We start from the raw sequence: 54,623 nt of genomic DNA on the forward strand, positions 1-54,623 counted from the left end.
GCTGACATCTGTTCCGCAATCCTGCAAATTAATCATGAAAGATTTCTCCGGACCATAATTCCCATGAGAAAAACGCGTCAGCGAGACATCACCTAACGGTACATTAATTTGCTTGCTATCCTGTGCCAGTACGCACGTGTTACGGCGAAACGATCCACTGATGTTTACCGTGCCATCATGAGCAAACACCGTGCCGCCTCCCGTTAATCCCAGCAAGCACAGAATCAAGATTATCCGTTTCAACATCACTCCTTCACTGGTAAACCAGATCAAAATACAGGACAGCAGTCGCATTACCGCCCGTTGCTCCCGTCTTTGTAGACTTGTAACGCAGTTGATACTTGAGTGTGTTATCCCCTGCTTTTAAGGGGGTGAGCGGTTGTACCTGGTTGAGCGGGATTTCTTGCTGGGTTTGTGCATCGAGAATTTGCACGGCAATCCCCGTTGCCATTCCACCGCTTCCGCCTGTGTCGGTTAATTTGAGTAATGTCGGTGCAAGGGAATCAGCTTCGCCGCTAAAAAGGACATCCGCGCCAGTAATACCAGCGGCACAGCCGGTAATATCAATATTCAAATCAGCAGCAGTGCTTACGGTATTCGCGGTCTGAAAATCGCTGATATTAAAATCACCAATATGGATATTTTGTAATGCGCTTTTAGTAGAGACATCGCAGCCCTGATCGACCACATTGCCATAAATATGCATACTGACCTGCTCAGGTCCAGCCGTCCCGACATGTGCATTAAGCAGAGTCAACGACAAGACAACATACTGAATTATTGTATTTTTCTTCATGTATTCACGCGTCAGTCAAAGTTTATTCTTACCGTCGCCGTGGCTTCAAAGCGCCCGGTTTCCGGTGGTACGCCCGTCGTGCTGACCGGATAAACATTCATTCGCGCGATACTGTCCGCATCATCAGGAATTGAGAGCGGTAGCGTTCCTCCTGCCGGGGAAATAATATTGTTCTGGCTGTCAGTGACTACAACACCGACACCGGGACGTGAAGTCTTAATCGCCTGGGGATAATTGGGATCGCTGGTTGCCGTCAGACTTAAATTAACGTTAACCAGTCCGGAGTTTCCGGTATTACACCTGACAGGAATCGATAGACCTGCGATATTGGCTCCCAGTGGTTTATGACCCACAACCCGAAAGTTAGCGGCAAATACATCCCCCAAATCCACTTCGATGGTCTCTCCGGCGTTAACAGAGCATGATTCCAAAGAATTGATAGTACCTGACAGGTAATACACCAGAACCGGTGTACCTGTGGCCGTACAGGAATTACCTGCGGGTATGTTGTAACATTCGAATAATCGCGCCAGCGCCATCGGCGGAATGGTTACCGAACCGACAAACGGCTGTAATATTTTCAGGGAAAAACTCCCGCTATTGCCGCTTGCTCCCTGGCCACCTAATCGTTGCCCACCAGGATCGCAAATATGCCATCGGTTGTCAGACCCTGTACCAATATTTTCAAACGGTACTGCAGTTGGAGAATTCCCTTTCACCTGGAGCAATACCTTAGCCGCCAGATAGTCGTTGATTTTGTACCAGCTGTCGCCTAAATAGGGTAACGGTGAATCAGCAGCGAATGCCCACAGGCCACTTCTGACATTGTCTTTATCGCAATCACAGGAAACATAATAATCATTCGATTCGTTCCACTGATAAAATTTATCTTTGACAACTCCTGCTGTATTTTCTTCTTCGTCGAGAGTTTTAACGCCAAAATTAACGCCAATATAAGGGTTCCCCTGCGTAACATGGCACTGTCCGGTATAAGCAGCGGCTTGAGCGCCCCAAAGTATTAACACGGCAGCAAAAATCAGTCGTAATAATGAAATAGAATTTATCTGCATATGGCCTCCATACGCGTAATCGCTGAGTTAATTTGCTGTTCGGTTAGTTGATAACTTATTCGGCAAGCCTGATCGGAAGCTTCGCCCCAGCGTACGGTTATCGTTCCCTTCGCCGGTAAACCTGACATATAGAGCGAGCCATCATCATCAATAATGCCGCTATTTGTCTGTACGCCATCCAGTGTTGCCATCGCGCCAAAGCGCAGCGGCATACCCTGCTTTGATGTTTTCATTAATACTCTGGCCCCAACATGGGCACTGAATTGCGCCAATACCAGCGCCCCTTTGGTGGGCACCACGTTTACTACTGCATTTTCAATATCCACATTACGTCTCAACGACGCGGCATCGAGCGCAATGCGATTTTCCCGGTAAGAAGTGGCATAAGGGACAACGGTATAGCCGCGCCAGTCGGTTTTCAGGCCAGTGCTGTTTGCCACTCGGGTATTTTCTGCGCCCGGAGCAGCAATCAAAACATTTGTTTCACCCAATGATTGACCCAACGTAATACCGTGCGAATGGGCAACTAAACCGCCTGAAAGTGCATAATTAAGCTGTTGCTGTCGGGCATTATCGCTGTAGTTATATCCCACTCTGGCATCACCAAACGCACCCTTGTAATCCATGCTGGCGCTGCCGTTGGCGGTTTTTCCTTCGCTGTTATAACCCTGTTGCACGCTATAACTCAGATTACCGTCGTCGAGTAATGTCTCCGTTAAACCCAGGTTTTGCGTTATATGTCCCTCGTTATCGACGCTGGTATTTGAGGTCACCCAGGCGTAATTCTTTTTCGCGGTATAGCTATCATTAGTCTTTGGAAGCAATAAACTGAACGGTAAGGAAAAATTCAGCGCAAATACCTGGTCGGCTTCAGGCTGGCCACGTGATTTACTGTAGTTCCACGATAGTCCCAGGGAAACATCTTTAATTTGCGTGTTATAACCAAACTGTAATAACCGATCCTGTTGATTCGTATGCCAGTATGTCTGCTGACTGCCGCTTAAATAAAACGAACCGTACTCGCCTAATTGCTGGGAGATATTGAGCTGAAGTTTGCCGCGTTTGGTGTAATACAAATTGTAATAACGCGACCACATCGGCGTGTCTTCGTCATCACCGTCATTAAATTCGTAACCATCCATGTGTTTATACATGGCGTCGGAAAGTGTGTAGAAACCGGAAGTAGAATAGCGATAACCCATCAACTGAAAATTAGTGCCAAACTGGTTAAGCGTTTTGGCATACAGGAAACGATACGACTGACCTTTATGTTCACTTTGATCTGCCAGTGTACTCTTCGCCTGGGTTGCATCGAACGAAATTGCCCCGAAATCGCCGAGGTTAAACCCCATGCCAAACATCGCAGCACGGTAATATTCAGCATATTGCCCACCGCCATACCAGGTCATTCCCCACGGCCCACCCCATTGCAGCGTAGCCTGAGCAAATTTACTTTCTTGTTGGTCATTGCTATTGGTTCTGTATTTCGCCAGTGTCACCGCGTATTTGATTCGCCCCTGACGCTGGAGCAATGGCACGCTGGAAAAAGGTACGCTGTAACTATTGACGCTGCCGTCAGCTTCTTTAATTTCAACCAGCAAATCACCACTAGACGACGTGGAATAGAGATCACTAATTTCAAAAGCACCAGGCGAAACATAGGTTTGGTAGATGGTATAGCCGTTTTGTTTAATTGTTATCTGAGCATTGCTTTTTGCGATACCACGCACCACTGGCGCAAAGCCTTTCAAACTGTCTGGCAGCATGTTGTCATCTGACGCCAGTTGCACGCCACGAAAGCTGACGCTATCGAAAAAATCGCCTGCTGTATAATCATCACCCACGGTCAATTCACCTTTTAATGGAATAACTGCCCGCTGCAGGTAGCTGCTGAGATTCTTCCATTCTGCGGGTTGTCCGCTACTACGACTCCATGTTGAATTGTTGCGCAATCTCCACGAACCTAAATTCACGCCACTGTTTAAATTCAGAAAATAGCTGTCACCAGAATCACTGCTTGTACTGCTGTGAATGCTGTTAGCACCGCTAAATGAATATCCCAGTAATAGCGCGTTGATCCCTTCATCCCAACGTTCAGGGGGAACGTAGCCACGAGCGTTACTTTTGATGGCGATTTGCGGTACTGAAATTTCCAGACGGAGTTTATTCACATCAAAGGTCACGCTGGCATCGGGAATAATTTCCGTCAACGGCGCGCACGCTTGTTTGTCCAGTTGTTTAAAAGCCGGAAACGCGTCAGTATTCACGCCCATTGCATCCAGGCTTTCAGTCGTTAAACAGGCAGCAATCCCCTTCTCTGGCGTTATCTCAACAAAATTGACGTTGCGCGTATCTACAATTGTCTGGTTCAGAACAATATCGACACGATAAACCCCTGGCGTTATTTTTTGTCCTTTTTCGAAACGGGACAAATCGGCCACCATTGAGGGATCATCTTTGAAAAAGGCAGGATCGAACCAGGTTTCAGCTTGTGCATTGAACGCCGCCGACACAAACACCACCAGCCCACCAATAAACGATGGCACTCCACCAGAGCTTAACAGGCTGTGTTGTCGTTGAGTTCTATGCATCTCGCTCTCTTAACTGAAGACGACTTACGATTTACAGTTGAGTTGCGGCGTTTCCGCCCCATAGTCATTGATTGTTTGGTACGTTACGCTGCTGTTTTTGGCTCCCTTAGGCAGAGAGAATTGATATTTATCAACGGGGGAGATCATTTGATTTTTAACCGTTTTCCCACCTATTTTCAGGTTTGTAAGGGTAATGAAGTAAGGCGTTGGATTACTGACTGTAATCACGTCGGCTGACGAGGTGCAACGCAGTTTTGCCGGAGCCTCACTAACGGAATACGGTAAACCTTTTGGTCGCCAGAACAGTTTGATAACACTTTGCGTGGCAATCTTCAGGGTATTGCCCTCTTCCCGCTTTGTTGTGGCAGGAACGGCACGCACACTGGTATAGAAAAGGCTTTCCCTGTCTTTTGCTAACGGTGCACCAATATACATAATGCGTAACAGATTCTCATTTGCCGGATTCAGCACAAATAGCGGTGGCGTAATAATAAAATCTGCTGATTTTTTATTATCCGGCGTCATCACCCATGACTGAATAAGATAAGAAACATCAGGACTGGTGTTACGCACGCCAAGTGAAATTTGTTCTTCACTTTCAGAATAAACCAGACGCGTGGCGGCAAGTCCTACTCCACCTTTACCTGCGGCCCAGACGGACATACAGTTTAGTAATATTACCGTTAAACTTACGGTCACAATTCCCTTTGTTATGCAAGTTTTCATAAACAGGTACTCTTAAAAAATATGAATATCCCCTCCAGAACACTGGAGGGGTACTAATTAATAAAACAATTAATGAGTTCTATTAATAATAGTTAATATGGAAATCAGTTACCGCATTAACATTACCTGAAGTCGCTTTACCCGTAGCGATATAATCAACTTTAAAGGTCACTGTTTGCTCAGCAGAATCCGCTAACTGAATATTTTCAGTTTCCGTACCGGGAGTCACTGTTGTAGTACCATCCGGCATATACATTTGTAGAGCGACATTAGTCGCTGCATCGGTAGAAGCCTGGTTGGCGAATGCTGTAGTCTGTGTGGCGTCAGCCGTACCGCTAAAGGTGAAAGCAGCATTTTTAGTTACAGTAACATCACAGTCTTCTAATGCAATTGGTACATCAGTTTTTACACCAGAGACTGCGCCATTACTTTGCAACTTCGTTGCACTGACATTTGGCAATGTGACTATTGAATCTTTCGTCGCAGCGACCAGCGTGCAGGCAGGTGCGATGACTTTACCATTAAACGTTACTGTACCGTCCGTGATGGCATTATCATCAGCCGCCATAACGCTGGAAGTTGTACATACCACAGTTATAAACGCCGTCAATACACTTTTTTTCATCGTTATCATCCTGATTTCTTCGTAAATATGATAATGCCTATAAATGACATCGCATTTAATAATATCAATAATTGTCCGCTATTTAAACCGGGTCTATTCACCCAAATAAATGACATTTTCTTAACTTATAGATTTAGTGAATATAATTTCATGGTACTCATTGGCAATATATTGATTCAATATAAAACGACAGCCCAATAAATAAATACAAGTGATATTTTAATAACATCCTTTAGTTCATTTTTAGAAAAACATACACAAAAATTATATTTGGCATTTGCTTTTCCCTCCGACAGACTGAGCGAATTGTTATCAATGTTAACAAAACAAGAACAATTGGTTATAAGGAGAGAATATGCGTGTCATCACCCTGGCAGGAAGTCCTCGCTTTCCCTCTCGCTCCAGTTCTTTGCTGGAATATGCGCGAGAAAAATTGAATGGCCTGGATGTCGAGGTTTATCACTGGAATCTGCAAAACTTCTCCCCGGAAGATTTGCTTTATGCCCGTTTCGATAGTCCGGCACTCAAGACCTTCACCGATCAGTTGCAAGAGGCTGATGGGCTGATTGTCGCCACGCCCGTCTACAAAGCCGCCTATTCCGGCGCACTGAAAACGCTTCTCGACCTGCTACCAGAACGCGCACTGCAAGGAAAAGTGGTGTTGCCGCTGGCGACAGGTGGCACGGTGGCTCACCTGCTGGCGGTTGATTACGCACTTAAACCAGTTTTAAGCGCACTAAAAGCCCAGGAGATCCTACACGGCGTATTTGCCGATGACTCACAGGTGCTTGATTTCCAACATAAGCCGCAATTCACGCCGAATCTGCAATCCCGTCTTGATACCGCGCTCGATACCTTCTGGCAGGCGTTGCACCGCCGTGATGTCCAGGTTCCTGACTTTCTCTCTCTGCGAGGTAACGCCCATGCGTAATATTTTTAAACTGGTGCTGGTGGGATTATTCAGCGCCTCTACGCTCGCGATTGCTGCGGAGTCTTCTCCTGAAGCGTTACGGATAGGTTATCAGAAAGGCAGCATCAGCATGGTGTTGGCAAAAAGCCACCAGTTACTGGAAACACGCTATCCGCAAACCAAAATCTCGTGGGTGGAGTTTCCCGCTGGCCCGCAAATGTTGGAGGCATTAAACGTCGGCAGTATCGATCTGGGCAGTACGGGGGACATTCCTCCAATCTTTGCTCAGGCCGCCGGTGCTGATTTGGTTTATGTCGGTGTCGAGCCGCCGAAACCAAAAGCCGAAGTGATTCTGGTGCCCGAAAACAGCCCGATCAAAACTGTGGCTGAACTAAAGGGGCACAAAGTCGCGTTTCAGAAAGGTTCAAGTTCGCACAACCTTTTACTGCGCGCACTGCAACAGGCCGGGCTTAAATTCACTGATATCCAGCCGACCTATCTGACGCCCGCCGATGCGCGCGCTGCATTCCAGCAGGGTAACGTCGACGCCTGGGCTATCTGGGATCCTTACTACTCTGCTGCGTTATTGCAGGGCGGCGTGCGGGTGCTGAAAGATGGCACCGATCTCAATCAAACAGGATCGTTTTATCTGGCAGCCCGTCCCTATGCGGAAAAAAACGGCGCATTTATTCAGGGCGTACTGACAACCTTTAGCGAAGCTGATGCGTTAACCCGCAGCCAGCGCGAGCAAAGTATCTCTTTACTGGCAAAAACGATGGGCTTACCGGCACCGGTGATTGCCTCGTATCTGGATCATCGCCCCCCTACCACCATCAAACCCGTGAACGCCGAGGTTGCTGCTTTACAGCAACACACTGCCGACCTGTTTTATGAAAATCGTCTGGTGCCGAAAAAAGTCGATATCCGTCAACGCATCTGGCAACCCACTCAACTGGAAGGAAAACAATTATGAGTCTGAATATATTCTGGTTTTTACCCACGCACGGTGACGGTCATTATCTGGGAACGGAAGAAGGGTCTCGCCCGGTTGATCATGGGTATCTGCAACAGATTGCGCAAGCGGCGGATCGTCTTGGCTATACCGGCGTGCTGATCCCAACAGGCCGTTCCTGCGAAGATGCGTGGCTGGTGGCGGCATCGATGATCCCGGTGACGCAACGGCTTAAGTTCCTCGTCGCCCTACGCCCAAGTGTGACATCGCCTACCGTAGCCGCTCGCCAGGCTGCCACGCTTGATCGCCTCTCTAATGGACGCGCGTTGTTTAACCTGGTTACAGGCAGCGATCCGCAAGAGCTGGCAGGCGACGGCGTGTTTCTTGATCATAGCGAGCGTTACGAAGCCTCGGCGGAATTTACTCAGGTCTGGCGGCGGTTATTGCAGGGGGAAACCGTCGATTTCAACGGCAAACATATTCATGTGCGAGGAGCAAAACTGCTCTTTCCACCGATCCAACAGCCGTATCCTCCTCTTTACTTTGGCGGATCGTCCGACGTCGCTCAGGATCTGGCTGCCGAACAAGTTGATCTTTATCTTACCTGGGGCGAGCCGCCGGAGCGGGTAAAAGAGAAGATCGAACAAGTGCGGGCAAAAGCTGCCGCACATGGGCGCAAAATCCGTTTCGGTATTCGTCTGCATGTAATTGTCCGCGAAACCAACGACGAAGCCTGGCAGGCCGCCGAACGGTTAATCTCCCATCTTGACGATGAGACGATTGCCAAAGCACAAGAAGCGTTTGCCCGGACGGATTCCGTAGGTCAACAACGAATGGCGGCGCTGCATAACGGTAAGCGCGACAATCTGGAGATCAGCCCCAATTTATGGGCGGGTGTTGGCTTAGTGCGCGGCGGTGCCGGGACGGCGCTGGTGGGCGATGGCCCGACGGTCGCCGCGCGAATCAACGAATACGCCGCGCTTGGCATCGACAGCTTTGTGCTTTCGGGCTACCCGCATCTGGAAGAAGCGTATCGGGTCGGCGAGTTGCTGTTCCCACATCTGGATGTCGCCATTCCGGAAATTCCCCAGCCGCAGCCGCTGAATCCGCAAGGCGAAGCGGTGGCGAATGATTTTATCCCCCGTAAAGTCGCGCAAAGCTAAGGAACACGATGATGGCAACGCCAGTGAAAAAGTGGTTATTGCGCGTTGCCCCCTGGTTTTTACCGGTGGGCATCGTGGCGGTGTGGCAACTGGCCTCGTCAGTTGGCTGGTTGTCGACGCGTATTTTGCCCTCGCCGGAAGGGGTGGTGACGGCGTTCTGGACGCTCTCAGCCAGCGGCGAATTATGGCAGCATCTGGCGATCAGCTCCTGGCGGGCGCTAATCGGTTTTTCCATTGGCGGATCGCTGGGATTGATTCTGGGGCTGATTAGCGGGCTGTCGCGCTGGGGTGAGCGACTACTGGATACCTCAATTCAGATGTTGCGCAACGTGCCGCATCTGGCGCTGATCCCACTGGTGATTTTGTGGTTTGGCATTGATGAGTCCGCAAAGATTTTCCTGGTGGCGCTTGGCACGCTATTCCCCATTTATATCAACACCTGGCACGGGATCCGTAATATCGATCGCGGGCTGGTAGAGATGGCGCGCAGCTATGGCTTATCCGGCGTGCCGCTGTTTATCCATGTGATCCTGCCCGGAGCCTTACCCTCAATTATGGTCGGTGTGCGCTTTGCGTTAGGTCTGATGTGGCTGACGCTGATTGTTGCCGAAACCATTTCTGCTAATTCCGGCATTGGTTATCTGGCGATGAATGCGCGGGAGTTTCTGCAAACGGATGTGGTGGTAGTCGCCATTATTCTTTACGCCCTGCTCGGCAAACTTGCTGACGTCAGCGCCCAATTGTTAGAGCGCGTCTGGCTGCGCTGGAACCCGGCTTATCATCTGAAGGAGGCCACGGTATGAATACTGCACGATTGAACCAGGGCACACCGCTATTGCTCAATGCGGTAAGCAAACATTACGCAGAAAATATCGTTCTGAATCAACTTGATCTACATATTCCGGCTGGTCAGTTTGTGGCTGTGGTCGGTCGCAGCGGCGGTGGTAAAAGTACTCTGCTGCGCCTGTTGGCTGGTCTGGAAACGCCAACCGCAGGCGATGTGTTAGCGGGCACAACGCCACTTGCCGAAATTCAGGACGATACACGCATGATGTTTCAGGATGCCCGTTTACTGCCGTGGAAATCGGTGATTGATAACGTTGGGTTAGGCCTTAAAGGCCAGTGGCGCGATGCCGCGCGTCGGGCGTTGGCTGCGGTAGGACTGGAAAATCGGGCTGGGGAATGGCCTGCCGCACTTTCTGGCGGGCAAAAACAGCGTGTGGCACTTGCAAGAGCGTTGATTCATCGACCGGGTTTATTGTTGCTTGATGAACCGCTCGGGGCACTGGACGCCTTAACGCGACTGGAGATGCAGGATTTGATTGTGTCACTTTGGCAGGAGCACGGTTTTACCGTCTTGCTGGTAACGCATGATGTGAGCGAAGCGGTGGCGATGGCTGACCGGGTGCTGTTAATTGAAGAAGGAAAAATTGGTCTGGATTTGACGGTGGATATACCCCGTCCGCGCCGGTTAGGGTCGGTACGATTAGCGGAGCTGGAAGCAGAAGTGTTGCAGCGGGTGATGCAGCGTGGGCATTCTGAACAACCGATTCGGCGTCATGGTTAATATGCCGGATGCGGCGCATAAAACCAGCAGTTTCAACGGGCTTGTAGGCCTGATAAGACGCGTCAAGCGTCGCATCAGGCCGTTGGGCACGGTTGCCGGATGCGGCGTGAACGTCTTATCCGGCCTACAAAACCAGCAATTTCAACAGGTTTGTAGGCCTGATAAGACGCTGCAAGCGTCGCATCAGGCATGTTTGTATCAAGCCAGAGCTTTGGTGATTTTCTCGTACAGATCGCCAGAGAGATTTTCCAGCCCTTTCAACTGTTCCAGCGCCGCACGCATTTTTGCCTGACGTTTGGCATCGTAACGTTTCAGGCGAATTAGCGGCTCAATCAGGCGCGAAGCCACCTGCGGGTTACGGCTGTTCAGGTCGGTGAGCATTTCCACCAGGAACTGATAACCGCTGCCATCTTCGGCATGGAACGCAGCCGGGTTGCTGCCCGCAAACGCACCAATCAACGAACGAATACGGTTCGGGTTGCTCATGGTAAATGAGCGATGCTGCAACAGGCTACGCACCGTCTCCAGCACATTCGCCGCCGGACTGGTAGCTTGCAGGATAAACCATTTATCCATCACCAGGCCGTCCTGATGCCACTTGTCGTCGTACTCCTGCATCAGCGCGTCACGACATGGTAACTGCGCAGCAACCGCCGCCGAGAGCGCCGCCAACGCATCGGTCATATTGTTGGCCTCGTGGAACTGCTTGCTCACCAGCACGTCAGCCAGATGCGTTTCACCAAAAGCGAGGAAACGCAGGCAGGCATTACGCAGAGTGCGTTTCGCAATATCTTCATGCTCAACGCGGTACTCACTCTGGTAATTCGCGTTATAAATAGCCAGCAACTCATCCGCCAGTTCAGTCGCCAGAGTACGGGTGAGAGCTTCACGCACTTCAGCAATGGCAATCGGGTCGATGATATCGAACAGTTCTGCCATTTCATTGACGGAAGGCAGCGTCAGGATTTCTGCCGCCAGCGCCGGGTCAATCTTCTCATCGAGCAATACCGCACGGAAAGCATCTGCAACATGCACCGGCAGAGATAGCGGCTGCCCTTGCTGATGACGGGCGACGTTCAGTTTGATGTAGGTTGCAAGCAGGCTTTGTGCCGCATCCCAGCGAGAGAAATCATTACGCGCATGGCGCATCAGGAAAGTCAGTTGCTGGTCGCTCCACTTATATTCCAGTTTCACCGGCGCAGAAAATTCGCACAGCAGCGCAGGCACAGGCTGGAAGTAGACGTTATCGAAGACAAAGGTCTGTTCCGCCTGGGTGACATTCAATACCGGATTGACCGGATGGCCACCCTTCTGCAACGGAATCACTTTGCCTTCGTTGTCATACAATTCAATAGCAAACGGAATATGCAGTGGCTGTTTTTCTGCCTGATCCGGCGTGGCTGGTGTGCGCTGGCTGATGGTCAGAGTGTACTGCTCGGTTTCCGGATTGTAGTCATCTTTAACGGTCACAATCGGTGTACCAGACTGGCTGTACCAGCGACGGAAATGGGAAAGATCGACATTTGACGCATCTTCCATCGCCTGAACAAAATCGTCGCAGGTCGCAGCACTACCATCATGACGCTCGAAATAGAGCTGCATCCCTTTCTGGAAGTTTTCTTCGCCCAGCAAGGTGTGGATCATACGAATCACTTCTGCGCCCTTTTCGTAAACGGTCAGAGTGTAGAAGTTGTTCATTTCAATGACCATATCCGGACGGATTGGGTGAGCCATCGGGCTGGCATCTTCCGCAAACTGCAATCCGCGCATGGTGCGTACGTTGTTGATACGGTTAACTGCGCGGGAACCAAGGTCAGAGCTGAACTCCTGATCGCGGAAAACGGTCAAGCCTTCTTTCAGACTGAGCTGGAACCAGTCACGGCAGGTAACGCGGTTACCGGTCCAGTTATGGAAATATTCATGACCGATGACACGCTCAATGTCGAGATAATCTTTATCGGTTGCGGTGTCGGTACGCGCCAGCACATATTTGGAGTTAAAGATGTTAAGACCTTTATTCTCCATTGCGCCCATGTTGAAGAAATCCACTGCAACGATCATATAGATGTCGAGGTCATACTCCAGGCCAAAGCGTTCTTCATCCCATTTCATGGAGTTTTTCAGCGAGGTCATCGCCCACGGCGCGCGATCAAGATTGCCGCGATCGACATACAGCTCCAGCGCCACTTCGCGACCGGAGCGGGTAGTGAAGGTGTCGCGAAGTACATCGAAGTCACCAGCTACCAGCGCAAACAGATAGCTCGGTTTCGGGAACGGATCCTGCCACTGTACCCAGTGACGTCCGTTTTCCAGTTCGCCTTGCGCAACGCGGTTACCGTTGGAAAGCAGGAACGGGTATTTAGTTTTATCGGCAACAATTTTGGTGGTAAAACGCGCCAGCACGTCCGGGCGGTCGAGATAGTACGTAATATGGCGGAAACCTTCGGCTTCGCACTGGGTGCAAAGCGCATCGCCTGACTGATAAAGCCCTTCCAGCGCGGTGTTGGAGGCCGGGCTAATTTCATTAACAATCTTGAGCGTAAAACGTTCCGGTAAATTATTGATGATCAGTGCGCCCTCTTCTTTTTTCCAGGCTGTCCACGGCTCATCATTAATATGAATAGAGACCAGTTTAAGGTCTTCGCCGTCCAGACGAAGCGGAGCATCTGATGCACCATGACGGACAGCCTGGCTGATCGCGGTAACCACCGTCTTTTGCGCGTTCAGGTCAAAGGTCAAGTCAATATCAGTAATCTGGTAATCCGGCGCACGATAGTCGTGACGGTATTTGGCTTGTGGCTGTTGAGTCATAAATAACCTTTAGCATCTTTTATAGAGTCAGGTGTTCAGTCTATTCCTGTTGCATAAATCTCGCTACGCAGAATCTTCATCTTTTCAGGTACAAACGCTTTTATTGCTACATTTTTATAACATACACCGCGTAATGCCATCGACCAGAAAGGTGGCATATGGTGTGATCGGGGTTCAATAAATTGCGAAACAAGGTATACTCCAGCAGTTCCTGAAGATGTTTATTGTACTAAACGCTCCCGTACGAGGACGCTACTGCGCACCTATGACACAATTCGCTTCTCCTGTTCTGCACTCGTTGCTGGATACAGATGCTTATAAGTTGCATATGCAGCAAGCCGTGTTTCATCACTATTATGATGTGCATGTCGCGGCGGAGTTTCGTTGCCGAGGTGACGATCTGCTGGGTATTTATGCCGATGCTATTCGTGAACAGGTTCAGGCGATGCAGCACCTGCGCCTGCAGGATGATGAATATCAATGGCTCTCTGCCCTGCCTTTTTTTAAGGCCGACTATCTCAACTGGCTACGCGAGTTCCGCTTTAACCCGGAACAGGTCACCGTCACCAACGATAACGGTAAGCTGGATATTCGTTTAACCGGCCCGTGGCGTGAAGTCATCCTCTGGGAAGTTCCTCTGCTGGCGGTCATCAGTGAACTGGTACATCGCTATCGCTCACCGCAGGCCGACGTTGCGCAAGCCCTCGATACGCTGGAAAGCAAATTAGTCGACTTTTCGGCATTAACCGCCGATCTCGAGATGTCGCGCTTCCATCTGATGGATTTCGGCACTCGCCGCCGTTTTTCCCGCGAAGTACAAGAAACCATCGTTAAACGTTTGCAACAGGAACCCTGGTTCGTTGGCACCAGTAATTACGATCTGGCGCGTCGGCTTTCCCTCACCCCTATGGGAACGCAGGCACACGAATGGTTCCAGGCGCATCAACAAATCAGCCCGGATCTTGCCAATAGTCAGCGCGCCGCACTTGCTGCGTGGCTGGAAGAATATCCTGACCAACTTGGCATTGCGTTAACCGACTGCATTACTATGGATGCCTTTCTGCGTGATTTCGGCGTGGAGTTTGCCAGTCGTTACCAGGGGCTTCGCCATGATTCCGGCGACCCGGTTGAATGGGGCGAAAAAGCTATTGCACATTATGAGAAGCTGGGAATTGATCCGCAGAGCAAAACGCTGGTTTTCTCTGACAATCTGGATTTACGCAAAGCGGTCGAGCTTTATCGCCACTTCTCTTCCCGTGTGCAATTAAGCTTTGGTATCGGTACACGCCTGACCTGCGATATACCCCAGGTCAAACCACTGAATATTGTGATTAAGCTGGTGGAGTGTAACGGTAAACCGGTGGCGAAACTTTCTGACAGTCCTGGCAAAACTATCTGCCATGATAAAGCGTTTGTCCGTGCGCTGCGTAAAGCGTTCGACCTTCCGCATATTAAAAAAGCCAGTTAATATCATCAGGGAGCCATAACGGCTCCCTTTTTTGCCTTTTATTCCGAAATCTTTTGTCCCATCTGCGAATTCTGCTTGTCTGATTGCAGATGCCAGGTAACATAGGTATCCCCCCATTGACGGGTGGACAAGTGTTTATTTTTTCCGACTATTAACAGAGAGAATATTATGAGCGTTGTGCCTGTAGCCGACGTACTCCAGGGCCGTGTAGCCGTTGACAGCGAAGTCACCGTGCGCGGATGGGTGCGTACCCGCCGAGATTCAAAAGCTGGCATCTCCTTCCTCGCCGTTTATGACGGTTCCTGCTTTGATCCTGTACAGGCTGTCATCAATAATTCTCTGCCCAATTACAATGAAGACGTCCTGCGTCTGACCACCGGTTGCTCGGTCATTGTGACGGGTAAAGTCGTGGCGTCGCCGGGCCAGGGGCAACAATTTGAAATTCAGGCCAGCAACGTTGAAGTTGCCGGCTGGGTTGAGGATCCAGACACTTACCCGATGGCAGCAAAACGCCACAGCATTGAGTATCTGCGTGAAGTCGCTCACCTGCGTCCACGTACCAACCTGATTGGTGCCGTTGCGCGCGTTCGCCACACGCTGGCACAGGCGCTGCATCGCTTCTTTAACGAGCAGGGATTCTTCTGGGTTTCAACACCACTGATTACCGCATCTGATACCGAAGGCGCTGGCGAAATGTTCCGCGTTTCAACGCTGGATCTGGAAAACCTGCCGCGTAACGATCAGGGCAAAGTCGATTTCGACAAAGACTTCTTCGGTAAAGAGTCTTTCCTGACCGTATCTGGTCAGTTGAACGGCGAAACCTACGCTTGCGCATTGTCCAAAATTTATACCTTTGGCCCGACTTTCCGTGCAGAAAACTCCAACACCAGCCGTCACCTGGCGGAATTCTGGATGCTGGAGCCGGAAGTGGCGTTTGCTAACCTGAACGATATCGCCGGTCTGGCTGAAGCCATGCTGAAATATGTCTTCAAAGCGGTTCTCGAAGAACGTGCTGACGACATGAAATTCTTCGCTGAACGCGTAGATAAAGATGCTGTCAGCCGTCTGGAACGCTTCATTGAAGCCGACTTTGCGCAGGTTGATTACACCGACGCGGTAACCATCCTTGAAAATTGCGGTAAGAAATTTGAAAACCCGGTTTACTGGGGCGTGGATCTCTCTTCCGAGCATGAACGTTACCTGGCAGAAGAACACTTTAAAGCGCCGGTCGTGGTGAAAAACTATCCGAAAGATATTAAGGCGTTCTATATGCGTCTTAACGAAGACGGTAAAACCGTTGCAGCAATGGACGTACTGGCACCGGGCATCGGTGAGATCATTGGTGGTTCCCAGCGTGAAGAGCGTCTGGACGTGCTGGACGAACGTATGCTGGAGATGGGTCTGAACAAAGAAGATTACTGGTGGTATCGCGATCTGCGTCGCTACGGTACTGTTCCGCATTCCGGTTTCGGTCTTGGTTTTGAACGCCTGATCGCCTACGTGACTGGTGTGCAAAACGTGCGTGACGTGATTCCGTTCCCGCGTACCCCGCGTAACGCCAGCTTCTAATTTAGTTTTTCCGAGAGCCAGCGCCCGCTGGCTCTTTTCTATTCCCTTCTGTCAAGTTATCTGTTTGTTAAGTCAATCAATCTATTTGCAACCCTGTCACAACAGCCTTCCTGTTACGGAATATTTCCACGTAACATTTGTGAACAAAAAATAATCCGCATTCTTATTGCGGATTAGTTATTTCTTAGCCAATAGCACAATTTCCATAACTCTTATTGGCTTTCTGGATGTCTGAACGTGTGTTTTAGCGAAGCCACTGAGAGAAATCATCAGAGCGAAAATTTCCGTTTAGCTAAATTTAATATAAGGAAATCATATAAATAGATCAAACTCGCTGCAAATATCATTAAAGTCCAATGGAAATATGACGGCGTTCACAAAGTTCCTTAAAATTTACCTTTGGTTACATATTTTTTCTTTTTGTAACTATATCTTTATCTTTGTAGCACTTTCACGGTAGCGAAACGTTAGTTTGAATGGAAAGATGCCTGCAGATACATAAAGACACCAAACTTTCATCAATAGCTCCGTAAATATTTATTGACGAAACTTATTGACGGCAGTGGCAGGTGTCATAAAAAAAACCATGAGGGTAATAAATAATGATGAAGCGCAACATTCTGGCAGTGATCGTCCCTGCTCTGTTAGTAGCAGGTACTGCAAACGCTGCAGAAATCTATAACAAAGATGGCAACAAAGTAGATCTGTACGGTAAAGCTGTCGGTCTGCACTATTTTTCCAAGGGTAACGGTGAAAACAGTTACGGTGGCAATGGCGATATGACCTATGCCCGTCTTGGTTTTAAAGGGGAAACTCAAATCAATTCCGATCTGACCGGTTACGGTCAGTGGGAATACAACTTCCAGGGTAACAACTCTGAGGGTTCTGATGCCCAAAATGGCAACAAAACCCGTCTGGCGTTCGCTGGTCTGAAATTTGCTGATGCTGGCTCAATCGATTACGGTCGTAACTATGGTGTTGTTTATGACGCACTGGGTTACACCGATATGTTGCCAGAATTTGGTGGTGACACTGCATACAGCGATGACTTCTTCGTTGGCCGTGTTGGCGGCGTTGCAACTTACCGTAACTCCAACTTCTTTGGTCTGGTTGACGGCCTGAATTTCGCTGTTCAGTACCTGGGTAAAAACGAACGTGACACCGCACGTCGTTCTAACGGCGACGGTGTTGGCGGCTCCATCAGCTACGAATTCGAAGGCTTTGGTATCGTTGGTGCTTATGGTGCCGCTGACCGTACCAACCTGCAGGAAGCTCAGCCTCTCGGCCAGGGTAAAAAAGCTGAACAGTGGGCTACTGGTCTGAAGTATGATGCAAACAACATCTACCTGGCAGCAAACTACGGTGAAACCCGTAACGCTACGCCGATCACTGGCGGCTTTGCCAACAAAACGCAAGACGTTCTGTTAGTTGCGCAATACCAGTTCGATTTCGGTCTACGTCCGTCCATCGCTTACACCAAATCTAAAGCGAAAGACGTAGAAGGTATCGGTGATGTTGATCTGGTGAACTACGTTGAAGTGGGCGCAACCTACTACTTCAACAAAAACATGTCCACCTATGTTGACTACATCATCAACCAGATCGATTCTGACAACAAACTGGGCGTAGGTTCTGACGACACCGTTGCTGTGGGTATCGTTTACCAGTTCTAATAGCAGACCTCTTTGTTAAATGCCGAAAAAACAGGACTTTGGTCCTGTTTTTTTTATGCCTTCCAGAGCAATCTCACGTCTTGCAAAAACAGCCGGCGTTTTCATCAGTAATAGTTGGAATTTTGTAAATCTCCCGTTACCCTGATAGCGGACTTCCCTTCTGTAACCATAATGGAACCTCGTCATGTTTGAGAACATTACCGCCGCTCCTGCCGACCCGATTCTGGGTCTGGCCGATCTGTTTCGTGCCGATGAACGTCCTGGCAAAATTAACCTCGGGATTGGTGTCTATAAAGATGAGACGGGCAAAACTCCGGTACTGACCAGCGTTAAAAAGGCTGAACAGTATCTGCTCGAAAATGAAACCACCAAAAACTACCTCGGCATTGACGGTATCCCTGAATTTGGTCGTTGCACCCAGGAATTACTGTTTGGTAAAGGTAGCGCCCTGATCAACGACAAACGCGCCCGCACAGCTCAGACCCCAGGTGGTACTGGTGCGTTACGCGTGGCTGCCGATTTCCTGGCGAAAAATACCAGTGTTAAGCGTGTGTGGGTAAGTAACCCAAGCTGGCCAAATCATAAGAGCGTATTCAACTCTGCTGGTCTGGAAGTACGTGAATACGCTTATTACGACGCAGAAAAACATACTCTGGACTTCGACGCCCTGATTAACAGTCTGAACGAAGCCCAGGCTGGCGATGTGGTTCTGTTCCACGGCTGCTGTCATAACCCAACCGGTATCGATCCTACACTGGAGCAATGGCAAACGCTGGCGCAGCTTTCCGTTGAGAAAGGCTGGTTACCGCTGTTTGACTTCGCTTACCAGGGTTTTGCTCGCGGTCTGGAAGAAGATGCTGAAGGTCTGCGCGTTTTCGCTGGTCTGCATAAAGAACTTATCGTCGCCAGTTCCTACTCTAAAAACTTTGGTCTGTACAACGAGCGTGTAGGCGCATGTACGCTGGTTGCTGCTGACAGTGAAACCGTTGATCGCGCGTTCAGCCAGATGAAGGCAGCGATTCGTGCGAACTATTCTAACCCACCAGCGCACGGAGCTTCGGTTGTTGCCACTATCCTGAGCAATGATGCGTTACGTGCTATTTGGGAACAAGAGCTGACCGATATGCGCCAGCGCATTCAGCGTATGCGTCAGTTGTTCGTTAATACGCTGCAGGAGAAAGGTGCAAACCGCGACTTCAGCTTTATCATCAAACAGAATGGCATGTTCTCCTTTAGCGGTCTGACTAAAGAACAGGTACTGCGTCTGCGTGAAGAGTTTGGCGTGTATGCAGTAGCTTCCGGTCGTGTGAACGTAGCCGGGATGACGCCAGACAACATGGCTCCGCTGTGCGAAGCGATTGTGGCAGTGCTGTAAGCGTTAAAACCAATAAAGCCCGCTGAAAGCGGGCTGAGACTGATGACAAATGCAGCATTACCTGATGCGCTACGCTTATCAGGCCTACGCGTCCCCTGCAATATTTTGAATTTGCACGATTTTGTAGGCCGGATAAGGCGCTCGCGCCGCATCCGGCATAAACAAAGCGCACTTTGCCAGAAATCCAGGCCCGCATTGAAAGCGGGCTTTTTTATACGCCTTTACCAGACGGGCATTTCATCTTGCAGGAAGGGATTATGCAGGCGCTCATAACCAAGAGTGGATAATGGTCCGTGACCCGGAATAAATGTCACGTCATCCCCCAGTGGCAGCAATTTATCTTTGATTGAAGAAATCAGTTGATTGTGATCGCCACGCGGGAAGTCACTGCGCCCCACTCCACCTTTGAAAATAACGTCGCCAGAAATGAGCAGTTTTGACTGATTATCAAAGAAGACCACATGACCCGGCGTATGCCCAGGGCAATGTAACACCTGTAAAGTCACATTCCCTATGCTGATAGTGTCGCCTTCGTTCAGCCAACGATCCGGTGTTAGTGGCTGACACTCATCCAGGCCAAACATACGGCTTTGCGCAGGCAAGCCTTGCAGCCAGAACTCATCTTCCTTTTCCGGACCAAGAACCGGCACGCCGTAATGTCGCGCCACTTCCGCCGCCGCGCCAACATGATCCAGGTGACCATGCGTAAGCAGGATCTGCATTAGCGTCAGGCCGCTGGCATCAACTTCCTGTTTGATTTTTTCTGCATCGCCGCCAGGATCAACCAGTGCAGCCAGGCGAGTTTGTTCACACCAGATCAATGAGCAATTCTGGGAGAATGCAGTGACCGGAATAATACGATAATTCATACTGCCCCTGTTTCGTTAAGCGATTGTTACCAGTGCCGTGCTGGCCCGGTATCAATATGCACAAAGTTACTACGTGGGTAATATCCTACACCACCTGCACGCATAGATAACGCGGCTTTGCGAATATTGCTTAACGCGACACCTTCAATATGGAAATCCATCGCCTGGCCTTTGGTGTGATAGCTTTTCTTCGCTACCCCACGACTGTGCGCGCGTAGTTCATTGTTGGTATCAATAGAGCGATAACCGGAAATGAGTTGCACCGGTTTGCGGGTGCCTAACAGCCCTTGCAGGCGATACAACTGGTCGAATAATCCTGGGTCGATGGACTTTATTTTGTTCGCGCGGAAATCGCGGAAAAAATGGTTTAGTTTTGCCAATTCTTCCTGAATATAGCCTCTGCCATCGAAAAACTCCGCTTTAATTGACTCTCCGGTATGGAGATTGTTGAGTGTCAAAATACGCGGACGTGGGGTAGAGAGTGTCGCAAACGCAGGGGTCGGCAAGATGGCGGCACCAAGTGCAACGCCACCAAGCGCCAGCAGTTTACGGCGATTAGCGTCGAATTTGTCCATGATAATCAAGTCTACAGGTCAATGTTATCGTTTATATGCACTTCTGGCGCACAAGAGGCACCTTAACCGCCCATAAAGCTAACGTCAAGATGACTCAATCCCAGCAGTAATGGGGGCTACCGAGAATAACCCCCAATCATGCCAATTATTACGACAACTGATTTACCCGAACTACTTCATTTATCTGATTAATTGTTCCGCTTTCGATACAATTTGCGAGCTGGATCGCGCAGGCAGATCATAATTGTAAATATCTGTACGATATTGAGTACGACCGTCTGCACCGACAAACGCGGTCAGGTAGTAGAGATTAACCGGAATCGACTGACGGATATTGACGTAACGGGTATCTCCCTGCTTCAGGGCGTCGGAAATACGCTTGTCATTCCAGCCTGCATCCTGCAACAGCATATTTGCCAGATCAGATGCCTTATTCACCCGCACACACCCTGAGCTTAACGCGCGTGTATCACGCTTGAACAGATTGTGATTAGGCGTGTCATGCAAGTAGATAGCGTCTGAACTCGGCATATTAAATTTATACCGTCCTAGCGAATTTCGTGGGCCAGGAGCTTGCTGGAAGCGGAACGGTAAATTCGACGCAGTAATCGTTGACCAGTCAACCTGCCACGGATCAATCGCTTCTTTGCTGTTCCAGCCGCGCATCACCGTATAGCCATGACTTTCCAGATAACCCGGATCGTTACGCACTTTTGGCAAAATATCTTTGCGTGCCAGCGTCGGCGGTACGTTCCACGGCGGATTCACCACCACATTGTTTAAAGCACTGCTCATCATCGGTGTTTTTCGGTCAGGACGACCGACAATTACCCGCGAGTCCAGCACCTGATTACCGTTCTGGTAATAGACCAAAGAATAGGCGGGTATATTGACCATGATGCCAGTAGAAAGCTCCGCAGGCAGCAAGCGTAAACGCTGGATGTTGAGTGCCAGCACACCTGCACGCTGAGCTGGCGTTACATTTAACCAGTCCCGCGTTGCCGGGCCGATAGCGCCATCTGCCCCCAATCCTTGCCATGCCTGAAAACGTTTAACGGCTTCCACCAGCTCATTATCGTAGGCGGCGCGTACGGCTGGTGCCGGTTTACTGCGAGCCGTAGTTTGCCTGTCCATCGGCTTAGTTTCCGCTGTTTCGACGGCAACGGCGGACGGACTCACGACTGCATCAGCGGGTGTTTCATCGCCAGGGAGCGCAATTTTCGGTCCGCCTTCGAGCATTCCCGTTCGCTGCAAAATCTCGCGCAGTGCTGGTACATCATTACTCCACTGGCCAGGACGCAGCGTTGCTTTACCGGTCAGTTGTGGCCACGGTTTGGTATCGCTGAGTAAGGTCAATAAAGATTCATGCATCGCGGCATATTGCGGATGCTGCGGAGCCAGTCCTGCAATAAACGTTGGCAACTGACCATTATTTAGCGCCACCTGCCATTGGTTAATGACCGAGAGCGGTGGTGTAGAGAGCACATAAGGTTTACTGCTGTACAACCAGCGCGTACCTTTGACCGGAATGTTAGCAACGAAATGGAGATAGCCCAGCATTGCATCCGACAACACTACGTCGCGTGCCAGACCGTTAACGCCAGGATCAGTCAGTAACTCTACCCATTTGTTAAACTGCGGCTGAAAACCAGCAATCGCCACTTCTGCTAGTTGCTGCTGGAAGGCTTTTACCGCATCACGGTTTTCCCACATCGGCTGCATATCACGTGCGGCATACAGCAGTTGAAGTTGGTTAAGATAAACCGGCTTATAACCTGCGGGTAATTGAGATTCGATTTGTGTGCGAGCGTTTTCCGCCGCACCCTCTGGTAGCGGCTGAAGTCCCGCCATAATTGCCGTAGCTTGCGCTTGCGGCAGTGCATCTCCCTGTTCGCTAACAGCCACCGGGCTGTCGCCAGGGATTACTTCAGGCTCATCAGCCTGCACACTGAACAGTGGAGCGAATGTTACGGCCAGACACAAACTCATTGCCGAAAGCCGACGACCACACATCATGTTAAGCAACATCCCTTGCCCCCTGTTTTTATCATACTTTGAATAGCCAGGCTGCTTTTCTCTACTTGCCTGTACAACGCCAATACTCACGAAAGTATGACGAGCAAGCCTGTTACTTATCAGGCTTACCTTCAGTATATAAACACCGATAGGTTTTTACACAACCTAATGTAAAGAAGTTTAAAGAAAAGCGCGCCGTAATGCGGCATTTTTTTAGTGCAGAAACGGAGTTTTCGGAAAAAAGGCGACATCGCTGCCGCCTTAATCTTAACTTGCCTGGGAAGACGCTTCGTCAGCTCCTAGAAGCGTTTCAGGAAGCTGCGGCGCAAAGCCACGTAAACCAACCACATGTACGTGCTCGGTATTCTGGAATACCTTACGCACCAGTTTGTAGGTGGTGCCTTTCTCCGGGCTAATATTTTCTGGCGCCGCGATGATGAGCTGCATTTGCAAACGCTCACACAATTCAAACAGCGTGGCGATAGAACGAGCATCCAGTCGCGCTGCTTCATCGAGGAACAACAGGCGGCAAGGAGAAATGTCTTTACCGCGCAGGCGGCGTGATTCATCTTCCCAGCTCTGTACCACCATAACCAGAATCGACATACCTGTACCAATTGCTTCACCGGTAGATAGTGCGCCCGATTCCGCACGCAACCAGCCATCGGAACCACGGTTAACCTCAACTTCCATCTCCAGGTAGTTGCGGTAATCCAGCAGTTCTTCACCAATGGTCTGCGGTGTGCGCTGGCCCATATCAATCTGCGGGTTAAGGCGCTGATACAGTTTCGCCAGAGCTTCCGAGAAGGTCAGACGGTTGCTGTTAAACAGATCCTGATGTTGTTCATGCTGTTCAGAAAGGACATCCAGCAGCATGGCGTGAGTTTCACGCACGTTCACGTTCAGACGCACGCTGTTCACCTGACCGAACGACACGTTCTGCAATCCCTGGTTGAGCATACGGATACGGTTCTGTTCGCGCTGAATGGTTTTGCGAATAATGTTCGCCACGCTGCGGGAACTGATCGCCAGTTTCTGTTCGCGGGAAGTTAACTCTTCAGTCAGACGGCTAAGTTCGATTTCCATCTGCTCGATAGCTTCCACCGGATCATCGGTACGAATAATATCCTGACGAATACGTTCGCGCAGATGCTGGTAAACCGCCACGAAGAACTGAATTTTACGTTCCGGACGTTTTGGATCTTCCGACATACGCAGCACGTCGCGTAGATGTTCGTTATCCGCTACCGCCAGACGCAGCGCACCTAACGCCTTATCCGACATGGAACGCAAATCATCAGCGGAGAGATAAGCCAGCTCGCGACGATGTAAGCGGCGCTCAACGCCATTATCTTTCACCATGCGCATGACTGCACACCAGCCCGCTTTGGCGGTCACCACCTGCTCGCGCATCTCAAAGTAATCACGTTCCAGCTTGCGCAGTTTGCGGGTCAGGTTGTCCATCTCCGCTTCGCAGAAGGTAAGTGCTTTTTCCAGTTGGTTGCGACGTGAACGGTTATTGCTCAGTTGCGCATGTAATTCGTCACGGCGAATACGCGCCCGTTCTTCTGCCCCGCTATCGGCACGCACACCGATATCCTGCAATTCGCGTTGCAGATCGTTAAGCAGCTCTTTTTTGGTGTCGTAAGAACTTTTCAGCGAGGCCAGTACCTGGTTGTACTGGCTCAACTGCGCTGCGTGACCACGCAACGCTTCACGAGCGCGGGTACGTTCCGCTTCCGCCTGCTCCAGACGCTCACGCAGTTTTTCGTTGAGATCGCTGTTACCGCTGAGCATTTCTGCCGAGTCGGAGTAGCTAAAGTGCGCACGACGCTGCACCACTTCAGTCAGGGCAAATGCCTGCTGACGGGCATCTCGCTGCATTTGCTGGGAGTACGCGTAATCTTCTTTTAACTGTTCGAACTGTTCCGGGTCGCTCTGCAACACCGAAACCATCGGCTCCAGTTTTGCAAGTTGATTACCGAACTGCTGAACAAAACGCGCGGCTTCCTGTGCTTCATCCAGACGTTCGCGGATTTCATCGACGCGATCCGCCAGGCTGTCATCAGCCAACAGGTTGAGACGCGGCAGAATGCGATTTAGCGCCGTAACGCCCTCTTTCGCCTGCTCAAACTGAATACGCTGCTGCTGGTTATCATTTTCATGATTACTCAACGCACGCTCCAGCTCGACGCGACGGCTGTTGAGTTGGCGGATTTCGGCTTCCGGATCGGACTCAAACGCCACCGCCAGATGGCTGCCGATAAAACGGCTAAATGCCTGATGCAGGCGCTGGGTTTTTTGTACATCAAAGGAGAGCGTAGCAAAACGTTCAGAGAGCACTTCACGCTCGGCATGAAGACTTTCAATACGGCTTTCGCGCGCCGCACGACCAAACAGCGGAACTTCCGGGAAGCGTGAGTAACGCCACTGACGGTCGGCAACTTTCACCACCACCGCTTTTTCCAGCTCATCAACGCTGAACACGCTATCATCGAATGACTGCGGATCACCTTCGATCAGATAGAGATCTTCCGGGCAATCGGTTAAACCTTCCAGTTGTTCGGCAATCTGCGACAGATCCGGCACAACGATCGCGTGGCGAGACGGGCCATATAGCGCAGAGAAGTACGGCGCATCTTCAAGGCTAACGTCGTCATAAATTTCTGACAGCAGCACGCCACCAAAACGTTCTGCCAGCGCATTCAGGCGCTGATCTTCAGAGCCGCCCGGCTGACTTAAACGCTCAATCTCTTCGTCAACGGCGTTTTTACGCGCGCCCACTTCGTCACGTTCAACAATCGCTTCGCGCTCACGCTCCAGCAACTGTTGCATGTATTCAGTGACGTCCTGACTGGAAGTGAACTCTTCACCGCACTGCTCGCTCAACTGATTGAGGCTGTTTTGCGCCGCCAGCCAAACCGGCGCACGCTGCATCAGACTCTGAATGCGTGATTGCAGTTGTTCCTGTTCCTGACGCAGCGCCATGCGCTCTTCACGGGCGTTAGACACGCTGTCAGAAAGAGAGGCAATGCGCGCTTCCAGTTCCTGATGCAGGGCTTCCAGTTCGTCGATATCGAAATTCTTGCCCTGACGTTTGCAGAATTCTGCCAGCAGTCGTTCGGCTTCTTGCTGCTCGCGCAGACGCTGTTCCAGTTCGCTTAAGCGCATCCGTAGCGGCTGAACCTGTTCTGCCAGGTGGCGCTGATCGACCCCTTCGCGCAGCAATTCGCGGGCGACCTCCCACGCTTCGTTACGCGCCAGCGGACCGTTGATTGCTACTACCAATTGATAAGCCTGCTCAAACTGGCTGTGCGCAGTTTGCGCCATACTCATTTTCTGCTCAAGAGAGAGCATTGTTTCGGTCGCTTCCAGCTCTTTCGCCTGGAAGGTTTCCAGCCATTCGGCGGCGCTGTCGGCGGTTAAGTCCGGCAGATGACACAATTCTTTGGCACGATTAAGCGCAGCAATCGCCTGGTTGTACTGGATCGCGCGCGTTTGCTGGACGTCCAGCGCCTGCTGGTAGTCAGCAAGCTGGCTTTTCAGCTCATCCACTTCCAGTTCGGCGGCTTCCGCACGCGCTTCGTTCTCTTCCTGGCGCTCGATGGCTTCTGCCACCACTTCGTTTTGCTCTTCCAGACGGATCTGCAGCTCATCGAGATCCGCTTCGTAACGTTCGATCTTTTCCTGCTGACGCAGTGCAGTCTGCACCAGGTTCAGGTGATCGCTGGCCGCCTGATAATCCGCTTCCAGATCGCCTTCGGCACCGTTGTGCTCTGCCAGCTCACGCGCCATATCGACGTGTTTGTACTGTTCCGCCGCCAGTTGCTGACGCGAAGTATGTAGCTCACGACGAAACTCCAGAGCTTTGTCGAGATGGACACGGCGCTCGTTGGCGTGACGCATGTAGTCCGCCGCCACATAGTTGGTGGCTTCGCTAATCAGATGCTTGAACAAGTCACGGTCAGACTGGGTGACACGAATCGCTTCCAGCGTCATGCGGTTTTCACGCAGCGCCGCTTCCATGTCCTGGAACGCTTTACGCACACCGCTGTTTTCTGGCAGCAGGTAGTCGCGCAGAGAACGGGTAATGGCGCTGGAAATACCGCCGTACAGCGAGGCTTCGATCAGACGATAGAATTTACTACGATCAGAAGCAGAACGCAGACGACGCGCGATGATGCCCAGATCGAACATCAGCGAATGGTAATCGGTGATGGAGTTGAACTGCTTAAACTGCACGCCTTCCATCGCCTCGAGCTTGTCTTTCAGCTCGTTAAGCGGCAGCACGCGCGCCTGACGTTCGTTCAGGGTTTCGGTCACCAGTTGCGTCGGCTGCACCGACATCGGCAAGCCCTGAATGGCAAACGGTTTGATATCAACTTTACGATCGCGCCCGGCAACCTGTTGTAGACGCACACCAACCACCACGCGCTGGTGGCGCGAGTTGATGGTGTCAAGCATCGAATAACAGACCCCCGCTTTTAGCTTACCGTGCAGGCCTTTATCTCGCGAACCGCTGGTAGCCCCGGCTTCCGTGGTGTTACGGAAATGCAACAAGGTCAGGTCGGGGATAAGCGCCGTAACGAACGCCGCCATAGTGGTGGATTTACCCGCACCGTTACCGCCGGAAAGCGTCGTGACCAGCTCATCAAGGTCAAAGGTACGGGCAAAAAAGCCGTTCCAGTTAATCAGCGTCAGTGAGCGAAATTTACCGCGTTCAATCATTATTCTTCCTCTCCGCTATCTGGCTGATTCTCTTCAGTTTCGTCGTTGAGTTGCAGGTGGTTTTCCAGCGACATAGCTTCACCATCGCGAATCAGGCGACGCTGGGCTTCGCGCGGATCGTCGCCCGCACGGACATCCGCACCGAAACGGAACACCGATTCAGTAATGCGGAACTTGCTGCTGTCGTGCCCCATAAACCACACCATGCCTAAGCGGCGCAGACGGTTGAGCGAAGAACGTACTTTTTCCTGCAACTTCTGGCGATCCACGTCCGAACCGGTAGAACGGTTGTTTACCAGTTTCAGCAGTTTCGCTTCATCGGCCAGGGTGAGCAGTTCATCATACAATTCCTGCTGAGTAAAAATCCCCTCGTTCGCCAGCCGTTCCGGGCTGAGATAGAGATAACAGAGGATTTTCCCGACCATCATGTCCAGTTCCGACAATACGGAGCGCGGGATAATAGTGGTAGAACGTGGGCGCAAATAGAAAAAACCTTCCGGCGCGCGAATAAGCTCCACATTATAACGTGCGTAAAACTCTTCCAGATATTCCTGAAAATCCATCAGGAATGCATGATTATCCAGTTCGTCAAGACCGATATGGCGGCCTGAACGCAGGGCGCTATCCAGCGCCGGAAATAACGGATTCGCCAGCGCCTGCGCCAGCTTAACCGGCATCACTTGTTCAATATTTGTCGATGACATGCGCCTGTACCTTGGCTCCGTAATCATTAATCGGCTGCCATTTCGCTGGCAGTCCGGTGAAATCTGCTTGCGCTACGCCGAGGCGTACCGCCTGATCAATAACAATACGCGCAACGTCAAAGTGACGCGCACGTGGATACTGCGCCAGATATTCGCGTACCACCAGACCAAGATCCAGCGGTACTTGTCTGGTTTTGTACACGGCGAGCTGTTCTTCGATGATCGCCGCCAGTTGTTCGCGGATCTCGTTGAACTCTTCGTACTCTAAATCTGGCGGAAGCTCCCCGGTCACTTCTTCGTCGCGCAGTGCCATCTCTTCGTCACGCATATCCAGCAGACGATCGGCATTCGCGTAAGTCAGCGCCCACGGCTCATCAAAATAGGTTTGTACCGACTGACGTAAACGCTGGGCAAAGACGCGGTTTTTATCCATATCGATAGCAGTACGGATAAATTTGTGTACGTGGCGATCGTAGCCAATCCACAAGTCGATAGATTGCTGTCCCCAGCTGATAATACGATCGAGCTTACTTTGCAGATCGAACACCAGACTATCGACAAAATGCAGATCGTCATGCGTCATGGTCGCATCCTGAATGCGCAACAGGTTAGCCTGCAATTTGTCACCCGCCGCTTCCAGCGTATCCTGCAATTCACGCAGCGTACCGGAGGTTTCTGAAAGCAACAATTCGCAACTGGAGATCGCCGCCCGCCAGTCTTTATTCAGCAACTGAGCGATGTCATCTTTCACCTGCTGCTGCTGCTCATCCATCAGACGTTGCGTCAGATCGATGCTGTCGAAAATTTCTGCTACCGAATATTTCAGCGGCGCATAGACATTGCGGTGCCAGTGAAACTCATCACCGCCCTCTTCTGCCGCATCCGCCGCACGCTTCAGTTCGCCTGCAACGATCGACAACTGCATAGAAAGACGCAGCGTAGAAAACTCGCGCTGACGGATATAGTAGTCAGTAATGCCGATGCCAAGCGGCGTCAGACGATATATAGCGTTCCCTTCCGCCTGCTCACTGGTAAAGCGGTTCAGCAGACGTTGACGCACCATGTCGTTGATCGCGTTGTTGGCGCGCACGCCGATGGTTTCGCTGGTTTGCTCAAACGCATCACTCACATGGCGGAATGCATCCACCAGCTCGCCTTCACTCATCTCACCATCCAGACGCTCGCCATTCAGCGTGGCAACCGCCAGCAGAAAAGAGAGTCGGTCTACCGGCAGCGAGATGGAGAAGTCATTTTTTCTGGCCCAGGCAACCAGTTCGGGGACTGTCTGGGAAAATTCACTCATACTTTATCCTTGCTCTGCGGTTTGCGCGCGGTGACATGAATATAACGCCCCAGGCTGATATACGGTTCCTGGCGGCAATAACGCGTTTCTAATTCAAGTAATGCTTCGTAGCAGTCGCGCTGCTGGTGCTTTTCACGCAGATAATCATGAAACACGCGAACGCCGGTTTTACCCATAATTTGCCAGCCAGCTTCTTCCAGCCACTGATATACCTGCGCCGGGTCGCGTGGATAGTCTGGCGAAAGCGTCCGTTTTTTCTTTTTCGGCATTCCCGCCTGCACGTAATCAAAATTCCCTGCGACCATGTTATGCATCAGCAAGCCGTGCGCATTGTAGAACATTAATGACAACATGCCGCCTGGGCGCAACACTGACCACAATGTTTGCAATACGCTGCGGGGGTCAGCCACCCATTCCAGCACCGCATGGAACAATATCAGATCAACGGGCGTTTCCAAATGCGAAGCAACGTCCTGAGCGGCGCAATGTATAAATTGCATGTTGTCGCTCACACCTTTAGCTTCTGCCGCCTGCTTTGCGCGGTCGATCATCTGGGCGGAGAGATCGCATAAAATGACCTGATGCCCACGTTCGGCCATTTTGATCGCGGTCTGTCCTTCACCACCACCGGCATCCAGTACGCACAGTTTTTGCGGCTCCATATCCACCAGCACACGATCGAGATCCTGCCACAGAATAGCCTGCCGAAGCTGTCCTTTGGTGGTGCCGTAAATGTTACGGGAAAACTTTTCCGCAATGTCATCAAAATTGCGATCCTGCATTGCTTTCTCCACCGGTTGGCTAAGACGTTTTCTGATAAAGGCGCTATTTTGTCACAGCCACGGCGAGAATGAACCCGTCTGGTGTAATATCACTGCCGATCCCTCGCTATATGGTTAAAAAAGGAACCAGAAAGGATGCTTTTTACACTGAAAAAAGTGATTGGCGGTATGCTACTGCCACTTCCGCTAATGTTGTTGATTATCGGTGTGGGTCTGGTGCTACTGTGGTTTAGCCGTTTTCAAAAAACCGGAAAGATATTTATTAGCGCAGGATGGCTGGCGCTTTTGTTATTAAGTTTGCAACCGGTAGCCGACCGCCTGCTGCGTCCCATCGAAAGTACTTATCCGACATGGAATAATGCACAAAAAGTGGACTATATCGTGGTGCTAGGAGGTGGTTATACCTGGAACCCGCAGTGGGCACCAAGTTCAAATTTAATCAATAATAGTTTGCCGCGCCTGAATGAAGGTATTCGTTTATGGCGCGAGAATCCGGGATCAAAACTGATCTTCACGGGAGGCGTGGCAAAAACCAATACGGTGAGTACAGCCGAAGTGGGTGCCAGAGTAGCGCAATCGCTGGGCGTACCGCGCGAACAAATTATTACGCTGGATTTGCCAAAAGATACCGAAGAAGAAGCAGCCGCAGTGAAACAGGCAATTGGTGACGCCCCTTTCCTGCTGGTGACATCTGCGTCTCATTTGCCGCGCGCGATGATCTTTTTCCAACGGGAAGGTCTGAATCCGCTGCCAGCCCCGGCGAATCAGCTGGCAATCGACTCACCGCTTAATCCGTGGGAACGGGCAATTCCCTCTCCGGTCTGGTTGATGCATAGCGACCGAGTCGGCTATGAAACGCTTGGTCGCATCTGGCAGTGGCTGAAAGGTTCGTCAGGCGAGCCAGGGAAGGAGTGATTTTGATGCCAGATCGAAGTTGCGCCGGCTAAACCGTCCGGTATTGACCAGTTGCGCAACTTCATCCCATAACACATACAGCCAACGCCGCCAGATGAACGACTCCGCCACTGGCGCGCGTTGCAGGTAACTCCAGAGCAAATCTTCTGCCAGAGTGTTATCCATCAACCGGAACAACTCATACTCACGTGGCGCCCAAAGCATGAGGCCCGGCCCTACCATCGCCAGTAATTGATCGCTACGAGAATCTTTCAACATGCTGCGCAAACAGAAATTGCCATGGATCAGCACACAATTGTCGTTAAATCCTTCAAATAATGCCGGAAGACATTCGCGGGTGCGGAACAGGATACGCTTATCCTGCATCGTTAATCCGGTGTTATGGAACTGATTGAGCGTGGTCCATAGCACTTCAACATGTTGCCGATACCATGAGGGCCAGAAATTTTCCTGAGTATTGTCGACTGCACCGACGCAACCGCGACTGTCCTGTCGGTGCCAGGCCAGCAGAGCTTCAACAATTTGCTCTTTCAGATGATCCCAACGTTCCGGTGTACGCGCGGGGGCTTCCACAGAAACACCACGCATCCGCTCCAGTAACAGGACATCGGGGCCAGGATGTTCTTCGTGTGTCATCACGCCATAGATGGTTGGCATACGAATAGTCCCACTGCGTGCCAGCATGGTGGTTTTCCATGCCAACTGGCGGGCTTGTCCTGGCGTACTAAAGCTTCTCGCCATTAACGGCATTGGGTTTCCCTGGCTGTCATACAAAGCCCACAACGCCGTATCTGCTTTTTCATTGACGCACTCAATACGACTGAGTTTTTCGCCCAGTAAATGGCTTAATTCGGCACGCAGCTGTTCCATTCAGATTACCCTCATAAAAGCTACTGCCTTCATAATGAGCGCCAATGTAAAAGATGTCACCTGAATGAGATCAATTGTTGAAAAGAAAAATGAGGAAAATCGTAACGGTACGACACTCCCCCCACAATCAGGTGGAGTGTCGTGAAATTAGCTTAGAGCATTTCAGCGCGAACGCGCTCGAGATCTTCAGGGGTATCCACTCCTGTACCAGGAACTTCCTGGGCAACAGCAACGTGGATTTTTTCGCCATACCACAGTACGCGAAGCTGCTCTAACATTTCGATGTGTTCTAACGGACTTGGCTGCCAGTTGACATAACGACGGATAAAGCCTGCACGGTAGCCATAAATACCAAGATGACGCAGGAAGTTATCACCAACGGTTTCCAGACCTTTTGCAAAACGGTCACGATCCCACGGAATGGTGGCACGCGAGAAGTAAAGCGCATAACCTTCAGCATCAAGCACCACTTTAACCGCATTCGGATTAAAAGCTTCTTCCGCACTGTGGATAGGTACAGCAAGGGTTGCCATGCCTACTTCACGCTGGGCGAGATTATCAGCAACCTGACGAATGATTGTCGCAGGGATCATTGGCTCATCGCCCTGCACATTAACAATCACCGTGTCGTCGCTGAACGCGCATTTTTCGACAACTTCCGCCAGGCGTTCGGTGCCTGACTGATGATCGGCGCGCGTCATGCACACTTCCCCCCCAGCAGCTTCAACAGCGCGGGCAACATCTTGATGATCGGTTGCTACAATGATGCGATCGGCTCCTGACTCGCGGGCGCGTTCAAGAACATGAACGATCATCGGCTTACCGTTAATATCGACCAACGGTTTACCTGGCAGACGCGTAGAAGCGTAGCGTGCAGGAATAATCACCACAAAACTCATGATTTACTCTCATCAGCAGTCAGTACGCGGGCTTCCGTTTCCAACAGCACTGGGATGCCATCGCGCAGCGGGAAAGCCAGGTTATCCAGTTTGCAAATCAGTTCTTGTTTTTCCTGGTTATACCAAAGTTTGCCGTTGCAAACCGGGCAGGCAACGATTTCGAGCAGACGATGATCCATAGTTCCTCCAGATGGATCGGGTTATGAATGCATAAATCTTATCATAATCATTTATGCCCAGGGGGCTATTTCCCAGCCTGTGCGGCAATCACTAAAGAGACCCTGTGGGCAGCGCCCTAATGTCACTCGCGTTGCCTGCTGCCAACCAGCAAAATCGGTAATCGCCTGGCGTAATCCTTTTTGAAGAGAAGCAGTCAGTTTGATGCCATCCTGTAACCAAAGGGAGATAACTTCAAGGACGCCCGTCTGGCGATGCATTTTGGCATCCATTCGCCCGACTAATTGTCCACGATGCAGTAACGGCAGAACGAAATAGCCATACTGGCGTTTCGGTGCCGGCGTGTAGCATTCCAGCCGGTAGCTAAAATCAAAAAGCTGCTCTGCGCGTTTGCGATCCCAGACGACAGGGTCAAAGGGTGACAGTACAGTGCAATGCGTCGCGGTGAGTTTCCCCGCGAGAGCTGTTTCGAGAAGAGGCAACAAATCAGTATGCAGCCAGAGTTGTCCTAACCTCTCCACATTTACGGGGATAATTTTCCGCTGTTCAGCACGCACATCACGCCAGGCAGCCAGCGCCGGGCGTTTAAGGCGATAGTAATCTGTCAGCCACTGTTCGCGAAATATTCCCAGGCTACGCGCGCTGTTATCCAGCATCGTGATTTCTGCTTCTGTTTGCGAAACGAGGTCACACTTATCATCCCAGTGCGGCATGACGCGATGGGTTAAATCATATATGCGCTGGAAATTACGCCTTTCAATCACCATAACCTTTCCAGCAGTAAACAGCCCTTCCAGATGGCGTTTATGCGGCTTCCACTCCCACCAACCGCTTGCCCCTTTGCGGGGATGAGCAAAATCGGCTGAACGTACGGGTCCGTTATCCTGAATGTACTGAAGTAACTGTTCAATTTCTTCCGCATGTTCCCGCATCCAGGCGTCTTGATATTTCCAGCCCATTTTTTCTGGCGCCAGCATCCGGTGGCGAATGAGATGAAAATCACTACGCGGCATAAAGCAGGCTTCATGCGCCCAGTATTCCATTAATTCGCCATGCGCCAGCGACTCGTCCAGCCACTGCGGAGGATAATTACCCAGACGACTAAAAAGCACCAAATAAGGGCTGCGGGCAACGATATTGATAGTGTCGATTTGCAGCAAGGACATGCGGGAAATAGCTGCCAGAATATCTTGCGGCAACGCGCGACGACGAGATTTTTTTAACAGGCCTTGCGCAGCGAGATGAAGATTACGCGCATCAGCAAGAGAGATATACGGCAGCGTCATTCATGGCTCCATCAATTGAACGCTGCTGCTGCGAATTAGTTGCCAGAAGCCAGCGAGGAAAGTTGCGCGAGCAGTTTCTCTGGCTCAGCGCCCGAAAACTGTGCGTCAACGGGCAAATACCACCAATTTTCTTCTGCAAAGCCCCGGCATTTCACCGCATCTTTTTCAGTCATAACCAGTGTTTGCCCGGCACTTAACAATGCGCTGACATCCACATGATTCAAAGACTGATGATCGGACAACGGCACACATTTTTCCGGTTGCACACCACACATATTCAGCGTGGCAAAAAAGCGCGGCGGATGACCAATCCCCGCCATTGCCACCACATGTTCAAGCTGTGCAATGTCACAACGAGCACCGGTACGCAAATTCACTGCCTGACCCGGTATTAAATTCATCGGAATTTCACCATCACGCGGTACGCCGCCATTGACGATTACCGCATCAACCGATTTTAAACGCCCGGCTCGCTCACGCATTGGCCCCGCAGGCAGCCACCAGCCATTGCCAAAGCGACGCACACCATCAATGACGACAATTTCCACATCTCGTGCCAGACGATAATGTTGTAGACCGTCGTCGGTTACGATGAGCTGCACATCAGGATGTTGCGCAAGAATGGCTTTTACAGCATCAGAACGGACGGGAGAAACTGCAACAGGCGCGCCAGTACGCTGATAAATCAGCACAGGTTCATCACCCGCCTGTGCTGTGGTGGTCTCTGCCGACAATAACATCGGATACGACTCGGCCTTACCGCCATAGCCCCGGGATACAACACCAACACGAACACCGCGTTTTTGCAGTTGTTTTACCAGCCAGACAACGACCGGTGTTTTCCCGTTACCACCTGCGGTGAGATTACCGACCACCACAACAGGCACTGGGGCACGCCATGCGCGCTTCAGTTTTAGTTTATAGCAAAGACGGATAGCGCCACTCACCAGACCATACAACCAGGAGAGTGGCAGCAACAGCCGCCACAAAGGAGATTCACCAGACCAGATTTTTTCGATCATTGACCAAATTGCATTTTGTGAAGTTGCGCGTAGACACCACGGTGCTCAAGCAAATCGTTATGCGTGCCGCGTTCCACAATGACACCATCCTCAACGACCACAATTTCGTCTGCCTTTTCAATGGTAGACAAACGGTGAGCAATCACCAGTGAGGTACGGTTTTTCTGTAGCTCGTCAAGCGCCGCCTGAATCGCACGTTCGGATTCTGTATCCAGTGCCGAGGTGGCTTCATCAAGGATCAGAATTGGACTGTCACGCAACAAAGCTCGAGCAATAGCGATACGCTGGCGTTGACCGCCAGAGAGCAACACGCCGTTTTCACCAATCACCGTATCAAGACCGTTATCCATCTTATTGATAAAGTCCATGGCATAAGCCATACGCGCCGCTTCTTCAATTTGCTCACGGCTGTACTGGTCTGTACGTGCGTAAGCAATGTTGTTGGCAACCGTATCGTTAAACAAATGGACATTCTGCGATACCAGTGCAACCTGGTTACGTAACGACGCCAGGGTATACTCGCGCAGATCGTGACCATCCATCAGGATCTCGCCTTCATCAATATCGTAAAAACGCGTGATCAGGCTGGCGATAGTTGATTTACCCGAACCCGAACGCCCTACCAGAGCCACTGTTTTCCCTGCTGGGATCTTCAGGTTGATATTACGCAGCGCAGGGACTTCACGCCCCGGATAGGTAAAGGTGACATTGCGAAATTCGACGTCGCCAGTAGCACGCTCAATCTCGCGTTTACCTTCGTCTTTCTCCTGTTCACTATCCAGAATGGTAAACAGCGTCTGACAGGCCGCCATACCACGCTGGAATTGGGCGTTAACGTTGGTCAGCGATTTCAGCGGACGCATCAGTGCAATCATCGAAGAGAAGACAACGGTGATCGTACCGGCTGTCAGGCTATCCATTACACTTGGGAAGCTCGCAGCGTAGAGAACAAATGCCAGCGCCAGAGAGGCAATCAGCTGAATGATCGGGTCAGAGATGGAAGAGGCAGATACCATCTTCATTCCCTGCAAACGCATCTTGTTGCTGACCTTATCAAAACGCTTCGTTTCTACTTCCTGGCCGCCAAAAATCAATACTTCTTTATGGCCTTTCAGCATCTGTTCAGCACTGGTGGTCACCTGCCCCATGGTGTTCTGCATGTTTTTGCTGATGCTGCGAAAACGCTTCGATACGATACGAATCGCAATCGAGACGATCGGCGCCAGCACAATCAAAATGATCGACAACTGCCAGCTGTAATAGAACATCATGGCGAACAGACCGATAATGGAAGCACCTTCACGCACCACCGTAATCAGCGCGCCGGAAGACGACGAAGCAACCTGTTCAGAATCGTAAGTAATACGTGAAAGCAGTGTCCCGGTAGACTGTTTGTCAAAAAATGACACCGGCATTCCCATCATGTGGCCGAACAGACGGCGACGCATGGTCATTACCACTTTTCCTGATACCCAGGAAATGCAGTAACTGGAAATATAACTGGTGATACCACGTAAAATCATCAGCCCAATAACCACCAGCGGCATCCACATCAGCACGGAGCGATCGGTTTTACCAAAGCCATCATCGAGAAGTGGCTTAAGGAGCGATAACATGAAGGTATCGCTGGCTGCGTTGAGAATTAACGCTATGCCCGCCACGATCAGACCCGCTTTAAAAGGCGCAATGGTTGGCCACAGTCGGCGGAATGTCTGCCACGTAGAGAGATCTTTGTCGTTATGCATTCAAAAAACCAGCATTTGTTGAAATAGCCGCATATTCTACCCGTTATCCACTGGCACGCCAAACCACTGATGATACCAACGAGGTAAAATTTGCTCCCTTAGGCTGCGTACCTGCCAGCCTTGCGCTGAAAAATCGACGGTTATTTGCCCCTGATGCGAGGTATCAACCCATTGATATCCCTGAATTTCATAGCGTCTTTTAACTTTGCTGGAGGGTAGTCGCCATGCGTTATAGCGCGATGCCGATGCCAGTGCCACTTTTCCATTCACACGCTGAATTAATGGCAATGATGATGAGGTATTACTGCCATGATGGGGCGCCTGAAGTAATGTTGCCTGCACGTGTTGCCAGTAACGACTTAGCATTTTTTGTTCAGCGAGTGCTTCAATATCACCGGTTAAAAGAATGCTATACGTTCCGTCATCAACCTTAACCACACAGGAATGGTTATTTCCTTTATCGTTGCTACCTTGTAAAGGCCAGTGTGCGCTAAAACGTAATCCTTGCCACTGCCACGCTTCACCGCGCACACAGGGCTGATGATGTTCCCAGTTTAAAGGGCTTCTGACCCATAACGTCGGCCAGACACGTAATATCGAGTCCAGCCCTCCCCGATGATCCAGATGTTCATGACTCAGAATGACGCCTTCCGGTTCAAGGTTATGCCAGCGTAGCCAGGGGACAATCAGTTGTTGCCCGCTGTCACCTTCTGGCCAGGCGAGGCCCGTATCATAGAGAATCGCTTTGCCGTTTCGCGCAATCACCATTGCCAGCCCTTGCCCGACATCAAGCATATACACCTGCCACTCGTCAGACCGTGTTTTTTGCCACAGTGGACAACACATCATAATGCCTCCAGCCACGCACAGCGCAGGCAACGTTCGCCATGCGTTTAGTCGCCATCCTACCAGTAATAACCAAGGAGAAAATGATAGCCATTGCCAACGTTCAGCAACGTTGACCCATCCTTCTGGCAAGCTCTTTAACAACCAGAAAAGTAAAGCCAAAGATCTGTCGGCCAGAAACCATAATCCTTGTTCCACGATTAATGGTCCGCTTAAATGCACTATCATCGCGGCGAGAATCAACGGAACCGTGATAAATGTCACTAAGGGAATAGCGAACAAATTTGCTATAAACGAGGTCAGACTAATGCCATGAAATATGACGATTTGCACGGGCATAAGCAGGAGTGTGATTCCCAGTTGCAAATGAATGAGGGAAACAACTGCACGCAATACCGGCGGCAGTTGCCACTCAGGACAGGGAAACCACTGATACCAAAAAATCAGTGCTGCCACCGCTGCAGCAGAGAGCCATAAACTTTGCGAGAGAATGGCAACAGGATCCATCAGCAAAATTGCCGCCAGACAACATATCCATACATCCCAGCCACTCCATTGTCGCCCACTTAACTTAAGCATTCCCCACGTTGCAAGCGCCACGATGGTACGCAGTGCCGGAGGTTGCATACCAGTCAACCAGGCATAAAAAGCGGCACAGAAAATTCCGCCAATTAATGGCATCTGCCAGTGGATCCAATGACCAGGGAGGAAAATTTGCCCACCGCGAATGAGCCCGGCTGCCAGCAACGCCGCAAAAGCGATGTGCAATCCCGATATCGCCATTAAATGCGCTGTACCAGTATTGCGCATAATATCTTTGATTTCTTTGGGCACAGATAACCGTTCACCCATACCTAAGCCAAGAATCACCGCTTTCCACAGATAAGGTTGCAGGGTCGTTTGCAAAGAGGCCAGATATTGCGCCCGCAGACTACACCCCGGTTCAATGATTCTTGCCTGAAGAAAACGCCCGGTTAGAGGCTGGTGCTGGGCAATAGCATAACGCTGGCTGTCAAAGCCACCATCATTAAGCTGACCGTGAACCGCACGAACTCTGAGTTTCATTGACCATTGTTGTCCGGCACAAACCACTTGTGGCAGATACTCGCCATACAGCACAATGCCTGGCGCAGGGAAAAGACGTCGACCTTGTAGATGGGTAATTTGAGCGTAATGAGTGGTTATGCCGTCAGTAGCAGTAATCTCGACAATTGCATCCTGCGTCGCGCCAGTTAAGTTTTCTCCTGCCCACAAAATTTGCTTTGCCGCCAATATGCCCCAAAGGAAAAACAGCAATGTCAGCGTGAAATAACGAACGGCTTTAACAGGAATAAATGCCAGTACGCAGGCGAAGACGGTCAGACTCGCAAGGGTTAATGTCCCAGGCAATTGTGGCAAAATCAGCAGCGGAAAAATTCCGCAAATAATGCATACGCCAACTGTCGTTATTTTCATGCACCCCTCCCTGTTTTCGGAAAGTGTGCAACTTTGTTGAACGGTTGTCTGGCGGGAGTTTTGCGTTCCCCGAGACGGGTTCAGAAGAATTTAACGGGAATGTGAAAACTACACAAAACGCTGCGAGGCAGCTTCCAGTTCCAGATTACAGAAATGAAAAAAGCACCCGACAGGTGCTTTTCTCGCGTTCAAGTTTGAGTGAAAACTTAACCGTAAATATTGGCGCGATCGCGCAGTTCTTTTCCTGGTTTAAAGTGAGGAACGTATTTTCCTTCCAGTTCTACTTTATCGCCAGTCTTCGGATTACGTCCGGTACGTGGTGCGCGGTAGTGCAAAGAGAAACTGCCGAAACCGCGGATTTCAATACGCTCGCCCTGCGCAAGAGTCGAGGCCATATGCTCCAGCATCTCTTTTACTGCATCTTCAACCGTCTTAGCGGGAATGTGCGATTGCTGGGTGGCAAGTCTTTCTATCAATTCTGACTTGGTCATGATTCCTCCGGTTCCTTAAAGGCAAATTAAGCGGCTGCTGTTGCTGCATTGATTAAGGGCGGCCGTAGCCGCCCTTAGTGCTTGATTACAGGACGAAACCTGCAATCTGTCAAGTAAACTCAACAAACTTCGGAATAAAAATCCCGAAGAGTCAGAGAATTACTCGCCTTTAGCTGCTTTGAAAGCTTCAGCCATTGCGTTGTTGGAGAAGTTTGCATCTTCCTGTTTGTTAACAGTTGCGATTGCATCTTTCTCGTCAGCTTCGTCTTTCGCACGAACAGACAGGCTGATTGCGCGGTTTTTACGATCAACGCCGGTGAATTTAGCTTCAACTTCGTCGCCAACGCTCAGAACCAGGGTAGCGTCTTCAACGCGGTCACGGGATGCTTCAGAAGCACGCAGGTAACCTTCAACGCCGTCAGCCAGTTCTACGGTTGCGCCTTTAGCGTCAACTGCAGTTACTTTACCAGTTACGATAGCGCCTTTCTTGTTCAGAGCAACCCAGTTGTTGAACGGATCTTCTGCGAGCTGTTTAACGCCCAGGGAGATACGTTCACGTTCTGCGTCAACTTGCAGAACAACTGCAGCGATTTCGTCGCCTTTTTTGTATTCACGAACTGCTTCTTCGCCTGCAACGTTCCAGGAGATGTCAGACAGGTGAACCAGGCCGTCGATGCCGCCGTCCAGGCCGATGAAGATACCGAAGTCAGTGATAGACTTGATTTTACCTTCAACACGGTCGCCCTTGTTGTGGGTTTCCGCGAACTGCTGCCACGGGTTAGCTTTGCACTGTTTCAGACCCAGGGAGATACGACGACGTTCTTCGTCGATATCCAGAACCATAACTTCCACTACATCGCCAACGTTAACAACTTTAGACGGGTGGATGTTTTTGTTGGTCCAATCCATTTCGGAAACGTGTACCAGGCCTTCAACGCCTTCTTCGATTTCAACGAAGCAGCCGTAGTCGGTCAGGTTGGTCACGCGACCAGTCAGTTTAGTACCTTCCGGATAACGTTTAGCGATAGCTACCCACGGATCTTCGCCCAGCTGTTTCAGGCCCAGGGATACACGGGTACGTTCGCGGTCGAACTTCAGCACTTTAACAGTGATTTCGTCGCCCACGTTGACGATTTCGCTCGGATGCTTAACGCGTTTCCAGGCCATGTCAGTGATGTGCAGCAGGCCGTCAACGCCGCCCAGATCAACGAATGCACCGTAGTCAGTGAGGTTCTTAACGATACCTTTAACTTCCATGCCTTCCTGCAGGTTTTCCAGCAGCTGATCGCGCTCTGCGCTGTTTTCGGATTCGATAACGGCACGACGAGAAACAACAACGTTGTTGCGCTTCTGATCCAGCTTGATTACTTTGAATTCAAGCTCTTTGCCTTCCAGGTGCAGAGTGTCACGCACCGGACGAACGTCTACCAGAGAACCTGGCAGGAACGCACGAATACCGTTCAGCTCAACAGTGAAGCCGCCCTTAACTTTGCCGTTGATAACACCGGTAACAGTTTCAGCATCTTCGTAAGCTTTTTCCAGCGTGATCCAGGCTTCGTGACGTTTAGCTTTCTCACGGGACAGCAGAGTTTCACCGAAGCCGTCTTCTACTGCGTCCAGAGCAACGTCAACTTCGTCACCTACCTGGATTTCCAGCTCGCCCTGGGCGTTTTTGAACTGCTCAGCCGGGATGGCAGACTCAGATTTCAGACCAGCGTCAACCAGTACTACGTCTTTGTCGATAGCAACAACAACGCCACGAACGATAGAACCCGGGCGGGTTTCGATTTCTTTTAAGGACTCTTCAAAGAGTTGAGCAAAAGATTCAGTCATGTTTAATCTTCAGGTTTATATTTAACGTCCACCTGGCTCCGTGCCGGATGGGGTTGTTTAACATACCCGCTGTCATTCCATTGCAACGGGGGTACTGCAAATTCGGTCGCTTATGCGAGAGCCAATTTTTGGCGCGCGTAGTGTAACGCTTTTTCAATTACTTGCTCAATGCTTAAGGTGGTGGAATCCAACACTAAAGCATCGGCTGCCGGAACCAGAGGCGCTACCGCACGATTACGATCGCGGTCATCGCGTTCTTTGATCTCGGCCAAAAGGCGTTCAAAGTTAACACTAAAGCCCTTCTCCTGCAACTGTAGCATTCGGCGATGCGCACGTTCTTCCGAAGAGGCGTCAAGGAAAATTTTCACTGGCGCATCAGGGAATACCACTGTTCCCATGTCGCGACCATCGGCAATCAGGCCTGGCAATTCACGAAACGCACGTTGGCGACGCAATAATGCTTCACGAACACGAGGAAATGCGGCGACTTGTGAAGCGGCATTCGCCACTTCCTGAGTACGAATTTCACCGCTGACATCTTCCCCTTCGAGGATCACTTCCAGATTGCCATTGGTCGACACAAAACGTACATCCAGGTGGGATGCCAGCGGCACCAGAGCGTCTTCTGACGCCACATCAACATGGTGATGTAATGCCGCCAGCGCCAGTACGCGATAAATTGCACCCGAGTCCAGCAGATGCCATTGCAACGCTTCCGCCATAGCCTTACACAAGGTGCCTTTCCCTGCACCGCTTGGGCCATCAATGGTAATAACCGGGGCAATTGCCGTCATCTTTATCTCCTTAAAACAGGCGTACCGTTAACATAACCGCGCGCATTATACGCGTCGGCGCCACAAATCGTTAACGTTGTGTGCAAAAACCAGTTTTGTCTGTATTCAGATGGGGATTTATTGCGCAATTATAGCGGGCTGGCAGAAGACCAGCCCGAAAGATGACAATGATTTACTTACCAGAGGCGATACGATCACGGATATGTTGCGCACGCTCTGTTGATGGTGGGTGAGAGTCAAACATGGACTGGGTACGACCGCCATCCAGGCTAGCCAGTTTTTCAAAGCTACCGACCAGTCCCTGGGTGCTGATGCCACGTTTCTTCAGCAGATCAAAGGAGAAATCATCTGCTTCAGACTCTTTATCGCGGGAGTATTTAGCATTGATAGCGCCTTCTGCGATATCACCTAATTGTGAACGGGAAAGCTGGGAAGCAACACCGCTGGTGGCGGAAATAGCATCACGTGCGGCAACGATCGCATAAGAGGCTTTCATTTCAGCCAGCGAGTGACCCAACGCAACGTGCCCCAGTTCATGACCCAGAACCCCTTCAATTTCGTTGTCGTTCATCATGTCCATCAGGCCACTGTAGACACGAACACAGCCGTTCGCCATCGCCCATGCGTTGACGTCGCTGGTCATATAAACCTTATAGTTGACCGGCGTGCCGTTAATATTGTTACCCAATGCTTTGGCGATTTTTGCCAGACGTTTACCGTACTTGCTGGATTTACTTGCGACTTGATTGCCGCTGTCCATTTCGGCACAGCCCTGATTGGCAATCGCTTTTGCATCGGCATCGCTTAACGTTGCTGCTTTATATGCATTTAAACCGGAGCTGATAGCCATATTGGTATCAATACCGTGGGTATTTTGACACCCTGTCAGTAATGCTGCAGAGGTCGCAATCGCCAGCAGTAATTTAGTATTCTTCATGTGAATCATCCGTTGATTAATCATATATAAATATTATGTATCAACAACTTACATTGACAGTTAACGCTACCATCAATAAAAATGGTTCACAATGTCCGAAAAAAAACGCCGACAATGCGCCGACGTTTTGATAAAGAAAGATTTGGCTATTTATTGCCCGTTCTTCATTCAGGCTGCCTGGCTAATCCGCGCCAGTTGCTCGAAATAATCCGGAAATGTTTTGGCCGTACATTTTGGGTCAAGAATCGTCACCGGCGTATCTGACAAGGCCACCAGCGAGAAACACATCGCCATGCGGTGATCGTTATAAGTGGCGATCTCGGCAAAGTTCAGTTTTTCCGGCGGCGTAATGCGAATGAAGTCATGCCCCTCTTCCACTTCAGCCCCCACTTTTCGCAGTTCAGTCGCCATCGCAAAAAGACGATCCGTCTCTTTAACGCGCCAGTTATAAATATTACGCAGCGTTGTGGTGCCTTTCGCAAACAGCGCCGCCGTCGCGATAGTCATCGCCGCATCGGGAATATGGTTCATATCCATATCGATAGCGTTCAGTTCACCACGAGTGCAGGAAATATAATCATCGCCCCAGTTAATGGCCGCCCCCATTTTTTCCAGCACATCAGCAAAGCGAATATCACCCTGCATACTGTTGCGTCCAATGCCGGTCACTTTTACAGTGCCACCTTTGATCGCTGCTGCGGCAAGGAAGTAAGACGCAGAGGAGGCATCGCCTTCTACCAAATAAGTCCCCGGTGACTGATAAGACTGCCCGCCTTTTACGACAAATTTTTGATAGTGCTGATTTTCAATTTCAACACCAAACGTCTTCATCAGGTTGAGCGTGATGTCGATATAAGGTTTAGAAACCAGTTCACCTTTAATACGAATAACCGTATCTTCCGGCGCAAGCGGCGCGGTCATTAACAGTGCGGTAAGGAACTGGCTGGAAACGGAGCCATCAACTTCTACGTTGCCCCCCACAAAACCACCCTGTAAACGCAGCGGTGGGTAGTTTTCTTGTTCCAGGTAAGTAATTTTCGCCCCGCCCTGGAGCAGCGCATCCACCAGATGACCAATCGGGCGCTCTTTCATGCGCGGCTCACCGGTCAGCACAATATCATTGCTACCCAGACAAAGAGCTGCCGCCAGCGGGCGCATCGCAGTGCCCGCATTACCAAGGAACAACTCCAGCGCATTTTCTGCGTCTAATGGACCGCCGTTACCGATGATTTCGCAGCGCGTACGATCGGCAGAAAGCGTATAGCTCACCCCCAATGCCTGCAACGCATTCAGCATATGACGAACATCATCGCTATCCAGCAGATTGGTTAATACTGTTTTGCCGTGTGCTAATGCCGCCAGCAATAAAGCGCGGTTAGAAACGCTCTTGGAACCAGGCAGATTAATAGTGCCATCGACACGGGCGATGGGGTGTAACGTCAGGGATTCCATGAACTCAACTCTCTACAACAGAAATAAAAACCCCACAGGCTGGCTGTGGGGATTAAGCAAAATTTCGGCATTAGCCGTGACGGCGTTCGAACTCAACCATGAAGTCTGTCAGAGCTTTAACACCTTCCAGCGGCATCGCGTTATAAATAGACGCGCGCATTCCGCCGACAACACGATGACCTTTCAGCGCATGAAGGCCAGCCGCAAAAGACTCTTCAAGGAACAATTTGTCGAGCGCACTGTCCGCCAACTGGAACGGCACGTTCATCCGCGAACGGTTAGCTTTCGCCACATCATTACGGTAGAAATCGCTGTTATCAATCACGCCATACAGCAGTTCTGCTTTTTGCTGATTGATATTATCCATTGCAGCCACACCACCGTTCGCTTTTAGCCATTTGAAGACCAGGCCAGATAAGTACCAGGCAAACGTAGGCGGTGTGTTAAACATGGAGTCGTTATCGTTGAGGATGGAATAATCCAGAATCGACGGGCAGGCGATATTTGCTTTACCCAGCAAGTCTTCGCGAACAATAACGATCGTCAGGCCAGCCGGGCCGATATTTTTCTGCGCACCAGCGTAAATCACGCCGTAACGGCTGACATCAATCGGACGGGAAAGAATCGTTGAAGAGAAGTCGGCAGCGACCACCACATCTTTACCGAAGTCTGGCGTTTCGTCGATGGCGATACCGTCGATGGTTTCATTCGGGCAGTAATGCATATAAGCAGCATTATCAGAGAGTTGCCATTCACGCATTGGCTTAACCGCGCGCAGGCCATCAACAGTCACTTTGGCGTCAAACACATTTGGCGTGCAGTATTTTTTCGCTTCTTTGATGGCGCTTGCCGCCCAGTAGCCTGCATCAACATAATCTGCTGTGGTTTTATCACCAAGAATATTCAGAGGTACAGCAGCAAACTGACCGCGACCGCCGCCGTGGCAGAATAATACTTTGTAGTTGGAGGGGACGTTAAGAAGATCGCGAAAATCCTTCTCGGCTTCCTCTGCAACCTGAATGAACTCTTTGCCACGATGGCTCACTTCCATCACCGACGTGCCAAGACCGTTCCAGTCGCGCAGTTCCTGTTGAGCCTGTTTAAGCACCTCTGCCGGTAACATTGCCGGACCAGAACTAAAATTGAAGATTTGAGCCATTTCCCCTCACCACGTTGCGTTGCTATTAACCCCCGGTCAATCGATTGCGACCGCAGGTAATACGTTATTCCTGTGGCTATCGGTTTTATCATTCAGTGACACGCATCGCAATGGGTAAAACCGTTGCGCGCAAAAATGCGGCACGCGTCACACAATATAAAATCTCGAATCATTGTCAAAAAACCGATGTTTTTGCTGTCAGGTCACCCGTTTTACCCGACTTGCCTTCGTCCATTCTGGATTTGCACAGCGCGGACATAATTGTTTTTCACCCGCGTTCATGTGAATGATTTCACTGCAACGGATGCAGGCATAGTCCGCCGACTCCGGCACCACTTTATAACGTTGGGTACAATCACTGGGTAAAATAAGCAACCCCGGCTTCACCTTGTCATCTTCAAAGAAATAGACGCTGATTTCACCGTTGGTTTCAAGAATAGCCAGGCGTACCTGTCCAAGTTGTTCCACACCACGCAGTCGCAGCTCCATAAAAAACTCAAATTCCGTCATGTTGGAGTTATTGAGTTTCGACCAGGCCAGTTCGCCATCTTCAATAATGACAACCGGCTTGCCTTCCAGCAGATCTTCCAGTTTCTCACTGTGCGCCATCAGCCACATCACCAGGCGGTATAACAACGCCAGGGTAATGAAGACGATAAGCACCGGGATCATCGGCACATCGTCGTAAAACGCCACATCCCCTGCAGCTGACCCCAGCGTCAGAATGATTAACACTTCAAATAGCGACATTTGCCGCACTCCACGCCTTCCAGTCATTTTTAGAAACAGAAAGACCAGAACAAAGGTATAGAGACTCCGTAGAGCGACTTCGCCAAGAAAATCCAGCGGCACTTTATCGAATGCCATACGGTGGAGATCGAACGCCTTCATTTTTATGCTCTTATCGTAATTTATCCGCTAAAAGCATAGTCAACAGTTCACCGGCGTGGCGGCGGTGATAGCGCCTTTGAGATAAAACCCGTATTATTGCGCGCTTTCCGTACGACTAAAGTGATTTTCATGACACAAACATTTATCCCCGGCAAAGATGCCGCCCTGGAAGATTCCATCGCTCGCTTCCAGCAAAAACTCTCCGACCTCGGTTTTCAGATTGAAGAAGCTTCCTGGCTGAATCCAGTGCCTAACGTCTGGTCTGTACATATTCGCGACAAAGAGTGCGCACTGTGTTTTACCAACGGTAAAGGCGCAACCAAAAAAGCGGCGCTGGCTTCTGCCCTGGGCGAATATTTCGAGCGTCTCTCAACCAACTACTTTTTTGCTGATTTCTGGCTGGGCGAAACTATCGCCAATGGTCCGTTCGTCCATTATCCCAACGAAAAATGGTTTCCACTGACTGAAAACGACGATGTGCCGGAAGGTTTGCTGGATGAACGTCTGCGTGCATTTTACGACCCGGAAAATGAACTGACCGGCAGTATGCTGATTGATCTGCAATCCGGTAATGAAGATCGCGGTATATGTGGCCTGCCGTTTACGCGCCAGTCTGACAATCAGACCGTTTATATTCCGATGAATATTATCGGTAACCTGTACGTTTCCAACGGTATGTCCGCCGGTAATACCCGCAACGAAGCGCGCGTTCAGGGATTGTCCGAAGTTTTCGAACGCTACGTGAAAAACCGCATTATTGCTGAAAGCATCAGCTTGCCGGAGATCCCGGCAGATGTGCTTGCACGTTATCCGGCTGTAGTTGAAGCGATCGAAACACTGGAAGCGGAAGGTTTCCCAATCTTTGCTTATGACGGCTCGCTTGGCGGTCAGTATCCCGTGATCTGCGTCGTACTGTTCAACCCGACCAATGGCACTTGTTTTGCCTCCTTCGGCGCGCATCCTGATTTTGGCGTTGCACTGGAACGTACCGTGACCGAGCTGCTGCAAGGTCGTGGCCTGAAGGATCTGGATGTGTTTACTCCGCCGACCTTCGATGATGAAGAAGTCGCCGAACATACTAACCTCGAAACGCACTTTATCGATTCCAGCGGTTTGATCTCCTGGGATCTTTTCAAACAAGATGCCGATTATCCGTTTGTGGACTGGAATTTCTCTGGCACCACTGAAGAAGAGTTTGCCACGCTGATGGCTATCTTCAACAAAGAGGATAAAGAAGTTTATATTGCCGATTACGAGCATCTGGGCGTTTATGCTTGCCGCATTATCGTGCCGGGTATGTCCGATATTTATCCGGCGGAAGATCTGTGGCTGGCAAATAACAGTATGGGCAGCCATTTACGTGAAACGATCCTTTCGTTACCAGGCAGTGAGTGGGAAAAAGAAGATTACCTGAACCTCATCGAGCAACTGGATGAAGAAGGTTTTGACGACTTTACCCGCGTGCGTGAGCTGTTAGGTCTGGCGACCGGACCAGATAACGGCTGGTACACTCTGCGTATCGGTGAATTAAAAGCAATGCTAGCACTGGCTGGCGGCGATATGGAACAAGCTCTGATCTGGACTGAATGGACGATGGAGTTTAACTCATCGGTGTTCAGTCCGGAACGCGCCAACTATTATCGCTGCCTGCAAACATTGTTATTGCTGGCGCAGGAAGAAGATCGCCAGCCGCTGCAATATCTGAATGCCTTCGTTCGTATGTACGGCGCAGATGCGGTAGAAGCAGCCAGTGCGGCAATGAGTGGCGAAGCGGCGTTTTATGGCTTGCAACCGGTAGATAGCGATCTGCACGCATTTGCGGCGCATCAGTCGTTGTTAAAAGCCTACGAAAAGCTGCAGCGCGCCAAAGCGGCATTCTGGGCAAAATAAAATCAAATAGCCTACGCAATGTAGGCTTAATGATTTGGCTGAGTTATATTACGGGGCGTTTTTTTAATGCCCCGCTTTACATATATTTGCATTAATAAAATAATTGTAATTACAAGGTTAAATATCGGTAATTTATATTTAATAAATACGATCGATATTGTTAGTTTATTTGCCTGTTGCTCCCTTTTAATTAACTGTTTTAGCGGAGGATGCGGAAAAAATTCAACTCATTTGTTAATTTTTAAAATTTATTTTTATTTGGATAATCAAATATTTACTCCGTATTTGCATAAAAACCATGCGAGTTACGGGCCTATAAGCCAGGCGAGATATGATCTATATCAATTTCTCATCTATAATGCTTTGTTAGTATCTCGTCGCCGACTTAATAAAGAGAGAGTTAGTGTGAAAGCTGACAACCCTTTTGATCTTTTACTTCCTGCAGCAATGGCCAAAGTGGCCGAAGAGGCAGGTGTCTATAAAGCAACGAAACATCCGCTTAAGACTTTCTATCTGGCGATTACCGCCGGTGTTTTCATCTCAATCGCATTCGTCTTCTATATCACAGCAACTACTGGCACAGGCACAATGCCCTTTGGTATGGCCAAACTGGTTGGCGGCATTTGCTTCTCTCTGGGGCTGATTCTTTGTGTTGTCTGCGGAGCCGATCTCTTTACTTCCACAGTGTTGATTGTTGTTGCCAAGGCGAGTGGGCGCATCACCTGGGGCCAGTTGGCGAAAAACTGGCTGAACGTCTATTTTGGCAACCTGGTCGGCGCGTTGTTATTTGTACTTTTAATGTGGCTTTCCGGCGAGTATATGACCGCCAATGGTCAATGGGGACTTAACGTCCTACAAACCGCCGACCACAAAGTGCACCATACTTTTATTGAGGCGGTTTGCCTCGGTATCCTGGCTAACCTGATGGTATGCCTGGCGGTATGGATGAGCTATTCTGGCCGCAGCCTGATGGACAAAGCGTTTATCATGGTGCTGCCGGTCGCGATGTTTGTTGCCAGCGGTTTTGAGCACAGTATCGCAAACATGTTTATGATCCCGATGGGTATTGTAATCCGCGACTTCGCATCTCCGGAATTCTGGACCGCTGTCGGTTCAGCACCGGAAAATTTTTCTCACCTGACCGTGATGAACTTCATCACTGATAACCTGATTCCGGTTACGATCGGTAATATTATCGGCGGTGGTTTGTTGGTTGGGTTGACATACTGGGTCATTTACCTGCGTGAAAACGATCACCATTAATGGTTGTCGAAGTACGCAGTAAATAAAAAATCCACTTAAGAAGGTAGGTGTTACATGTCCGAGCTTAATGAAAAGTTAGCCACAGCCTGGGAAGGTTTTACCAAAGGTGACTGGCAGAATGAAGTAAACGTCCGTGACTTCATTCAGAAAAACTACACTCCGTATGAGGGTGACGAGTCCTTCCTGGCTGGCGCTACTGAAGCGACCACTTCCCTGTGGGACAAAGTAATGGAAGGCGTTAAACTGGAAAACCGCACTCACGCGCCAGTTGACTTTGACACCGCTGTTGCTTCCACCATCACTTCTCACGACGCTGGCTACATCAACAAGCAGCTTGAGAAAATCGTTGGTCTGCAGACTGAAGCTCCGCTGAAACGTGCTCTTATCCCGTTCGGTGGTATCAAAATGATCGAAGGTTCCTGCAAAGCGTACAACCGCGAACTGGATCCGATGATCAAAAAAATCTTCACTGAATACCGTAAAACTCACAACCAGGGCGTGTTCGACGTTTACACTCCGGACATCCTGCGTTGCCGTAAATCTGGTGTTCTGACCGGTCTGCCAGATGCTTATGGCCGTGGTCGTATCATCGGTGACTACCGTCGCGTTGCGCTGTACGGTATCGACTACCTGATGAAAGACAAACTGGCACAGTTCACCTCTCTGCAGGCTGATCTGGAAAACGGCGTAAACCTGGAACAGACCATCCGTCTGCGCGAAGAAATCGCTGAACAGCACCGCGCTCTGGGTCAGATGAAAGAAATGGCTGCTAAATACGGCTACGACATCTCTGGTCCGGCTACCAACGCTCAGGAAGCTATCCAGTGGACTTACTTCGGCTACCTGGCTGCTGTTAAGTCTCAAAACGGTGCTGCAATGTCCTTCGGTCGTACTTCCACCTTCCTGGATGTGTACATCGAACGCGACCTGAAAGCTGGCAAGATCACCGAACAAGAAGCGCAGGAAATGGTTGACCACCTGGTCATGAAACTGCGTATGGTTCGCTTCCTGCGTACTCCGGAGTACGATGAACTGTTCTCTGGCGACCCGATCTGGGCAACCGAATCTATCGGTGGTATGGGCCTCGACGGTCGTACCCTGGTTACCAAAAACAGCTTCCGTTTCCTGAACACCCTGTACACCATGGGTCCGTCTCCGGAACCGAACATGACCATTCTGTGGTCTGAAAAACTGCCGCTGAACTTCAAGAAATTCGCCGCTAAAGTGTCCATCGACACCTCTTCTCTGCAGTATGAGAACGATGACCTGATGCGTCCGGACTTCAACAACGATGACTACGCTATCGCTTGCTGCGTAAGCCCGATGATCGTTGGTAAGCAAATGCAGTTCTTCGGTGCGCGTGCAAACCTGGCGAAAACCATGCTGTACGCAATCAACGGCGGTGTTGATGAAAAACTGAAAATGCAGGTTGGTCCGAAATCTGAACCGATCAAAGGCGATCTCCTGAACTACGATGAAGTGATGGAACGCATGGATCACTTCATGGACTGGCTGGCTAAACAGTACATCACTGCACTGAACATCATCCACTACATGCACGACAAGTACAGCTACGAAGCCTCTCTGATGGCGCTGCACGACCGTGACGTTATCCGCACCATGGCGTGTGGTATCGCTGGTCTGTCCGTTGCTGCTGACTCCCTGTCTGCAATCAAATATGCGAAAGTTAAACCGATTCGTGACGAAGACGGTCTGGCTATCGACTTCGAAATCGAAGGCGAATACCCGCAGTTTGGTAACAACGATCCGCGTGTAGATGACCTGGCTGTTGATCTGGTAGAACGTTTCATGAAGAAAATTCAGAAACTGCACACCTACCGTGACGCTATCCCGACTCAGTCTGTTCTGACCATCACTTCTAACGTTGTGTATGGTAAGAAAACCGGTAACACCCCAGACGGTCGTCGTGCTGGCGCGCCGTTCGGACCGGGTGCTAACCCGATGCACGGTCGTGACCAGAAAGGTGCTGTAGCTTCTCTGACTTCCGTTGCTAAACTGCCGTTCGCCTACGCTAAAGATGGTATCTCCTACACCTTCTCTATCGTTCCGAACGCACTGGGTAAAGACGACGAAGTTCGTAAGACCAACCTGGCAGGTCTGATGGATGGTTACTTCCACCACGAAGCGTCCATCGAAGGTGGTCAGCACCTGAACGTGAACGTGATGAACCGTGAAATGCTGCTCGATGCGATGGAAAACCCGGAAAAATATCCGCAGCTGACCATCCGTGTATCTGGCTACGCAGTACGTTTCAACTCGCTGACTAAAGAACAGCAGCAGGACGTTATTACTCGTACCTTCACTCAGTCTATGTAATTAGATTTGACTGAAATCGTACAGTAAAAAGCGTACAATAAAGGCTCCACGAAAGTGGGGCCTTTTTTAGCAAGAGAGCCTTTTTTGTCAGCTATCTATACTTTAAGGTAACTGCCAAAACAGACTCGACGTAGCCTTCGAGCTGCGCACCAACACGGCCTCAGATGGGCCACATCTGGAGAAACACCGCAATGTCAGTTATTGGTCGCATTCACTCCTTTGAATCCTGTGGAACCGTAGACGGCCCGGGTATTCGCTTTATCACCTTTTTCCAGGGCTGCCTGATGCGCTGCCTGTATTGTCATAACCGCGACACCTGGGATACGCATGGCGGTAAAGAAGTTACCGTTGAAGATTTAATGAAGGAAGTGGTGACCTATCGCCACTTTATGAACGCTTCCGGCGGCGGCGTTACCGCATCCGGTGGTGAAGCAATCCTGCAAGCCGAGTTCGTTCGCGACTGGTTCCGCGCCTGCAAAAAAGAAGGCATTCATACCTGTCTGGACACTAACGGTTTTGTTCGTCGTTACGATCCAGTAATTGATGAACTTCTGGAAGTGACCGACCTGGTAATGCTCGATCTCAAACAGATGAACGACGAAATCCACCAGAATCTGGTAGGCGTTTCCAACCATCGTACACTCGAGTTTGCTAAATATCTGGCGAACAAAAATGTGAAAGTCTGGATACGTTATGTCGTAGTACCTGGCTGGTCTGACGATGACGATTCAGCTCATCGCCTCGGTGAATTTACTCGCGATATGGGTAACGTCGAAAAAATCGAGCTCCTCCCCTACCATGAGTTAGGCAAACATAAGTGGGTGGCGATGGGCGAAGAGTACAAACTCGACGGTGTGAAACCACCGAAAAAAGAAACCATGGAGCGAGTGAAAGGGATTCTTGAGCAATATGGTCATAAAGTGATGTTCTAAAACATCATGTGCAGGCTGAATTCCGACCTGCCACCCCTTCCTTTAGTAGTAATCAGTAAATCAGCGTTGAGAACATGCTCGACGCTGATTTACTGGATATAATTTCCGAGTTTTAACCTTCTGATTCTACCTCGTTACCAGTCGGCGTAAGGTATCAGCGGCTGCGGCGGTAAATCCATGTCGCCCTGCCATCCGGCGGCGGAATACCGCACGTAGAGCAGGAAATGGCTTGGCGCATAATCTTTCGCCTGCTGGATATCGATTGCCGTGCCGACAAACCAGTTGGACGTGACGCGACGCTCAAGTAACGCCCGCGCCGTGTAGCCAAAGCCCTGACTGCTGCCGCCGTCGTTGGTCTGGCTGGCGGCATCCTCTTTCCAGTCCGTCGGGATCAGGTTCATCAGCGGATAACGCGGCATGGTTTTGGTGCGCGAATGCGACCACGAGCCAGACGCACCCAGCTCCCACGACCAGTTTTCCGTCCGCTCACGCCACATCACCGGTATGGCAAACGACAGGTATTCCTGCGGGCTGTAGTAACCGCCCTGACCGAGTGAGTAGCCACTCAGGTCTTTGTCATAATGCCAGATCATATTGTTCAGACCGATTGTGACGCGGCGATTGTTCTGGTTGATGACCTTATAGTAATAGCCCGTCATCCAGCGCACACGCCAGTTATCTTCGACATTTTTACCTGTTAACTGGTCGCCACTAAGCGATGCCCAGACACCGTTTGCTTCACCTTTATCGTAGCTCAGACTTAGCCCCACACCGTCGGCACGCACGCCGCCCCATTTTTTCCCGGTATTACCCGGGGAGTCTTTTTGCCCGCCAAAGGCCAGCAAAGAACTGGAGATAGGCCGACGGTGGGCGTTAACGGTGTAACCAAGCGGCCCGATATCATCGCTGTAACTGATGCCGCCGACCACATCCACCACGTTGAAGCCCATCGGCGTGGTACCGATATCCCAGCTCCAGACGTCATTTCGCCAGCCGACCGCCACGCTGGCACCGGAGTCCGACTGGCTGCGGTTGCCACTACAGTCCTGTAATGTACAGGTGCCCCAGTTGTCATCCCATTTGCCATCGGCATTAGTGGAGAAACTGCCGACGTTCATATTGACGAAATCACTGCGAAAGAACATCCGTCCGTCAG

The 54,623-nt window shown here is 50.5% G+C and carries 43 protein-coding genes (1 of these 43 only partly in view); 14 read left to right on the forward strand and 29 right to left on the reverse strand.

Annotated features, from left to right (window positions below; all coding sequences use genetic code 11):
* The 6 genes from HEN21_RS09800 to HEN21_RS09825 form a co-directional block, all read right to left on the reverse strand.
* Window positions 1–246, reverse strand: partial view of a fimbrial protein gene (locus HEN21_RS09800; protein ID WP_000919390.1) — the beginning only. It extends 270 nt beyond the left edge of the window; only the first 246 of its 516 coding nucleotides appear in the window; the start codon lies at window positions 244–246; its stop codon lies off the left edge, out of view.
* A 7-nt stretch (window positions 247–253) separates the two neighbouring features.
* A complete protein-coding gene (locus HEN21_RS09805) occupies window positions 254–796 on the reverse strand; it encodes a fimbrial protein (protein ID WP_016231655.1) in 543 nt (180 codons plus the stop codon).
* Window positions 797–807: 11 nt separating this feature from the next.
* Window positions 808–1,866: a fimbrial protein gene (locus tag HEN21_RS09810; protein WP_176252266.1), complete on the reverse strand. Its 1,059-nt coding sequence runs from the start codon at window positions 1,864–1,866 to the stop codon at window positions 808–810.
* Entirely contained in the window at window positions 1,857–4,457 is a 2,601-nt protein-coding gene (locus HEN21_RS09815; protein ID WP_176252265.1) for a fimbrial biogenesis usher protein, read from the reverse strand. Before HEN21_RS09815 ends, HEN21_RS09810 begins: the two co-directional genes overlap by 10 nt.
* Window positions 4,458–4,481: 24 nt before the next feature.
* Complete coding sequence (locus tag HEN21_RS09820; RefSeq protein ID WP_016158009.1) at window positions 4,482–5,183, reverse strand: fimbrial biogenesis chaperone; 702 nt, start codon at window positions 5,181–5,183, stop codon at window positions 4,482–4,484.
* 82 nt (window positions 5,184–5,265) lie between these two features.
* Entirely contained in the window at window positions 5,266–5,808 is a 543-nt protein-coding gene (locus HEN21_RS09825; protein ID WP_000750302.1) for a fimbrial protein, read from the reverse strand.
* Window positions 5,809–6,163: 355 nt separating this feature from the next.
* Here HEN21_RS09825 and ssuE point away from each other — a divergent pair, with 355 nt between their 5' ends.
* The 5 genes from ssuE to ssuB are packed head-to-tail and all read left to right on the forward strand — an operon-like array spanning window position 6,164 to window position 10,400.
* On the forward strand, window positions 6,164–6,739 hold the full coding sequence (gene ssuE, locus HEN21_RS09830; protein WP_001263940.1) for an NADPH-dependent FMN reductase: 576 nt from the start codon (window positions 6,164–6,166) through the stop codon (window positions 6,737–6,739).
* Complete coding sequence (gene ssuA / locus HEN21_RS09835) at window positions 6,732–7,691, forward strand: aliphatic sulfonate ABC transporter substrate-binding protein SsuA (RefSeq protein WP_016158008.1); 960 nt, start codon at window positions 6,732–6,734, stop codon at window positions 7,689–7,691. The genes ssuE and ssuA overlap by 8 nt, the downstream gene beginning before the upstream one ends.
* Window positions 7,688–8,833 carry an FMNH2-dependent alkanesulfonate monooxygenase gene (gene ssuD, locus HEN21_RS09840; RefSeq protein ID WP_176252264.1) on the forward strand — a complete coding sequence of 382 codons (1,146 nt, stop codon included), beginning with the start codon at window positions 7,688–7,690 and terminating at the stop codon, window positions 8,831–8,833. Before ssuA ends, ssuD begins: the two co-directional genes overlap by 4 nt.
* 11 nt (window positions 8,834–8,844) lie before the next feature.
* Window positions 8,845–9,636 carry an aliphatic sulfonate ABC transporter permease SsuC gene (gene ssuC, locus HEN21_RS09845; protein WP_024191088.1) on the forward strand — a complete coding sequence of 264 codons (792 nt, stop codon included), beginning with the start codon at window positions 8,845–8,847 and terminating at the stop codon, window positions 9,634–9,636.
* Complete coding sequence (gene ssuB, locus HEN21_RS09850) at window positions 9,633–10,400, forward strand: aliphatic sulfonates ABC transporter ATP-binding protein (protein WP_001090494.1); 768 nt, start codon at window positions 9,633–9,635, stop codon at window positions 10,398–10,400. Before ssuC ends, ssuB begins: the two co-directional genes overlap by 4 nt.
* Before the next feature lie 198 nt (window positions 10,401–10,598).
* On the opposite strand, the gene pepN is transcribed toward ssuB, so the two are convergent.
* A complete protein-coding gene (gene pepN, locus HEN21_RS09855; protein WP_016158005.1) occupies window positions 10,599–13,211 on the reverse strand; it encodes an aminopeptidase N in 2,613 nt (870 codons plus the stop codon).
* Window positions 13,212–13,476: 265 nt separating this feature from the next.
* Between pepN and pncB the strand changes: the two genes are divergently transcribed.
* The 4 genes from pncB (at window position 13,477) to aspC (ending at window position 19,296) form a co-directional block, all read left to right on the forward strand.
* Window positions 13,477–14,679 (forward strand): nicotinate phosphoribosyltransferase, encoded by a 1,203-nt coding sequence (pncB, locus tag HEN21_RS09860; protein ID WP_010349583.1) that lies wholly within the window; start codon window positions 13,477–13,479, stop codon window positions 14,677–14,679.
* A gap of 168 nt (window positions 14,680–14,847) precedes the next feature.
* Window positions 14,848–16,248, forward strand: coding sequence for an asparagine--tRNA ligase (asnS, locus tag HEN21_RS09865; RefSeq protein ID WP_000117892.1), 1,401 nt, complete (start codon window positions 14,848–14,850; stop codon window positions 16,246–16,248).
* A 602-nt stretch (window positions 16,249–16,850) separates the two neighbouring features.
* Window positions 16,851–17,921 carry a porin OmpF gene (ompF, locus tag HEN21_RS09870; protein WP_000977931.1) on the forward strand — a complete coding sequence of 357 codons (1,071 nt, stop codon included), beginning with the start codon at window positions 16,851–16,853 and terminating at the stop codon, window positions 17,919–17,921.
* A 184-nt stretch (window positions 17,922–18,105) separates the two neighbouring features.
* Window positions 18,106–19,296 carry an aspartate transaminase gene (gene aspC / locus HEN21_RS09875; RefSeq protein ID WP_000462677.1) on the forward strand — a complete coding sequence of 397 codons (1,191 nt, stop codon included), beginning with the start codon at window positions 18,106–18,108 and terminating at the stop codon, window positions 19,294–19,296.
* 221 nt (window positions 19,297–19,517) lie between these two features.
* Here the strand turns inward: aspC and gloC are convergent, their stop codons facing one another.
* The 7 genes from gloC to cmoM all read right to left on the reverse strand — a co-directional run bounded on the left by gloC (window position 19,518) and on the right by cmoM (window position 30,273).
* The gene (gloC, locus tag HEN21_RS09880; RefSeq protein ID WP_176252263.1) at window positions 19,518–20,165 is read right to left on the reverse strand and encodes a hydroxyacylglutathione hydrolase GloC; all 648 of its coding nucleotides are present in this window, start codon (window positions 20,163–20,165) and stop codon (window positions 19,518–19,520) included.
* 26 nt (window positions 20,166–20,191) lie between these two features.
* Window positions 20,192–20,740 carry a YcbK family protein gene (locus HEN21_RS09885; RefSeq protein ID WP_001516120.1) on the reverse strand — a complete coding sequence of 183 codons (549 nt, stop codon included), beginning with the start codon at window positions 20,738–20,740 and terminating at the stop codon, window positions 20,192–20,194.
* A 180-nt stretch (window positions 20,741–20,920) separates the two neighbouring features.
* Entirely contained in the window at window positions 20,921–22,768 is a 1,848-nt protein-coding gene (gene ldtD / locus HEN21_RS09890; protein WP_000926043.1) for a L,D-transpeptidase, read from the reverse strand.
* A gap of 255 nt (window positions 22,769–23,023) precedes the next feature.
* Window positions 23,024–27,484, reverse strand: a complete 4,461-nt coding sequence (gene mukB / locus HEN21_RS09895) for a chromosome partition protein MukB (RefSeq protein WP_176252262.1) — start codon at window positions 27,482–27,484, stop codon at window positions 23,024–23,026.
* Window positions 27,484–28,188 carry a chromosome partition protein MukE gene (gene mukE / locus HEN21_RS09900; protein WP_010344468.1) on the reverse strand — a complete coding sequence of 235 codons (705 nt, stop codon included), beginning with the start codon at window positions 28,186–28,188 and terminating at the stop codon, window positions 27,484–27,486. The genes mukB and mukE overlap by 1 nt, the downstream gene beginning before the upstream one ends.
* A complete protein-coding gene (mukF, locus tag HEN21_RS09905; RefSeq protein WP_001288859.1) occupies window positions 28,169–29,491 on the reverse strand; it encodes a chromosome partition protein MukF in 1,323 nt (440 codons plus the stop codon). Before mukF ends, mukE begins: the two co-directional genes overlap by 20 nt.
* The gene (gene cmoM, locus HEN21_RS09910; protein WP_010349584.1) at window positions 29,488–30,273 is read right to left on the reverse strand and encodes a tRNA uridine 5-oxyacetic acid(34) methyltransferase CmoM; all 786 of its coding nucleotides are present in this window, start codon (window positions 30,271–30,273) and stop codon (window positions 29,488–29,490) included. The genes mukF and cmoM overlap by 4 nt, the downstream gene beginning before the upstream one ends.
* A 135-nt stretch (window positions 30,274–30,408) precedes the next feature.
* On the opposite strand from cmoM, the gene elyC reads away from it, so the two are divergent.
* Window positions 30,409–31,188 (forward strand): envelope biogenesis factor ElyC, encoded by a 780-nt coding sequence (elyC, locus tag HEN21_RS09915; RefSeq protein ID WP_000899559.1) that lies wholly within the window; start codon window positions 30,409–30,411, stop codon window positions 31,186–31,188.
* Here elyC and HEN21_RS09920 read toward each other — a convergent pair.
* The 14 genes from HEN21_RS09920 to HEN21_RS09985 all read right to left on the reverse strand — a co-directional run bounded on the left by HEN21_RS09920 (window position 31,165) and on the right by HEN21_RS09985 (window position 47,045).
* Complete coding sequence (locus HEN21_RS09920; protein ID WP_000436929.1) at window positions 31,165–32,058, reverse strand: YcbJ family phosphotransferase; 894 nt, start codon at window positions 32,056–32,058, stop codon at window positions 31,165–31,167. The two genes, elyC and HEN21_RS09920, sit on opposite strands and share 24 nt — an antisense overlap.
* A gap of 152 nt (window positions 32,059–32,210) precedes the next feature.
* The gene (gene kdsB / locus HEN21_RS09925; RefSeq protein WP_000011597.1) at window positions 32,211–32,957 is read right to left on the reverse strand and encodes a 3-deoxy-manno-octulosonate cytidylyltransferase; all 747 of its coding nucleotides are present in this window, start codon (window positions 32,955–32,957) and stop codon (window positions 32,211–32,213) included.
* Window positions 32,954–33,136, reverse strand: a complete 183-nt coding sequence (gene ycaR / locus HEN21_RS09930; RefSeq protein ID WP_000350069.1) for a protein YcaR — start codon at window positions 33,134–33,136, stop codon at window positions 32,954–32,956. Before ycaR ends, kdsB begins: the two co-directional genes overlap by 4 nt.
* Window positions 33,137–33,187: 51 nt before the next feature.
* A complete protein-coding gene (gene ycaQ, locus HEN21_RS09935; RefSeq protein ID WP_176252261.1) occupies window positions 33,188–34,420 on the reverse strand; it encodes a crosslink repair DNA glycosylase YcaQ in 1,233 nt (410 codons plus the stop codon).
* A 35-nt stretch (window positions 34,421–34,455) separates the two neighbouring features.
* On the reverse strand, window positions 34,456–35,442 hold the full coding sequence (lpxK, locus tag HEN21_RS09940) for a tetraacyldisaccharide 4'-kinase (protein WP_176252260.1): 987 nt from the start codon (window positions 35,440–35,442) through the stop codon (window positions 34,456–34,458).
* The gene (gene msbA / locus HEN21_RS09945) at window positions 35,439–37,187 is read right to left on the reverse strand and encodes a lipid A ABC transporter ATP-binding protein/permease MsbA (protein WP_000551252.1); all 1,749 of its coding nucleotides are present in this window, start codon (window positions 37,185–37,187) and stop codon (window positions 35,439–35,441) included. The genes lpxK and msbA overlap by 4 nt, the downstream gene beginning before the upstream one ends.
* Window positions 37,188–37,223: 36 nt before the next feature.
* Complete coding sequence (locus tag HEN21_RS09950; RefSeq protein WP_176252259.1) at window positions 37,224–39,488, reverse strand: ComEC family protein; 2,265 nt, start codon at window positions 39,486–39,488, stop codon at window positions 37,224–37,226.
* Window positions 39,489–39,694: 206 nt separating this feature from the next.
* Window positions 39,695–39,979: an integration host factor subunit beta gene (ihfB, locus tag HEN21_RS09955; RefSeq protein ID WP_000167336.1), complete on the reverse strand. Its 285-nt coding sequence runs from the start codon at window positions 39,977–39,979 to the stop codon at window positions 39,695–39,697.
* 159 nt (window positions 39,980–40,138) lie between these two features.
* Complete coding sequence (rpsA, locus tag HEN21_RS09960) at window positions 40,139–41,812, reverse strand: 30S ribosomal protein S1 (RefSeq protein WP_000140327.1); 1,674 nt, start codon at window positions 41,810–41,812, stop codon at window positions 40,139–40,141.
* Window positions 41,813–41,922: 110 nt separating this feature from the next.
* Window positions 41,923–42,606 (reverse strand): (d)CMP kinase, encoded by a 684-nt coding sequence (gene cmk, locus HEN21_RS09965; protein ID WP_000125014.1) that lies wholly within the window; start codon window positions 42,604–42,606, stop codon window positions 41,923–41,925.
* Window positions 42,607–42,778: 172 nt separating this feature from the next.
* Window positions 42,779–43,543: a metallopeptidase YcaL gene (gene ycaL, locus HEN21_RS09970; RefSeq protein WP_001295345.1), complete on the reverse strand. Its 765-nt coding sequence runs from the start codon at window positions 43,541–43,543 to the stop codon at window positions 42,779–42,781.
* Window positions 43,544–43,711: 168 nt separating this feature from the next.
* Window positions 43,712–44,995 carry a 3-phosphoshikimate 1-carboxyvinyltransferase gene (gene aroA, locus HEN21_RS09975; RefSeq protein ID WP_176252258.1) on the reverse strand — a complete coding sequence of 428 codons (1,284 nt, stop codon included), beginning with the start codon at window positions 44,993–44,995 and terminating at the stop codon, window positions 43,712–43,714.
* A gap of 70 nt (window positions 44,996–45,065) precedes the next feature.
* Entirely contained in the window at window positions 45,066–46,154 is a 1,089-nt protein-coding gene (gene serC, locus HEN21_RS09980) for a 3-phosphoserine/phosphohydroxythreonine transaminase (protein WP_000057144.1), read from the reverse strand.
* A 198-nt stretch (window positions 46,155–46,352) separates the two neighbouring features.
* Window positions 46,353–47,045, reverse strand: a complete 693-nt coding sequence (locus HEN21_RS09985) for a DUF421 domain-containing protein (RefSeq protein ID WP_000642858.1) — start codon at window positions 47,043–47,045, stop codon at window positions 46,353–46,355.
* 129 nt (window positions 47,046–47,174) lie between these two features.
* Between HEN21_RS09985 and ycaO the strand changes: the two genes are divergently transcribed.
* From ycaO to pflA, 4 genes are all read left to right on the forward strand, one after another.
* Window positions 47,175–48,935 (forward strand): 30S ribosomal protein S12 methylthiotransferase accessory factor YcaO, encoded by a 1,761-nt coding sequence (ycaO, locus tag HEN21_RS09990; protein WP_176252257.1) that lies wholly within the window; start codon window positions 47,175–47,177, stop codon window positions 48,933–48,935.
* 405 nt (window positions 48,936–49,340) lie between these two features.
* Entirely contained in the window at window positions 49,341–50,198 is an 858-nt protein-coding gene (focA, locus tag HEN21_RS09995) for a formate transporter FocA (RefSeq protein WP_000642546.1), read from the forward strand.
* Window positions 50,199–50,252: 54 nt separating this feature from the next.
* Complete coding sequence (gene pflB, locus HEN21_RS10000; RefSeq protein WP_001292807.1) at window positions 50,253–52,535, forward strand: formate C-acetyltransferase; 2,283 nt, start codon at window positions 50,253–50,255, stop codon at window positions 52,533–52,535.
* Window positions 52,536–52,726: 191 nt separating this feature from the next.
* Window positions 52,727–53,467 carry a pyruvate formate lyase 1-activating protein gene (pflA, locus tag HEN21_RS10005; protein ID WP_000111043.1) on the forward strand — a complete coding sequence of 247 codons (741 nt, stop codon included), beginning with the start codon at window positions 52,727–52,729 and terminating at the stop codon, window positions 53,465–53,467.
* 134 nt (window positions 53,468–53,601) lie between these two features.
* Here pflA and HEN21_RS10010 read toward each other — a convergent pair.
* Window positions 53,602–54,623 (reverse strand): cellulose synthase subunit BcsC-related outer membrane protein (locus tag HEN21_RS10010; RefSeq protein ID WP_183082909.1); only part of this gene is annotated, 1,022 nt, incomplete at its 5' end.

Source organism: Escherichia sp. 93.1518 (assembly GCF_013368915.2).
GTDB classification, from domain to species: Bacteria; Pseudomonadota; Gammaproteobacteria; order Enterobacterales; family Enterobacteriaceae; genus Escherichia; species Escherichia ruysiae.

Coding starts and splice junctions, on each gene's coding strand:
- HEN21_RS09805 (WP_016231655.1), bottom strand. CDS start 796: ATGAAGAAAAATACAATAATTCAGTATGTTGTCTTGTCGTTGACTCTG.
- HEN21_RS09810 (WP_176252266.1), bottom strand. CDS start 1,866: ATGCAGATAAATTCTATTTCATTATTACGACTGATTTTTGCTGCCGTG.
- HEN21_RS09815 (WP_176252265.1), bottom strand. CDS start 4,457: ATGCATAGAACTCAACGACAACACAGCCTGTTAAGCTCTGGTGGAGTG.
- HEN21_RS09820 (WP_016158009.1), bottom strand. CDS start 5,183: ATGAAAACTTGCATAACAAAGGGAATTGTGACCGTAAGTTTAACGGTA.
- HEN21_RS09825 (WP_000750302.1), bottom strand. CDS start 5,808: ATGAAAAAAAGTGTATTGACGGCGTTTATAACTGTGGTATGTACAACT.
- ssuE (WP_001263940.1), top strand. CDS start 6,164: ATGCGTGTCATCACCCTGGCAGGAAGTCCTCGCTTTCCCTCTCGCTCC.
- ssuA (WP_016158008.1), top strand. CDS start 6,732: ATGCGTAATATTTTTAAACTGGTGCTGGTGGGATTATTCAGCGCCTCT.
- ssuD (WP_176252264.1), top strand. CDS start 7,688: ATGAGTCTGAATATATTCTGGTTTTTACCCACGCACGGTGACGGTCAT.
- ssuC (WP_024191088.1), top strand. CDS start 8,845: ATGGCAACGCCAGTGAAAAAGTGGTTATTGCGCGTTGCCCCCTGGTTT.
- ssuB (WP_001090494.1), top strand. CDS start 9,633: ATGAATACTGCACGATTGAACCAGGGCACACCGCTATTGCTCAATGCG.
- pepN (WP_016158005.1), bottom strand. CDS start 13,211: ATGACTCAACAGCCACAAGCCAAATACCGTCACGACTATCGTGCGCCG.
- pncB (WP_010349583.1), top strand. CDS start 13,477: ATGACACAATTCGCTTCTCCTGTTCTGCACTCGTTGCTGGATACAGAT.
- asnS (WP_000117892.1), top strand. CDS start 14,848: ATGAGCGTTGTGCCTGTAGCCGACGTACTCCAGGGCCGTGTAGCCGTT.
- ompF (WP_000977931.1), top strand. CDS start 16,851: ATGATGAAGCGCAACATTCTGGCAGTGATCGTCCCTGCTCTGTTAGTA.
- aspC (WP_000462677.1), top strand. CDS start 18,106: ATGTTTGAGAACATTACCGCCGCTCCTGCCGACCCGATTCTGGGTCTG.
- gloC (WP_176252263.1), bottom strand. CDS start 20,165: ATGAATTATCGTATTATTCCGGTCACTGCATTCTCCCAGAATTGCTCA.
- HEN21_RS09885 (WP_001516120.1), bottom strand. CDS start 20,740: ATGGACAAATTCGACGCTAATCGCCGTAAACTGCTGGCGCTTGGTGGC.
- ldtD (WP_000926043.1), bottom strand. CDS start 22,768: ATGTTGCTTAACATGATGTGTGGTCGTCGGCTTTCGGCAATGAGTTTG.
- mukB (WP_176252262.1), bottom strand. CDS start 27,484: ATGATTGAACGCGGTAAATTTCGCTCACTGACGCTGATTAACTGGAAC.
- mukE (WP_010344468.1), bottom strand. CDS start 28,188: ATGTCATCGACAAATATTGAACAAGTGATGCCGGTTAAGCTGGCGCAG.
- mukF (WP_001288859.1), bottom strand. CDS start 29,491: ATGAGTGAATTTTCCCAGACAGTCCCCGAACTGGTTGCCTGGGCCAGA.
- cmoM (WP_010349584.1), bottom strand. CDS start 30,273: ATGCAGGATCGCAATTTTGATGACATTGCGGAAAAGTTTTCCCGTAAC.
- elyC (WP_000899559.1), top strand. CDS start 30,409: ATGCTTTTTACACTGAAAAAAGTGATTGGCGGTATGCTACTGCCACTT.
- HEN21_RS09920 (WP_000436929.1), bottom strand. CDS start 32,058: ATGGAACAGCTGCGTGCCGAATTAAGCCATTTACTGGGCGAAAAACTC.
- kdsB (WP_000011597.1), bottom strand. CDS start 32,957: ATGAGTTTTGTGGTGATTATTCCTGCACGCTACGCTTCTACGCGTCTG.
- ycaR (WP_000350069.1), bottom strand. CDS start 33,136: ATGGATCATCGTCTGCTCGAAATCGTTGCCTGCCCGGTTTGCAACGGC.
- ycaQ (WP_176252261.1), bottom strand. CDS start 34,420: ATGACGCTGCCGTATATCTCTCTTGCTGATGCGCGTAATCTTCATCTC.
- lpxK (WP_176252260.1), bottom strand. CDS start 35,442: ATGATCGAAAAAATCTGGTCTGGTGAATCTCCTTTGTGGCGGCTGTTG.
- msbA (WP_000551252.1), bottom strand. CDS start 37,187: ATGCATAACGACAAAGATCTCTCTACGTGGCAGACATTCCGCCGACTG.
- HEN21_RS09950 (WP_176252259.1), bottom strand. CDS start 39,488: ATGAAAATAACGACAGTTGGCGTATGCATTATTTGCGGAATTTTTCCG.
- ihfB (WP_000167336.1), bottom strand. CDS start 39,979: ATGACCAAGTCAGAATTGATAGAAAGACTTGCCACCCAGCAATCGCAC.
- rpsA (WP_000140327.1), bottom strand. CDS start 41,812: ATGACTGAATCTTTTGCTCAACTCTTTGAAGAGTCCTTAAAAGAAATC.
- cmk (WP_000125014.1), bottom strand. CDS start 42,606: ATGACGGCAATTGCCCCGGTTATTACCATTGATGGCCCAAGCGGTGCA.
- ycaL (WP_001295345.1), bottom strand. CDS start 43,543: ATGAAGAATACTAAATTACTGCTGGCGATTGCGACCTCTGCAGCATTA.
- aroA (WP_176252258.1), bottom strand. CDS start 44,995: ATGGAATCCCTGACGTTACACCCCATCGCCCGTGTCGATGGCACTATT.
- serC (WP_000057144.1), bottom strand. CDS start 46,154: ATGGCTCAAATCTTCAATTTTAGTTCTGGTCCGGCAATGTTACCGGCA.
- HEN21_RS09985 (WP_000642858.1), bottom strand. CDS start 47,045: ATGAAGGCGTTCGATCTCCACCGTATGGCATTCGATAAAGTGCCGCTG.
- ycaO (WP_176252257.1), top strand. CDS start 47,175: ATGACACAAACATTTATCCCCGGCAAAGATGCCGCCCTGGAAGATTCC.
- pflB (WP_001292807.1), top strand. CDS start 50,253: ATGTCCGAGCTTAATGAAAAGTTAGCCACAGCCTGGGAAGGTTTTACC.
- pflA (WP_000111043.1), top strand. CDS start 52,727: ATGTCAGTTATTGGTCGCATTCACTCCTTTGAATCCTGTGGAACCGTA.